Genomic DNA, 56,526 nt, shown 5'->3' with positions numbered 1-56,526 from the left:
GTCAGAGGTGATTCATGTTTCTTAATCCAAAATATACCAACGTTCATCGTTCGCTACTTGCCATTATCAAACCTGCATTGAATGAACATGCTTTTGAAAATAAAAGAACGGACGCCTGTTTTGCGCTGAAAAAATTGATGGCGCTGTATAATGAACTTCGCGTTGAACTGACGCTGCAGCCATATCCGCCAGAGTTGACCGATTTTTTATTTACCTATGAATGTGCGTTGATAACACTGGATGATTATTTACACTCCAGCTCCCCCAGAGAAATGAGTCACGCCATTAGCACCTGCTTTCAATATATAGAAACCGTCCCGGTATTGCTGCGGCGTGTTTCGGTTCAGTACCGCATGCAAGCCATGTGAAAATTAATGATTTAGCTGTAGCGGAAATCTTATATCACTTTACGAGATGGGTATGATGGATAATGTCGCCACTGAGCAGTTGGGGCTGTCGTTAGAACGGGCAAGTTTTTTAAAGAAAAGATCGCAATCATTTCTGTCGGTCGCCAGACAATCTGGCTTAGCCGGTTACGCTTTTACTCAGCGGGATGATGCGCTGAGTGATGATCATGCTGCGGTGATTTCGGGTATGGAGTTTGGCGAAGAGGTGACGCTTTTGCAGGAGACTCTGCAAAATATCGATTTTGCTATCCATAAACTCGACGCGATAAATAATGATGAAGTGGCCGAACCTGACGTGATGGCCTTTTATCAGGATGCAATCGAGCTTCTTGATGAGGCCGAAGCGCTGCTGGAAGAGTGCTGCGAAGTGGATCATATTGACTACGCAACGGATGAGATCGAATGGGATGAAAGTAGCCTGGTTCCCTTAGAAGACGATCCACTGTTTGCGGATGGCGAGGGCGAAGAGGAGTAACGTCTTTGCTGCTGGCTGCCAGACTTTATAGATGCCGCGTGGGTGTACCGGATGGCGCCGGCGCGTTTGCTGTCAACAGCAGGCGATAACGTCAGCGCCACCGGTTAAAAACAGGTTCAGGTCACCGGGATCATTACCGCGTTTTTGAAGCCGGGACGTTCGCACAATTGCACATACCAGCGTTGCAGGTTGGCGTGCGGTGCCCAACTTAACCCGTTGATATTGTAAAGGTTATAGATAAACGGGCCGACGGCGATGTCGCCGCAGCCAAACGCTTCCCCTGAGAGCCAGGGCTGTTTTGCCAGTACATCGTCGAGCATCGCGAACAGCCCATCCAGCGCTTTTTTGTTGGCTTCAATCGCGGCGTTGTCGCGCTGTTCCGGCGCGGTGCGCACCAGCCCCTGCAGCAGTGGGCCATGTTTTGGCGAAAGGGTGCTCAGCGCCCAGTCCATCCACTTTTCCCCTTGCGCACGCTCAGCAGGGGAGTCGACCCACAAACGGCCCTGACCGTACTGCGCCGCCAGGTAACGCACGATGGTGTTGGACTCCCAAAGCACCACGTTGGTTTCATCGTCCCGTAGCAGCGGCACCAGACCATTCGGGTTCATCGCCAGATACTCAGGCTCATGGTTCACGCCGAACTCTCTGCCCGCCAGAATATGCTGGTACGGTAATTCCAGCTCTTCCAGCAGCCAGCGAACTTTTTTGACGTTAGTAGAGTTATTTCTGCCCCATAGCGTTATCATTTTTACCTCAGTGGTGTGAATGAGTGTCGGTGTGACATTCATCGTGTGCCAATCTCCGACATTCTTCAAGTTGCAGATGTGCGGGTTTTGTTACCGGTTTCTTCGTAAGCGTCGTTCCTTCGACGCCAGCGCAAGCACGGCTCAACGCGCGAGGTGCAACACGAATGATTCAGGGGATAAATATTCAGCACAAACGGAGCGCAACACGCTGTTATTGCGTAAACTTTAAAAACTTTACCCAGTGACGGTTTTTTTCGTTTCGTTTGTGCGCTATTACTCACCGTTTGTTGCGGCACGGTGTTGTGACGTTTTTGAATGGATACTCGGGTGGCCCCTATGACGCATTTCTCTTTATCCCTTCGCAGCCTGGTTGCGGGCTCTGCGCTGTTGATGCTTTTCTCCCCTTCGTTGTACGCGGTGGAACAAACGCCGGGTGCGCCTACCGTCGATGCGAGGGCGTGGATCCTGATGGATTACGCCAGCGGTAAGGTGCTGGCAGAAGGCAACGCTGACGAGAAGCTTGATCCTGCCAGCCTCACGAAGCTGATGACCAGCTATGTAGTTGGCCAGGCGCTGAAGGCCGGAAAAATTCATCTCACTGATACAGTGACCGTCGGCAAAGACGCCTGGGCGACCGGCAACCCGGCGCTGCGTGGCTCTTCGCTGATGTTCCTGAAACCCGGCGATCAGGTTTCCGTGGCCGATCTCAACAAAGGCGTGATTATCCAGTCCGGCAACGATGCCAGTATCGCCATCGCAGATTTTGTGGCGGGAAGTCAGGACTCATTCGTCAGCCTGATGAACAGCTACGCGCAAAAACTCGGCCTGACCAATACCACCTTTAAAACGGTACATGGCCTGGATGCGCCAGGGCAGTTCAGCACCGCGCGTGATATGGCGCTGCTCGGCAAAGCACTGATTCGTGATGTGCCGGATGAGTACGCCATTCACAAAGAAAAAGAGTTCACCTTCAATAAGATCCGCCAGCCGAACCGTAACCGGTTGCTGTGGAGCACCAGCATGAACGTGGATGGCATGAAAACCGGCACCACCGATGGCGCGGGTTACAACCTGGTGGCCTCGGCGACACAAGGTGATATGCGCCTGATTTCTGTGGTGCTGGGCGCGAAAACCGACCGCATCCGTTTTAATGAGTCAGAAAAATTGCTCACCTGGGGTTTCCGTTTCTTCGACACGGTTACGCCTATCAAGCCTGACGCGACGTTTGTCAGCCAGCGCGTGTGGTTTGGCGATGAGAGCGAAGCGAAACTTGGCGCGGGCGATACAGGCTCTATCACCATTCCTAAGGGGCAATTAAATAACCTGAAAGCCAGCTACACCTTAACGCAGCCGGAACTGCAGGCACCGCTGGCTAAAGGCCAGGTGGTGGGCACCATCGATTTTCAGTTGAACGGTAAAACCATTGAGCAACGTCCGCTGGTGGTGATGGAAGCGGTGGAAGAGGCCGGTTTCATTGGCCGGATGTGGGATTTTGTGTTGCTGAAATTGCATCAGTGGTTTGGCGGCTGGTTCTCCTGATACAACCTCGACCGTGCCCAGCCGGGCACGGTCAATAGAGCAACGTCAGCTGGTGTTTTTTTGCTTCGTTCTCCAGCGCCTCGTCGGGGCGACAGTCGCTGACCAGTACATCAAAGCGGCTTAATGGCCCCATGCAGGCCGAACGCACTTTGCCGAACTTGCTGTGATCCACCACCAGAACGTGGTATTGCGCGCAGGCCATCGCCCAGTGTTTTACCGGCAACTCTTCCAGATTAAAACAGGTCGCGCCCTGCTGCGCATGCACCCCCGCCGCCGAATAAAAGGCGATATCCGGGCGCAGATTGTTCAGCGTTTCGTTGAAGTTCAACGGTTTGAAAATGGCGTTGCTGGCGTGGAACTCACCGCCGCTGAGAATGGCGCGACACTGCGGTTTTTCCTGTAATGCCAGAAAGGTGTTCAGTGAGTAACAGACGCCGATGAAGGGCAGATCGTCCGAAATGGCTTCAATGATCCACGGCGTGGTGGTGCCGCAATCGAAAAAGGCCATCTGATGCGCTTTAAGTAGCCCGGCGGCAAGTTTTGCCGCGTGGCGCTTCTCTTCTACCAGACGATTTTTTTGGTCGCTTAACAGATAATGGCTGGCGGAGCGCGGCTCCAGGACGATGTAACCGCCCAGCAGCACGACCGGCGCGCTGTTGGCGCTGAGATCGCGGCGAATGGTCATTTCAGATACGCCAAGCAGCGTCGCCGCCTCTTTCAGGTGCAGTTTATCGCTGCGCTTGAGCGCCGCCAGCAGCTGGCCTATCCGTTCGTCGCGTCTTGTTTCCATAATTCCCCTGAATAAAAGAAAGCCCTGCATTGAGCAGGGCGTTCATATTACCTTTGCCTCAGGGCTTAGTCACGTACCCAGCCGCGGCGAATCAGCATGGCGAAACAGGCTCGATAGAGTTGTTGCACACTGTGGTAGAGCGCCGGGCCAAAGCCTTGCCAGAGGATTTGCGCGGACAAACAGCCGCCGATGCCAACCAGCAGCGCGCCGAGCATATCCAGCGGCCAGTGCACGCCAAGATAAACGCGTGACCAGGCGATGGTCAGACCGATGACCATCAACAGCGCGCCCGACCACAAACGGTGCCAGGCAAGGAAAGCGACCGCAAAGGTGAAGATCACCGTGCCGTGATCGCTCGGGAAAGAACTGTCCGGTGCATGGTGCAGGAAGTTGTAACCCACGCGATCGGCAAAGGGGCGATCGTGGGGGAAAAAATGTCCCAGCAACGCCGAACAACAGAGACTGACCAGCATCGCCAGCGTGACTTTAATTACCAGCTGGCGCTGCGCGTTGACCTGCTCGCGTGGACCCCATAACCAGAGGCCAACGGCTAACAGCGGCACGATGCTAATCAAATCGCTGGCGGCAAAATCGGCAAACGCAATCAGCCAGCGCGGAGAGTCTGGCGTGGCGTTAATCCAGTAAAACAGGGTGTAATTCAGGCTCTCTAACATACGTTTGTTACTCTTTGATGAAATAAGCAAAATTGACGCGAAAGTGCCCACCTTAAAAGCGGCATGATTAACGGTAAAGCGGTTTTGTCTTACTCATCTGAGAGTTAGACGATTCCTGGAGTAAAGCACGGAAGGCGTATAATACGGCGGTGCACTTAAGTGAACCTTAAACGAACTGAAATGTGCTTTATTTATTGTGTGACTGAAAATTTCCTATCGCTGCAAAGCGGCTTTGATTACACTCTGCGCGATTTTTCATAGATGAAGAGATTGCATGCAAAACCATTCCTTAACGGGCCAACGTCTGGGACGACGGGCGCTACTGTTTCCCCTCTGCCTGGTGCTTTACGAATTCTCCACCTATATCGCCAACGATATGATCCAGCCCGGCATGCTGGCCGTGGTGGAGCAGTACAACGCCGGCATTGAGTGGGTTCCAACGTCAATGACCGCTTACCTCGCGGGCGGCATGTTTTTGCAGTGGCTGCTGGGGCCGCTGTCGGATCGCATTGGCCGCCGCCCGGTGATGCTGACCGGCGTGGTGTGGTTTATCGTTACTTGCCTGGCAACACTGCTGGCGCAGGACATTGAGCAATTCACGTTACTGCGCTTTTTGCAGGGCATTAGCCTGTGCTTTATTGGCGCGGTAGGTTACGCGGCGATCCAGGAATCCTTCGAAGAAGCGGTGTGCATAAAAATCACCGCGCTGATGGCAAACGTGGCGCTGATAGCGCCGCTGCTCGGTCCGCTGGTGGGCGCTGCGTGGGTGCATGCCGCGCCGTGGCAGGGAATGTTTGTCCTCTTCGCGTTGCTGGCGGCTTTCTCCTTTGTTGGCCTGCAACGGGCAATGCCGGAGACCGCCACGCGGCTGGGTGAAAAGCTCTCCTTTAAAGCCTTGTGGCGCGACTATGTCGAAGTGATGAAGAACCTGCGTTTTGTCGCCGGGGCGCTGGCGACAGGTTTTGTCAGCCTGCCTTTGCTGGCGTGGATTGCCCAGTCGCCGATTATCATCATCAGCGGCGAGCAACTGAGTAGCTATGAATACGGCTTGTTGCAGGTGCCGATTTTTGGCGCTCTGATTATCGGTAACCTGGTACTGGCGCGACTGACTTCACGGCGCACTGTGCGCGCGTTGATCATTATGGGCGGCTGGCCTATCGCGGCCGGGTTGCTGCTGGCGGCTGTTGCGACAGTTGCCTCTTCGCATGCCTATTTGTGGATGACCGCCGGGCTGAGCCTTTACGCCTTTGGTATCGGGCTGGCGAATGCCGGGCTGGTGCGTCTGACCCTGTTTGCCAGCGACATGAGTAAAGGCACCGTTTCGGCGGCAATGGGCATGTTGCAGATGTTTATCTTTACCGTCGGTATCGAAATCAGTAAACACGCCTGGCTGAGCGGCGGCAATGGCTTGTTCAGCCTCTTCAACCTGGCTAATGGCGTACTGTGGCTGGGCTTGATGGTGGTATTTCTGCGTGATAAACGAGTGGGGAATTCGCTGGAAGGATAGGGCGGCGCGCATTAACAGCGCCGCCGCGTAATCAGCAGGTTTCAGCCTGTGTTTCCGGAGCCGGTTTGGCGACCGCGCGGGCAACCACGGCGGCAATCAGCACCAGCCCCATCACCACCAGCATGGCGCTACGCAGGCCGTAGTGCTCGCCGAGAAAACCGAGCAGCGGCGGGCCAACGAGAAACGCCAGGTACCCGGTGGTGGCGACCACGCTGACGCGGGTTGCCGCGTCCGGGCCGGTATCGCTGGCGGCGGAAATGGTCAGCGGGAAACCGAGCGAGGCACCAAGCCCCCACAAAATCACCGAGAAGCCCGCCACCCATGCACTATCAACAAAGATAATCAGCCCGATGCCCAGCGCACCCATCAACGCGCTGGCGCGCACCACTGTGACGCGGCTGTAACGGTCAATAAACCAGCCACCGATAAATCGCCCGACGGTCATTCCAAGAGTAAAACCGGTGTAGATCAGCGAGCCGGACGTCGGGCTAAAGCCGTGCCCGTCCACCATCAATAGCGGCAGCCAGTCGTTGGCGGAACCTTCGGCAAATGCCATTGCGAGCACGACCACGCCAATCAGCAACAGTTGGGTATCACGCCAGAACGGCTGCCCTTTTTTCGCGCGCGCTTTCTCCTCGGCGGAGTCTTTGCCGGTGCCAGGCGGAATGGCGGAAATCGCCAGCATGATGGGAACAATCGCCACCAGTGCCGCCGCCAGAATGTGCCAGTTGGCCGCCAGGCCAACAGCGGTAACGCTCATACCAATGCCTGCGCCGACCAGCGTGCCGAAGCTGTAAAAACCGTGCATCATTGGCAGCACGGTTTTGCCCATTTCGCGCTCGACTTCCGCGCCTTCGATATTCATTGCCACTTCGCCCGCACCCAGGCTGCCGCCGAAAAGAGCCAGACCAACGGCAAATAACAGTGGAGACGCCAGCCACAATGCGATACTCAGCACCACCATGCCGATGACGCTGAACGACATGCTGGCGCGGATCACTTTCCGCGCGCCAAAGCGCTTTACCAGCCAACCGGAGGAGAGAATGCCGCTCATCGAACCGACCGACAGGCCAAACAGCACCACGCCCATTTCAGCGGTGGAAACCGATAAAATATCGCGGATTGCGGGCGTTCGTGTAGCCCACGAGGCCATTAATAGCCCCGGTATAAAAAAGAAGGTAAATAGCGCCCACAAGCGATGTTGCAGGGCTTTTCGCGAAGCATTTCCAGTCATAACGTCACGGCAAAGAGGGAAAAGATAAGACAACACTAGCAAGCAAGTGTACATTTGTACATAAATGAGTGAGAGGATCTATGGCCCGAAGACCCAACGACCCGCAGCGGCGTGACCGCATTCTGCAAGCGACGCTGGATACCATCGCCGCACACGGGATTCAGGCGGTGACGCACCGTAAAATCGCCAGCTGTGCGGATGTGCCGCTGGGCTCAATGACCTATTATTTTTCCGGTATCGATGCGTTATTAGCTGAGGCTTTCAGTCTGTTTACCCGGCAGATGTCGGCGCAATATGCCGCTTTTTTCGACGGCGTTGACAGTCAGGCAAAAGCCTGTGAGGCGCTAACCGAGCTGATTTACAGCGCCCAGGTGACCACCGCGCGCAATATGGAACTGATGTACCAGCTGTATGCGTTTATGAGCCGCCAGCCCACGCTGAAAAGTGTGATGCAAGACTGGATGCGCACCAGCCAGACCATGCTGGAGCACTGGTTCGAACCGGTGACGGCACGTGCGCTGGATGCCTTTATCGAAGGGATGACGCTGCATTTTGTGGTCGATCGCGAGCCGCTGAGCCGCGAAGCTATTCGCTTAATGATTGGGCGTCTCGCCGGGCAGTGAGCGGTACGCGTTGTCGATTAATGCACAGGCGCGATGGCTTGCGTCAAGCGCCAGACACAGTTCTACGTCCGCTGAAAAACCCCGGGCGTGGAGTTCACTGGCGGATGCGCAGTAATGAAGAGCACTGAAGTCACCGCCCTGAAATGCGGCCTTTGCCGCTTGCGCTTCAGGCGAGAGTTTACGCTTGCCAAGTGCGGCAATAATGGCACCCGCCGCCAGATAATCCTCCAGCGCCGGGCGCAGGCTACCATCCGGCCAGCGTTCCCCAGCCGGGATCAGCAAAATGCGCTCAAAACCTGCACAAGCTTTCGCGGTCGCCAGTCGGTTGCGAAAACAGCCGCTAAACACCGCTGCGCCGCAATCGCGTGCTTTAAACGAAAGCGTGGAACCGTTAGGTGAGGGGAGCACCAGCCGGTGTCCGGCGGGAATATGCAGCAACGAGGCGGGCGAGAGTGTGTAATTCCCACCGGCAAAGGTGCGGTCAAAACTGGCGACGTCGGCATGGTTTTCCTGTGCGTAGCGCTGGGCGCTCGCATCTTTCCATGGCCACGGGTAAATCAGCGCCTGGTTATCAGTGGCGATGCTAACGCACGTGGAGAACGACATCACGTCGACAATCACCACGCAATCAGCTTCCTGCGCCAGCTGCTCCGCTGCAGTTAAACCCCACTCCAGACGCACATCGAACGGGCTTTGGCTGTACCACTGTGCACACATTTTCTGCTCCTTTATTCCACGCGAAAAACATCAGGATGTTGTTCCGTTGCGGCCTCATGGAAAATATCCCCCAACCAGCCGGGGATCTCCGCTTCGCTTAATTCACTCGGAACGATGATGTTATAAAGGCGCGAATGCTTGCCTTCGTTTCTGTCCACGCGGAACACGTGCCAGCCATCCGCCACGCGTTTTACCCCAATATAACGGCCAAAAACGTTGTAAATCAGCATCAGGGGGGCTCCTAACGGTGTCAGGTAATGGTTAAAAAAGAGCACAATGAAAAACACGGCGCTGGCGATTGCTTTAGTATTAATGCAAAAATAGGTAATTCAAACAACCCATTGAAAAGGAATAAAATGTTTTTAGACACTGTAATGTGGCTAATATCCGTGGCAGCGTTTCTCGCCTGGATCTTTGGTATCACTTTAAAAAATACCTTTGCCACCAATGCGAAACATTTTGCCCTTTTTTTGCTTGTGCATCTGATGTTGAGCGGTGCTGCCATTATGCTGAAAAAGCACGGCGTTGCGGGTGTTAGCAGAGACTCCGGTCCGTGGGTGCTTACCGGTCTCAGGCTGTTTTTAAAATGTTATATGGCGTTTGCGATGATCATAACGGTGAGTTTTTTCTTTGCGCTTATCAGCAAAGGTGCACAACAGATGACGCATTTTCATAAAACCTATAACGCCGCGAATCTGCACCGCAACCCGCTTAAGTTCTACCTGCGCCGCGAAGCGGGGATTGTATGGGCCTACGGGCTTTGCTTTTTAGCGGGGGGTGTTTATGTGCTGTGGGCAATATGGTTTCGTCTGGCGTTTTAAGAGGTTTTGGGCTGCGATTGTTCCGTTGTTGCTTTTTTGTCGATATCGACAGATATTTTATGCGCAGCGTACAAACACAACAGAATAATAACAAGATGTCCTAACTTTATTCCACGCTGACTATTCATAATAGAAAAGAGCACAGCGTTGTTGCGTTTTAATATGAAATAACACCATATATTGGCAAATAAGAAAATGAATAATACCATTAATACAAATGCGATTTGCGCAAGGCTTTTATAGGTCACTTGAGGTTCTCTGTAAAAGAGAATCGCCAGTGCAATTAATGATGTTGTCAGTAATGCGGTAGAAATCCCGCTGGACCACAGCAGCAGGTCGCTGGTCACTTTGCGCAGGGCAGCGCCAAACCTGCCTCGCAGGGTGTCCATTCCCCATGTGTCGGGTTTCATTGCTTCCATATCTTTCATGAAAAATGAGATCGGGATAATAATACATAACACCATCCAGCCGTAATTAATTTGCGGCATACTTTTATCCAGAAAACTAAGCAGATAATTTGCAATATCAAAATTCGCTGTTTTTCCTGCGATATAAAACGAGATAATGGAGATAATGCACCACATACCGATTTTATAAAAAACATCGCGGTATAATGATTTTTTTAACCAACTTTCAAGTATGTTTTCTTCCGCTTTCATCGTCGTCCCGTTATATCAAGTTATGCTGTTTTCGGCATCGATATTACCAAATCTTTGTTGCTTCGCCAGCGGCAGAGGGAAGGCGAAACACAGGCTTCTTATCGGTTCAAATCGAGGAAGGGTAATGGGAAAAAGGCAACAAAAAACCCATCAACCTTGAACCTAAGCGGCGGGGTTGATGGGCTCCACAAAATGGGGACATCAAAGAAAAGCAGTGGCACTAGTTATGACTGACGCCCCATAAAAAAGTTCTGCGCATAACTGAAATATTTCTCAGCTTCAGACTTATCCGAGACCAGGCCAGATAATGATGATTAATGTCCCCGCAAGCGTCAGCAGAACGTTGGCGATGGCGTAGGTGCCCGCATAGCCCAGCGCCGGGATATTGCTGCGCGCTGTATCGCTGATGATCTCCATTGCCGGAGCGCAGGTGCGCGCCCCCATCATCGCGCCGAACAGCAGAGCACGGTTCATTTTCAGCACATACGCGCCAAACAGAAAACAAATTAGCACCGGTACCAGGCTGACAATAAGCCCGGCGATCAGCATCTGGCCGCCCACCGCGCCAAGACCGTTGCCGATGCCGCTACCGGCGCTTAAGCCCACGCCCGCCATAAATACCATCAGGCCAAACTCTTTTACCATCATCAGCGCGCCCTGCGGGATATAGCCGAACGTCGGGTGGTTGGCACGCAGGAAGCCGAGCATGATCCCGGCGAACAGAAGGCCGGCGGCGTTACCCACGCCGAAGCTGAAAGAGCTAAACTGGAAGGTGATCATACCGATCATCAGGCCGACAATAAAAAACGCGCAGAAGGCGAGCAGGTCGGTGACCTGGCTGTGAATAGAGATAAAGCCGATGCGGTCGGCAATGGTTTTCACGCGGCGCGCGTCACCGCTGACCTGCAAAACATCGCCCTTGTTGAGCACGATATTGTCGTCAATCGGCATCTCAATCTGGCTGCGGATCACGCGGTTGAGGAAGCAGCCGTGATCGGTCAGCTTTAACTGCGCGAGGCGACGACCGACCACGTTATGGTTTTTGACCACCACTTCTTCGGTGACGATACGCATGTCGAGCAGATCGCGGTCGAACACCTCCTTGCCGTTGCGAAAGCTCGGGTCAAGGCGCGCGTGCGCATCCGGGTAACCGACCAGCGAAATTTCGTCGCCCATTTGTAGCACGGCATCACCGTCGGGGCTGGCGAGAATGCCATTGCGGCGAATGCGCTCGATATAACATCCTGTCTGGCGGTAGATCCCCAGCTCGCGCAGGTTCTTACCATCGGCCCATGCCACCAGCTCCGGCCCCACGCGGTAGGCGCGGATCACCGGCAGATACACTTTACGGTGCGCATCCGTGTCCAGACCGCGTTCGCGGGCGATCTGCTGGGCGCTGGTCTGTAAATCCTGGTGCTGCAATTTCGGCAAATAGCGTGCGCCGAAAATCAGGCTCACCAGACCAATCAGATAGGTCAGGGCATAACCGAGGCTCAGGTTATCCAGCGCACTGGAGAGTTGTCCATTTTCCATACCGGAATGACGCAGCGTGTCACCCGCCCCCACCAGAACTGGTGTCGAGGTCATCGAACCGGCCAGCATGCCTGCCGTCAGGCCAATATCCCAGCCGAACAGTTTGCCAAGGCCTAAAGCGATCAACAGCGCGCTGCCCACTAATACCAGCGCCAGCATGAGGTAATTCTTACCGTCGCGAAAAAAAATAGAGAAAAAGTTTGGTCCGGCTTCAACACCAACGCAAAAAATAAACAGCATAAAGCCAAGATTAAGTGCATCCGTGTTAATGCTGAAATGCTGCTGGCCTAATAATAATGAAACCACTAAAACGCCAATGGAATTACCGAGTTGAACAGAACCCAGTCGTAATTTACCGAGACAAAGTCCGAGTGCCAGAACGACAAACAATAACAGTATGTAATTCCCGTTTAACAAATCTGCGACGTTTATATTCACGGAGGCTAACTTCTTGTTTACTTGTAAGCTGTTGAAAGAAATGGTTATTTGAGCTAGTGTTTTGCTCATGCGCTGGCGTACGAAAAAAGCGGTGCAACACCAGACACTCCTCACAAAACAAAAACAGGCCGCTAGTTTAATCGTATTAGATTACAACGGCTAGTGAGAATCGCGTATTTACGTGGGTGCTTTTCTGGCACGGATTGCCGCAACGCTTTATCTGTCCGGACATTCTTTTGAACGAGTTGTTAGTGCGATAGAGAAAAAGTCAGGAGGCGTGTTTGAAGAACAGGCGAAGTCGGGTCGGCGTTATTTGCTGCGCATTACTTTTTATTGCGGTGTGTTTGTTGCTGGTCATAAATATGAACGGCGCGCTACCCGTGTCCGGTAATCCAGAATTAGGCTTACTGCTTTTCACGCTTCCCGGTATTGTCGGTGGGCTGATTGCTCGCCGACGCAAAGCGATCGTGCCGCTTTTCGGCGCCGTGCTGGCGGCTCCATTTTGCTATGTGCTGATTTACCTGCATTTAGCCTCTTCGCAGTCGAACTGGCAGGTTATTGCCTGGTTGTTCAGCGCGATTTTCTGGTGCGGAATGGGCGGGTTATTCTATCTTTTTGTGCGCAAAATTCTGCGCTGCAAGAAATAAAACGCCCTCAGAAAGAGGGCGTTGCTCGGCTCAGGCAAACAGGCCGAAATGTTCTTTGGCATAGGCCTCGAAATCGGTGCAGCCGCCAATGTGTTTCTGGTCGAGGAAAATCTGCGGCACAGTTTCAACCGGTTTCCCGACGGTTTTTTCCAGGTCGGCTTTGGTGATGCCTTCCGCGTGGATATCGACGTAGCGATAGTTGAAATCATCACGCTCGGCGGTCAGTTTTTCTGCCAGTTCTTTTGCGCGTACACAGTATGGGCAGCCTGGGCGGCCAAAAATTACAGCAAACATACTCTCTCCCAAATCTGAAGGTAATTGCCGGTTATCATGACCATAACTGCGCGTAATGAAAAGCAGGTTATGCCTGTTGCTTTAATCTTTGCAACCTTTCAGCGCAAATTGCGGATACAACGAGGATGCAGGCTTCGCCTATACTGAGGGTCTTGTTTATTTGGGGGATTATTCATGACACCAACTATTGAATTGCTGTGCGCCCATCGCTCCATTCGCCATTTCACCGATCAACCGATTACCCAGGCGCAGCGCGAGGCGATTATCGCCAGCGCGCAGGCGACATCCAGCTCCAGCTTTTTACAATGCAGCTCGATAATTCGCATCACCGATCCTGCGCTACGCCAGCAACTGGTGACGCTCACCGGCGGGCAACAACATGTGGCGCAGGCGGCGGAATTTTGGGTGTTCTGCGCTGATTTCCATCGTAATTTCCAGATTTGCCCAGAGGCGAATCCTGGGCTGGCGGAGCAGTTGCTGCTCGGCGTAGTCGATACCGCGCTGATGGCGCAAAACGCTTTCACTGCGGCAGAATCGCTCGGGCTGGGTGGCGTTTATATCGGTGGAATTCGTAACAGCATTGAAGCCGTAGGTGAGTTATTGCAGGTGCCAAAACATGTGCTACCGCTGTTTGGCCTGTGCCTTGGCTGGCCTGCCGACACGCCGGATAAGAAACCGCGTCTGCCTGCGCAACTGGTGGTGCATGAAAACCGCTATCAGCCGCTGGATAAAGATGTGCTGGCGCAATATGACGAGGAGATCGCCCACTACTATATGACGCGCGACAGCAATACGCGGCGTGACACATGGAGCGATCATATCCGCCGCACCATCATTAAAGAGAGCCGCCCGTTTATTCTCGACTATTTGCATAAACAGGGATGGGCGACACGCTAATTCCCGTTCATCCTGCACGTCGCTGCGTGTATTATACGCCTGCTTTGACAGGTCTTTTTAGAGAGGTGCAGGGTGAAAATTGCCATATTGTCCCGGGATGGAACGCTCTATTCGTGTAAACGCCTGCGCGAAGCGGCGATGCAGCGCGGTCATCTGGTCGAGATCCTCGATCCGCTTTCCTGTTATATGAATATCAGCCCGGCGGCCTCGTCCATTCATTACAAAGGCCGCCAGCTGCCGCATTTCGATGCGGTGATCCCGCGTATCGGCTCGGCCATCACCTTCTACGGCACCGCCGCGCTGCGTCAGTTTGAAATTCTTGGCAGTTATCCGCTCAATGAGTCGGTGGCGATCACCCGCGCCAGAGACAAGCTGCGTTCGTTGCAGTTACTGGCGCGCCAGGGGATTGATCTGCCGGTAACCGGCATTGCCCATTCACCAGACGATACCAGCGATTTAATTGATATGGTCGGCGGCGCGCCGCTGGTGGTGAAGCTGGTGGAAGGGACGCAGGGCATCGGCGTGGTGCTGGCGGAAACCCGCCAGGCAGCGGAAAGCGTAATTGACGCTTTTCGCGGTCTGAATGCGCATATCCTGGTGCAGGAGTTTATTGCCGAAGCGAAGGGAACCGATATTCGCTGTCTGGTCGTCGGCAATGATGTGGTCGCCGCCATTGAACGCCGGGCGAAAGAGGGGGATTTTCGCTCTAATTTGCATCGCGGCGGCAAGGCGCTGGTGGCACATATCACCGAGCGTGAGCGTGAAATTGCGCTGGCTGCTGCGCAAACGCTGGGTCTGGATGTGGCTGGCGTCGACATCCTGCGCGCCGAACGTGGCCCGCTGGTGATGGAAGTTAACGCATCGCCCGGGCTGGAAGGCATCGAAAAAACCACCGGCATCGATATTGCGGGCCGCATGATCCAGTGGATCGAACGCCAGGCAACGCCGGGTTTTTGCCTTAAAACCGGCGGCTGAGGCGATTTTCCCGCGCAATGAATGGTACGTTCTGGCCTTTTTGCGTAAGCTATGGCCAATTTTTTCGCTAAGAGAGCACTGCTTTATGGATTCACTCGTCGTTCCGGGTCTGGACACGCTGCGTCACTGGCTGGATGAACTGGGCATTAACTTTTTTGAGTGCGATAACTGCCAGGCGCTGCACCTGCCGCACATGCAAAATTTTGATGGCGTGTTTGATGCAAAAGTCGACCTTGTTAATGACGTTGTGCTGTTTACCGCCATGGCGGAAGTCAAACCGTCGGCACTGCTGGCGCTGGCCGCCGATCTCTCCGCCATTAATGCCAGTTCTTTGACCGTGAAAGCATTCCTCGACCTTCAGGATGATAATCTGCCGAAGCTGGTGGTTTGCCAGTCTTTATGCGTCGGGCCTGCCATTACGTTTGAACAGTTCGCCTGGTTTATGCGCCAGAGCGAAGAGCAGATTTCAATGGTCATTATGGAAGCCAATGCACATCAACTGCTGTTCACGCCAGGCGAAGAAGAGATGGTGGCAGGTGAAGAGTCGCACAATTTTCTCCACTGACTCTGTGCAGCATTAACGCAGTCGCTGCCACGGCGGCTGCATAATAAATATTTTTATTCTGCTATTAACCTTTCCTTAAAGAATTTTTCACCGCTATTCCTCGCGTAACGGCTTATCACATAGACGTATCCTGCATAAAAAATTGATAAAAGGCGTTTTTTAATCTGACCTATAGCCTCAAACCCTGGCTACAGTTATTCTTGCGATGCTTAAAACAGCATGCGGTGTCAGCCGGAAGCGTTTTCTTCTCCGGGGCTGTGCAGAGTGACAAAATATGCATGATTCTTGCATATCTTATGATGCGTACATTTAGTTCGTATGTTAACGGACTTTCCAGAAGGAATGAGATATGACCGCCTTGAGCAAAAAATGGGTATCAGGTCTTGTCGCGGGTGCGTTGATGGCTGTCTCTGCCAGCACGCTCGCAGCCGAGCAAAAGACACTGCATGTTTATAACTGGTCTGATTATATTGCGCCGGACACCGTCGCGAATTTTGAAAAAGAGACGGGCATCAAAGTCATTTATGACGTGTTTGACTCCAACGAAGTGCTGGAAGGCAAACTGATGGCGGGCAGCACCGGCTTCGACCTGGTGGTGCCGTCCGCGAGTTTCCTTGAGCGCCAGTTGGCCGCCGGGGTATTCCAGCCGCTGGATAAGAGCAAACTGCCGAACTGGAAAAACCTCGATCCAGACGTGCTAAAAATGGTCGCCAAACACGACCCTGACAACAAATACGCTATTCCGTACCTGTGGGCCACCACCGGTATTGGCTATAACATTGACAAAGTGAAAGCCGCGCTCGGCAAAGACGCGCCGGTAAACAGCTGGGATCTGGTGCTGAAGCCGGAAAATCTGGAAAAACTGAAAAGCTGCGGCGTCTCATTCCTTGATGCGCCGGAAGAGATTTTTGCCACCGTGCTTAATTACCTCGGCAAAGATCCGAACAGCAGCAAAGCGGATGATTACAGCGTTGCCGCAACCGACCTGCTGTTAAAACTGCGTCCGAACATTCGTTACTTCCACTCTTCTCAGTACATTAATGACCTGGCAAATGGCGACATCTGCGTGGCTATTGGCTGGGCGGGTGATGTGTGGCAGGCGGCAAACCGCGCGAAAGAAGCGAAGAATGGCGTAAATATCACTTACACCATTCCGAAAGAGGGCGCGCTGGCGTTCTTCGATGTCTTCGCGATGCCGGCTGATGCCAAAAACAAAGACGAAGCCTATCAGTTCCTCAACTACCTGATGCGCCCGGATGTGATTGCCCATATCAGCGATCATGTGTTCTACGCCAACGGTAACAAAGCCTCGGTTCCGCTGATCAGCGCAGAAGTGCGTGATAACCCGGCTATCTTCCCGCCGCCGGATGTTTTCGCCAAACTCTTTACGCTGAAAGTCCAGGATCCGAAAATCGACCGCGTAAGAACCCGCGCGTGGACTAAAGTTAAAAGCGGCAAATAATTCAATCACCTGACAGGTGATAAGGCTGCACCGTGGCGGTGCGCCTGCCCCAAAAATGGACAGAGGTGATGCGCCTCTGTCCAGTCATTTGTACGACAACTCGTTGAAACGGGTTGATGTTTTTGCCGGAGAGCACTTGAGTGAATGACGCTATCCCCCGCCCACAGGCGAAGAGCCGCAAGGATCTGACGCCGCTGCTGGAAATTCGCAATCTGACCAAATCCTTTGATGGTCAGCACGCCGTTGATGATGTCAGTCTGACGATTTATAAAGGTGAAATTTTTGCCCTGCTTGGTGCGTCCGGCTGCGGCAAATCAACATTGCTGCGCATGCTCGCCGGTTTTGAGCTGCCTACCCACGGGCAAATCATGCTTGATGGCGTAGACCTGGCGCATGTGCCGCCCTATTTGCGCCCGATCAATATGATGTTCCAGTCCTACGCGCTCTTTCCGCATATGACCGTGGAACAGAACATTGCTTTTGGCCTTAAACAGGACAAGTTGCCGAAAGCGGAAATCGCCAGCCGCGTGGCCGAAATGTTGCACCTGGTGCACATGAGCGAGTACGCCAAACGTAAGCCGCATCAGCTTTCCGGCGGTCAGCGCCAACGCGTGGCGCTGGCGCGCAGCCTGGCGAAACGGCCGAAACTGCTGCTGCTGGATGAACCGATGGGCGCGCTCGATAAAAAGCTGCGCGACCGGATGCAGCTCGAAGTGGTGGATATTCTTGAGCGCGTTGGCGTGACCTGCGTCATGGTGACCCACGACCAGGAAGAGGCGATGACCATGGCCGGGCGTATCGCCATTATGAACCGCGGTAAGTTTGTGCAAATCGGCGAACCGGAAGAGATCTACGAGCACCCGACCACGCGTTACAGCGCCGAGTTTATCGGTTCGGTGAATGTGTTCGAAGGGCTGCTGAAAGAGCGTCAGGAAGATGGTCTGGTGATCGACTCCCCGGGGCTGGTGCATCCGCTGAAAGTGGACGCCGATGCGTCGGTGGTGGATAACGTGCCGGTGTTCGTGGCGCTGCGCCCGGAAAAGATCATGCTCTGCGAAGATCCACCGGCCGACGGCTATAATTTTGCCGTCGGGGAAGTGGTGCATATCGCCTACCTTGGCGACCTCTCTATTTATCACGTGCGTTTGCAAAGCGGGCAGATGATCAGCGCCCAGTTGCAGAACGCGCATCGCTACCGTAAAGGCGCGCCAACCTGGGGCGATGAAGTTCGCCTCTGCTGGGATGCCGATAGTTGTGTGGTTCTGACGGTTTAAGGAGCGGCGATGAGTACACTGGAGCCACCGTCCCGCGTCGAAAAACCGGGCGGTTTCACTTTATGGCTGGGGCGCATGCAGATGCGTCACGGGCGCAAACTGGTTATTGCGCTGCCCTATATTTGGCTGACTTTGCTGTTTCTGCTGCCGTTTTTGATTGTATTCAAAATCAGCCTTGCAGAGATGGCGCGGCAGATCCCGCCGTATACCGATCTTATCGAGTGGGCGGACAGCCAACTGACGGTCACACTGAATATCGGCAACTTCCTGCAACTTACCGACGACCCGCTCTATTTTGAAGCCTATCTGCAGTCGTTACAGGTGGCGGCGATCTCAACGCTTTGTTGTCTGCTGCTGGGGTATCCGCTGGCCTGGGCTGTGGCGCACAGCAAACCGTCGACGCGCAATATTCTGCTGCTGCTGGTGATTTTACCGTCGTGGACGTCGTTTCTCATCCGTGTGTATGCGTGGATGGGGATCCTGAAAAATAACGGCGTGTTGAATAACTTCCTGATGTGGCTGGGGGTTATCGATCAGCCGTTGACGATCCTGCATACCAACCTCGCGGTATATATCGGGATTGTTTATGCCTATTTGCCGTTTATGGTGTTGCCGATTTATACCGCGCTGACGCGTATCGATTATTCACTGGTGGAAGCCTCACTGGATCTTGGGGCGCGCCCGCTGAAAACCTTTTTCAGCGTGATTGTGCCGTTGACCAAAGGCGGGATTATTGCCGGATCGATGCTGGTGTTCATTCCGGCAGTTGGCGAGTTTGTCATCCCGGAACTGCTCGGTGGCCCGGACAGCATTATGATCGGTCGTGTGTTGTGGCAGGAGTTCTTTAATAACCGAGACTGGCCGGTGGCATCGGCGGTGGCGGTGATTATGCTGCTGTTGCTGATTGTGCCGATCATGTGGTTCCACAAACATCAGCAGAAACAAGGGGAGGACCACGCATGAACAACTTACCGGTAGTGCGCTCTCCGTGGCGCATTTTAATCCTCGTGCTCGGTTTTACGTTCCTGTACGCGCCAATGCTGATGCTGGTGATCTACTCCTTTAACAGCTCAAGACTAGTGACCGTGTGGGCGGGCTGGTCGACGCGCTGGTATGGCGAGCTGTTTCACGACGACGCCATGATGAGCGCGGTGGGGTTAAGCCTGACCATCGCCGCTTGTGCGGCGACAATGGCGGCGGTGCTGGGGACTATCGCGGCGGTGGTGATGGTGCGTTTTGGCCGCTTTCGTGGCTCAAACGGTTTCGCCTTTATGATAACGGCACCGCTGGTGATGCCGGATGTGATCACCGGCTTGTCGCTGCTGCTGCTGTTTGTGGCGCTCGGCCATGCGATTGGCTGGCCCGCCGACCGCGGGATGCTCACTATCTGGCTGGCCCATGTGACCTTCTGTACCGCTTATGTTGCCGTGGTTATCTCCTCGCGTCTGCGCGAACTGGACCGCTCCATTGAAGAGGCGGCGATGGATCTTGGTGCGACACCGCTAAAAGTGTTCTTCGTTATCACGCTGCCAATGATCATGCCGGCGATTGTTTCCGGCTGGCTTTTAGCCTTTACCCTGTCGCTGGATGACCTGGTGATCGCCAGTTTTGTTTCGGGGCCGGGAGCGACGACATTGCCGATGCTGGTCTTCTCCAGCGTGCGCATGGGGGTGAACCCGGAAATCAACGCGCTGGCGACACTTATCCTTGGCGTGGTCGGGATTGTTGGTTTTATCGCCTGGTATTTAATGGCGCGGGCGGAAAAACAGCGGATCCGTGATATCCAGCGTGCAAGACAAGGCTGAACTTATTAGAATCGTGAAATTGTGTTGCTGATGCCGCGCTTGTCGCGGCATTTTTCACAGGGAAATCATCGGATTGGGGTTCTTCAAGAAAACCGCTCATCACGCGAAATTGAATGTGCCAGCGCTGGTGCAGGTGGCGGCCATCGCCATTATTATGATTCGCTGTGTGGATGTATTGATGATACTGAATTTGCTGGGTTGGCGCGGCCTGCTCGATTTTGTGCAGCGCAGCGCGCAGACCTGGAGCCTGACGCTGGTTTTCCTTGGCAGCCTGTTTTTAGTGTTTGTCGAAATTCTCTGTGCTTTCTCGGTGGTGAAAGGGCGTCGTTGGGCGCGCTGGCTTTACCTCGCCACGCAGATGGTGGCGACCGGTTATTTATGGGCCGCTTCGCTCGGGTATGGCTATCCGGAACTGTTCAGTATTGCGGGTGGTTCCCGGCGGGAGATTTTCCAGGCGTTAGTGATGCAAAAACTCCCCGATCTGCTGGTGTTATTCCTGCTGTTTGTTCCCGCGCCCAGCCGGCGCTTTTTCCGCCTGCAATAACGGTGGTACAATCCCGGCCCCGCAAAATGAAAGGCTTTACTATGCAGTGCGCTCTCTTCGATGCTGGTCGTTGTCGTTCCTGTCAATGGATAGCACAACCGATCTCACAGCAACTTACCGCGAAAATGGACGATCTCCACACGCTGCTGGACGGCTTGCCTGTTGCCGAGTGGTGTTCGCCAGTGAGTGGCCCGGAGCAGGGGTTTCGTAATAAAGCCAAAATGGTGGTCAGCGGCAGCGTAGAAAAACCGCTGTTTGGGATGCTGCATCGTGACGGGACGCCGGAAGATCTCACCGACTGCCCGCTCTATCCGCAGACTTTCGCTCCGGTTTTTGCTGCGCTCAAACCGTTTATTGCCCGCGCCGGGTTAACGCCTTACAACGTGGCGCGTAAACGCGGTGAGCTGAAATACCTGCTGCTGACTGAAAGCCAGCAGGATGGCGGCATGATGCTGCGCTTTGTGCTGCGCTCGGAGGCGAAACTCGCCCAGTTGCGCGCGGCGTTGCCTGAGTTACAAGCACAATTACCGCAACTGAAAGTGATTTCCGCCAATATCCAGCCGGTACATATGGCGATCATGGAAGGTGAGACAGAGATTTTTCTCACCGGGCAGCAGGCGCTGGCGGAAAACTTTAACGGCGTGCCGCTATGGATCCGCCCGCAGAGTTTTTTCCAGACCAACCCGACCGTTGCCAGCGCGTTGTACGCGACCGCCCGCAACTGGGTTCGGGCGCTGCCGGTTAACCATATGTGGGATCTGTTTTGCGGCGTCGGCGGTTTTGGTCTGCACTGCGCAACGCCGGAGATGCGCCTGACCGGTATTGAAATCGCCCCGGAAGCGATTGCCTGCGCCACGCAATCGGCACAAGCGCTTGGCTTACAAAATCTGCATTTCCAGGCGCTGGATTCCACCCAGTTTGCTACCGCTTCGCTTGATATTCCTGAGCTGGTGCTGGTTAACCCGCCCCGGCGCGGGATTGGCGCGGCGCTGTGCGACTATTTAAGCCGTATGGCACCGCCGTACATCATCTACTCCAGCTGTAACGCCAGTTCGATGGCGAAAGATATTCGCCTGCTGCCGGGTTATCGCATTGAGCGCGTTCAACTGTTCGATATGTTCCCGCATACCGCGCATTACGAGGTGTTGACGCTGTTGGTTAAACGCTGATCCCAGCGCAACGCGGAAACATTTTTTAAGAACTTAGTGCGACTAAGTTCCTGTTATGCCGCTCCAGCCCGCGTTTTCTGTACCAGGCTTAAGCCAACGCTGGTCACAGAAAAATGGGGCAACATGAAAGATCAAAATCGGACAACAGGTATCGCGCCGTATGGCGGTTCGGCAGGTGGCTGGGGCGCGCTGAAAGCAGTCGCGGATGCACTGCGCGGGCAAATGTCGGTGAAACAGGACGTCATTGCGCTGTTCAAAGTTAATCAACCGCAGGGGTTCGACTGCCCCGGCTGCGCGTGGCCCGATCCGCAACATACCTCGTCGTTTGAATTTTGTGAAAATGGCGCGAAAGCGGTGTCGTGGGAAGCCACCAGTAAACGCACGACGCCGGAATTCTTCGCGGCGCATACGGTCAGTGAGTTGTGGAACAGGAACGCATTTGAGCTGGAAGGCGAAGGGCGTTTAACCCACCCGATGAAGTATGACGCCGCCAGCGATACCTATCAGCCCATCGACTGGGATACCGCCTTTCGCGAGATTGGCGAACTTCTGCGCGGCTACGACGATCCCAACAGCGTCGAGTTTTATACCTCCGGACGCGCCTCCAACGAAGCCGCTTTTCTCTGGCAACTGTTTGCCCGCGAATATGGCACCAATAACTTCCCGGACTGCTCCAATATGTGCCATGAGCCGACCAGCGTGGGTTTACCGGAATCCATTGGGGTCGGTAAAGGTACGGTGGAACTGGAAGATTTCGACCACTGCGATCTGGTGTTGTGCATCGGCCACAACCCCGGAACCAACCACCCCAGAATGCTTGGCACGCTTCGCGAAGTATCAAAACGCGGCGCGACGATCGTGGCCATCAATCCGCTGCGCGAAAGGGGGCTTGAGCGGTTCACGTCGCCACAAAGCCCGATTGAAATGCTGGCGCTAAGCTCCACGAAGCTGGCTTCGACCTACTACAAAGTGCGGGTGGGCGGTGACGCGGCGATGCTGAAAGGGGTGATGAAAATCCTGCTGTCGATGCACGAAGAGGCGCTGGCGAAAGGCGAGCCTGGCGTGATTGATGAGGCGTTTATTCGCCAGCATACGCAAGGGTTTGAGGCGCTGAAAGCCGATCTCGACGCAACCGACTGGCAACACATTCTTAAAGTCTCTGGCATGGAGCGCAAAGAGATCCAGAATATCGCCCGGCTGTACGCCAGTGCCGAACGCACCATTATTTGTTACGGCATGGGGATCACCCAGCACCAGTACGGTACGCAGAATGTGCAGCAAATTGCCAACTTGCTGCTGATGCGCGGCAACATAGGTAAGCAAGGGGCGGGCATCTGTCCGCTGCGCGGCCACTCGAATGTGCAGGGTGACCGCACAGTGGGCATTACTGAGATCCCGCATCCCGAGTTGCTGGACAATATTGAAAAGGTATTTGGTTTCAAGCCGCCACGGCAACATGGGCACGGCGCGGTGGCCGCTATCCAGGCGATGCGCGATGGCAAAGTGAATGCGCTTTTGTGCCTTGGCGGCAACCTGGCGGAAGCGATTTCTGATCCGCAAACCACTTTCCCGGCGATGCGCAAGCTCGATTTGGTGGTGCATATGGCGACGAAACTGAACCGCTCGCATCTGCTGTTAGGCAAACATAATTATCTGCTACCGGTGCTCGGGCGCACGGAAACGGATATGCAGGCATCGGGTGCGCAGAGCGTGACGGTCGAAGATTCGATGTCGATGGTACATGCGTCGCGCGGGAGTTTAACGCCAGCTTCGCCGCACCTGAAATCCGAGCCTGCGCTGGTGGCCGCGCTGGCGAAAGCAACTCTGCCGGATAGCGTGGTGGACTGGGATAAAATGGTCAGCGACTACAGCACTATTCGCGATGCGATCGAAGCGGTTTTCCCGGCGTTTAGCAATTTCAACGAGCGGGTTAAAAAACCGGGGGGATTTCGTTTACGTAATACGGCTTCGGAACGCGTATGGAACACGCCCTCGGGTCTGGCGCAGTTCAAAGTGATGCAGGGGATTAACGAAGATCCGCGATCGCTGAAATGTCACGATCTGGTATTAACCACTTTGCGCAGCCACGATCAATACAACACTACGCTGTACGGGCTTAACGATCGCTATCGCGGAGTGACCGGGCGGCGCGATGTACTGTTTATTAATGCCGATGAGGCAGAAACGCGGCAGTTACGCGTCGGTGACCAGGTGAATATTATCGCGCTCGATCCTGACGGTAACCCCACCTCGCGGCGCATGGATAACCTGACGATTGTGGTGCTGGATATGGCACCGGGTTCAGTCGGCGCGTATTACCCGGAAGCGAATATCCTGGTGCCGCTGGACAGCCACGATACCAAAAGCGGTATTCCGGCTTATAAAAGCATTCCGGTGGCGATGGAGCGTGTCGGGCGGGGAACGGAAACGTCGGGGGCGCTGCGTTAACAGGCCGGGAGCTACCCGGCCTGAAAGGTGATTACTGCGGGAACCACTGATCGCTGATTTTCTGATAAGTGCCATCAGCTTTAATCGCTTTCAGCGCGGCGTTCAGTTTTTCCAGCAGCGCTTTGTTATCCGGGCGCACCGCAATGCCAAGGCCCGTGCCGAAGTATTGCGGGTCGGTCACTTTCGGTGTCGCTACGCCCAGCTGCGGGTTGGTTTTCAGCCACTCGTTGACCACGGCGGTGTCACCAAACACGCCATCGATACGCCCGTTTTTCAGGTCAATAATCGCGTTCTGATAGCTGTCATAAGCCACGGTTTTTACTTCCGGGTGCTTGTCCTGCAGGTATTTCTGGTGCGTGGTGCCGTTTTCCATGCCGATACGTTTGCCTTTCAGATCATCAAAAGATTTAAAGGCATCTTTTTTGGCGATCACCAACGCGGAGTTCGCGTAGTACGGGTCGGTGAAAGCGACCTGTTTGCTACGTTCCGGGGTGATGTCCATACCGGAAATCACAGCGTCATATTTTTTGAATTTCAGTGACGGAATCAGGCTGTCGAAGGCGTGATTGGTAAACGTACATTCGGCCTGCATCTGTTTGCACAGCGCGTTTGCCAGATCGATATCAAAGCCGACGATTTTGTTGCTGGCATCCATCGATTCAAATGGCGGATAAGTGGCGGAAACACCAAAGTTAATTTTTTCTGCCGCAGAAGCACCAGCGGCGAACGAAGCGAGAAGGGCGGCGAGTACCAGTTTTTTCATTATCGAACTCCTGTCGGTCAATCTTATGGTTGTTGCCGTGTCTAAAGCGTGACGCTAACCATGCCATTAAATGAATTTATATTCAATAAAAATGCTTAAATATATTTTCATAAAAATAAAAAAAGCGAGTAATGAAACCATTAGCTCGCCTTTGTTTACTATTTATGCAATTAGTTGCGGCGTTCAAATGCCAGCGCTTTACGCTCAATCAGGCGCATCATCAGCGTTAACAACCCGTTGACCACCAGATAAATCAGCCCTGCGGCACCGAAAACTGTGACGTCATAAGTGCGACCATACAGAAGCTGACCGTGGCCCATCACTTCCATGAGCGTAATGGTGTACGCCAGCGAAGTACTTTTAAACACCAGCACCACTTCGTTAGAGTAGGACGACAGCGCGCGTTTAAATGCATAAGGCAGCAAAATCGCCAGCGTGTCTTTCATGCTCATCCCGAGCGCGCCGCAGGATTGCCACTGCCCGTCCGGAATGGCGCGAATCGCGCCATAGAATAGCTGTGTGGTGTACGCCGCACTGTTCAGCGACAGCGCCAGCAGCGCGCACAGCCACGGTTCCGAGAGCAGATGCCAGATAACCGGATAGTTTTGCAGCGACGGGAACTGCCCCGGACCGTAGTAAATCAGGAAGATCTGCACCAGCAGCGGGGTACCGGTGAACAGCGTGATATAACCGCGCACAATGTGTGTCAGCACCGGCGTTTTCAGCGTTAACACAATGGTAAACAGCAGCGATAAGATCAGCGCCACAATCAACGAGGCCACAGTGAGCGTCAGGCTGGTGTGCAGGCCTTTGAACAGCTCTGGTAAAAACTCGAGCATTATTCCGGCCTCCGTTCAAAGCGGGTCGCGCGCATATCGATGCGTTTAAGGATCCACTGACTCAACAGTGTGATAACCAGGTAAATCACCGCCGCCACGATATACCAGGTAAAGGGTTCCTGCGTACGGGTAGCAATGCTTTTAGTTTGCAGCATCAAATCGTTCACGCTAATCAGCGATACCAGCGCGGTATCTTTCAGCAGTACCAGCCACTGGTTACCCAGCCCCGGCAGCGCGTGACGCCACATTTGCGGCATCACCAGGCGGAAAAAGATCGCCCCTTTTGACAAACCCAGCGCCTGGCCAGATTCCCGCTGCCCGTCCGGTACGGCTTTTAACGCACCGCGCAAAGTTTGCGAGGCGTAAGCCGCATACAGCAGGGAGAGCGCAATCACACCGCACAGAAACGGGCTAACGTCGAAGTTTTCAATCTGCATCTGCACCGGGATCTGCACTACGCCGAGATTAATGGTGAAACCATCAGAGAGCGTCAGCAACAGCTGTGAAGAGCCGAAATAGATAAACAGAACCACCAGGATCTCCGGCAAGCCACGCAGTACGGTGACCAGCGCGGTGCCAATCCAGGCAATCGGGCGCCACTTAACGGACTCCCAAACGGCAAAGATCATCGCCAGAATCAGGCCGATGATCAGCGCACAAACGGCAAGGCCGACGGTCATCCCGGCGGCGCTTGCTAATGGAAACATTTCGTTCATTAAGGATTACTTCTGGAACCATTTGTTATAGATGGTCTGGTAAGTCCCATCTTTCTTCACTTTTTCCAGCGCGGCATTGAATTTCTGCTGCAGATCGGTGTTGCCCTGGCGTACCGCGATGCCCAGACCGGTACCAAAGTACTCTTTGTCGGTTACTTTATCGCCAACTGCCGCCAGTTTCGCGTCCGCTTTCAGCCATTCTGTGACCACCGCGGTGTCACCGAACACGGCATCAATACGGCCGTTTTGCAGATCCAGACGCGCGTTCTGGTAGCTGTCGTAAGGAACGGTGGTGATTTCCGGGTGCTTGTCGTTAATGAATTTCTGGTGGGTGGTGCCGTTCTGCACGCCTACACGTTTGCCTTTCAGCTGGTCAATGCTGGTGAATTTACCCTGCTGACCCACAAACAGCGCAGAGTTGTCGTAATAAGGCGTGGTGAACAGAACCTGTTTTTCACGTTCCGGGGTGATGTCCATACCGGCCATCACCGCGTCGAAACGGCGGAATTTCAGGCTCGGGATCAGGCTGTCAAACGCCTGGTTGGTAAAGGTACAGGTCGCATCAATCTCTTTACACAACGCGTTAGCCAGATCGACATCGAAACCGACGATTTTATTATTCGCGTCGGTTGATTCAAACGGAGGGTAGCTCGCTTCGGTGGCGAAACGGATAGTCTGGGCTGCTGTAGCGGTAAGGCTTACGCTTGCAAGTAGCGCGGCAATCAGTACTTTTTTCATTGTCATTAATCCCGATTCTTCAGTGAGATAGGTAATATTTAAACGCGTCGGTCTGCGGCGCGGCAAAGCAGCCCGCATCCCCTTGCTCAACAATGTGACCATTTTCCATGTACACCACGCGGCTGGCGGTTTTACGCGCCACTTCCACTTCGTGGGTCACGATAACTTGCGTGATGCCGGTTTCCGACAGCTCACGAATGATACTGACGATTTGCGCGGTGATTTCCGGATCGAGCGCGGCGGTAGGTTCATCAAACAACAGCACCTGCGGTTCCATCATCAGCGCGCGGGCGATAGCGACACGCTGCTGCTGACCACCGGATAAATGTAGCGGAAAACGGTCGCTATACGGTTTTAGACGTAAACGCTCCAGCAGCTTTTCCGCGCGCGCCAGCGCCTGATCTTTGCTTAAACCGAGCACGCGGCACGGCGCTTCAATCAGATTTTGCAGCACGGTCAGATGCGGCCAGAGATTATATTGCTGAAATACCATGCCCACATTCTGGCGCAATTCGCGGATCGCTTTATCAGACGGGGTTTTGGCAAAGTCGAAGTGATTGCCTGCAATGCTTAACTGGCCGGAACGCGGCATTTCGAGCAGGTTGAGTACGCGCAACAGCGAACTTTTACCCGCACCGCTTGGGCCGAGCAGCACCAGTGTTTCCCCTTGCGGGCAATCCAGCGTGATATCGAACAGCGCCTGGTGTGCGCCATAAAAGCAATTGATGCTGTTTAATTTAATACTCATCGAAGCAGTCTGATAGCAATTGAGGCCGCAAATAGTAACGTTGACAGAATAGTTATGCAATATTTGTGCGTTAAAACTTAAAAATAAACCAACTTCCTACATAAAGTTAGCACAAAATACCGAGCGGTGCGGGAACCAGGCATAAATGTCGGCATTCACCGCGGAATGCCAGACATTTTACGGGGGTTATCTATTGCGGCATGAAATAATCACCGATGTTCTACCGACTGGCGTAGCGTTCCGGCGGGGGCATGAACGGTGCCGCCGAGATAGCGCACATCGTCTACTGCCCAGCACTGGCCTTCGCGGATCATCAGCACTTCATCCCGCCAGCTTTGGTCACCTTTGGTGAGCGTGACGCGCAGCGGAATATTCCGTGCATCGGTATTCGGAATGGTCGATGCACTGGCGACGTCAGCCTTTTCAGGGGTGACGTTGCGACTGGAGAACGGATCCGCTTTTAAAAGCGTGGCATTGCGCGAATCGCGGCTGGCGGCGGTGAGCATTTTGCTCAGATCATCGCTCAGATAGGGGCGCAGCGCAGTCCAGTCGTTACCGGGGTGCGCGATGCGGTAGTCATAAAATTGCTGTGCTACGGAATCCGGGCCGCCTTCCACACACGGGCCAACGCGCGCGCCCGTATCCTTAAATGCCGGGGTTACCGTGGTGCAGGCGCTTAACAGCAGCGCGCATGGCAAGGCGAGAGTCAAAACTGAATAGCGCATATTGATTTCCTTATTTCTCTTCAGAAGTCACGACCTTTCAAGAATAGTGTATTGATCTGATAATGTGTGGTGTAACGCATTGAACGTTAAAAGGAGAAACCGATGCAGTTTTCAACCACACCGACGCTGGAAGGGCAACCGATTGTCGAGTACTGCGGGGTCGTGACCGGGGAAGCGATTCTCGGGGCGAATATTTTTCGTGACTTCTTTGCCGGCATCCGCGATATCGTCGGTGGCCGCTCCGGCGCTTATGAAAAAGAGCTACGCAAGGCGCGCGATATCGCATTTCGCGAACTCGGCGAGCAGGCTAAAGCACTGGGTGCAAATGCGGTGGTCGGCATTGATGTTGATTACGAAACGGTGGGCAAGGACGGCAGTATGCTAATGGTGTGCGTCAGCGGTACGGCGGTGAAAACGCGGGCATGAAAAACATCGCGTTACTGCTGCTGGCGCTGCTGCTCGCAGGTTGCGCCAGTGAAAAAGGCATCATTGATAAAGACGGTTATCAACTTGATACCCGGCGGCAGGCGCAGGCGGCGTATCCGCGTATTAAAGTGCTGGTTATTCACTACACCGCCGATGATTTTGATGTGTCGCTGGCAACGCTTACGGATAAGCAGGTGAGCGCCCATTACCTGATCCCGGCGGAGCCCCCGCTGCATCACGGTAAACCGCGGATCTGGCAACTGGTGCCAGAGCAGGAGTTAGCCTGGCACGCAGGGGCGAGTTTCTGGCGTGGCGCAACACGCATCAACGACACCTCCATCGGCATTGAACTGGAAAATCGCGGCTGGCAACGTACTTCTGGCGGAAAACAATTCGCACCTTTTGCGCCCGCGCAAATTAATGCATTGATTCCTCTGGTAAAAGATATAATCTCGCGCTACCACATTGCACCGCAGAATGTGGTAGCACATGCGGATATCGCGCCGCAGCGTAAAGACGATCCTGGCCCGTTGTTCCCGTGGCAAACGCTGTTCTCCCAGGGGATTGGCGCCTGGCCGGATGCGCAGCGTGTCGCGTTTTACCTGAATGGTCGTTCGGCGCATGAACCGGTAGATACGGCTTCCTTGCTTGATTTACTGGCGCGGTACGGTTACGACGTGAAATCGCAGATGTCGCCCGCAGAGCAAAAACGGGTCATCATGGCGTTTCAAATGCATTTTCGTCCGGGGCTGTGGAACGGCATTGCTGACGCTGAAAGCCAGGCGATTGCCGAGGCATTACTGGAAAAATATGGCCAGGCGGGGTAATTCCCACTGCTTTTTTATGACGAGGTCAATGGAGATGAGGTTTCGCATCATATCAGGCGCGCTGCTGATGGCGGCTTTTTCTGCCCATGCCGCGCCAAACCCGGTGACGGTGTTCAGCTGTGCTTACTGGGATAAATCCACGGATAACGTGGAAAAGCTCGATAAATGCGTTGAAGTGAAAGAGGGCAAGCTCAGATTCCTGCCTGCGCTGTTTGCAAAAACCCGTGATGTCGAGGGCATGTCGTGGGTCGGTCTGTATGACTATATGCGCGCCGCCGGGTTGATGGATGCCGATTACTATGTGCGTTCGCCGGACAGTTACCTTTCCGTTGTGCATTTTGATAATGGGCCGGACTGGTTTGTTGAAGGGCTGGTGCGCTCGCGCCAGAACGGCAAAGTGGGCTACTGGGACGACAATTTCCGCAACCGCATCGCGCCACAGTTCGATTACGGCTGGCAGTTTAAAGAGGGCAGAGCGCTGGTGTGTAACGGCTGCAAACCGCAAAAGGATGGCGAGCATACCGCGCTGGTCGGCGGGGAGTGGTTCTACATCGATAAAAGCGGGCAGAAAATTTCTGACGTCAAATCCGGCCCGTTTTAAATCATTCAGCGATGCAGTTTGCCGTGGTCTTTTAACCAGTACGCCGTGCGTTTGATGCCTTCATCCAGCGTCACAATCGGCGTATAGCCCAGTTCCTGCTGGGCGCGGCTGATATCCAGCGTGAAATCAAAGTTGAGCTTCGACACGCCATAATGGGTGAACGCAGGCTCTTTGGCGCGTTTATCGCCGAAATGCTCCATGCTGCGCGCTACCATATCCAGCATCGCATAAGGCACCGAGCGAATCCGGCAGTGAATACCCAGTTCATCAATTAATGTTTGCACGATGCTGCGCAGCGAGCGCGGCTCGCCGTTGGTAATGTTGTACGCCCGCCCGGAAGGCAGCTTATCGCACTGAGGCTGGCTGGCAAGCCACATCGCCTGCACCGCGTTTTCGTAATAGGTCATATCCACCAGCGCATCGCCGCCGCGCGGCAACAATACGCTGCGGTAGTGGTGCATCATCTGCGCCAGACGCGGAATAAAGACTTTATCGTGCGGACCAAACAGGCTTTGCGGGCGCAAAATGGTGAAACGGGTATTCGGGTTCGCCTGCGCCAGCAGGTCGATCACCTGTTCACCGGCCGCTTTGCTGCGGGCAAATTCATTGGCGAAACGCACCGGGCGAAAGTCTTCGCTGATATCGCGATGGTGGTGATAGTCAAAATAGAGCGAAGGGGAGGAGATATGAATAAAGTTGCGCACGCCCCAGGCGACGGCCCACTCACCGAGACGGCGAGTCGCGCGCACATTTGCCAGATCAAACGCTTCCTGCGTGCCCCACGGTGACGTGAAACTTGAGCAGTGCCACAGCGTGTCGATCCCGGCAAGCATCACTTTTGCCTGCGAGGAGACCAGTTCGGTCAGATCGGCGTGCACAAATTCAGCGCCCATTTTACTGAGTAACTTGCCCATGGCTTCGTTACGACCAGTGGCCCTGACGCTAATTCCTTTTTGCCGCAAATACTCGACCGCGTTTCGGCCTAAACCGCTGGTTGCGCCCGTGACCAGTACTTTCATATCGATCCATTGTGTTGAAAAGGCTTTATCGCGGGCATTCTTCCGTGAATTACGCTCTGATGCAATGGGATGACGAAAAGAAAAGCGGTTAAGCTCAGACTTTTTCTCTATTTTGTTCTGCCAGATGGGCAATACGCTGCGCCATGCCGCGAAAAATAAACAGATGCGCCGGGAACATCAATAACCAGTACCACAGCCCCGGCATACCGTGCGGATGCCACCATGCGCGGACATCCAGCAGCCGGTGATCGCCTTTATCGGTCAGCGTAAAGCTGAGCCGCCCCAGCCCTGGTGCTTTCATACCAAACAGCAGCGCCAGTTGCTGCTCGGGCTCGACGATGATCACTTTCCAGCTGTCTACCGCGTCACCGGTTTGCAAAAACGGGCGCGCAGGTCGACCATGCGGCAATTTGTGACCAATTAAATGATCAAGCGCCGCGCGGGTTTGCCACAGAATGTTGCCGAAGAAGTAGCGCTCCTTACCACCGATGCGGTTAACCACTTCCCATAATGCGCTCAGGCTGGCCACGGTTTTCACTGTGTAACCCGCTTGCTTTGGGTAGTAACCATATTGCGGACGCCAGCGGGAAAACGCCTGCGGGTCGTACCCCCAGTCGCTGGAGTTAACCAGTTTTCCCTCCTCCTGCAGGGTACGGCGCACCGCGTCGTCAAACGGGATCAGTGTCTGCGGGATCAGGCGGCGCAATTCGGTATCATCTGCCAGCAAATCGTGCTTTAAGCCCTGAATTAACGCTTTGGCGATGGTCGGCGGCACAGAGGTGATGAGGTGTAAAAACCAGACGGAAATCAGTCGGGTGGGGAGGGGGATCGGGATCAGCGGGCGATGAACGCCGCTGACGCGCATAAAGTGATCGAACTGCTGCTGGTAGCTCAATACTTCCGGTCCGGCGGCCTCAAACACCCGGTGTTCTTGCGCGGGGTGCTGAAGCAGTTCGACCAGATAATGTAGCAAGTTTTCCAGCGCAATCGGCGTGGTGCGCGAGCGCACCCAGCGCGGCGGCGTTAACACCGGCAGGTTAAATACCATGTCGCGCATCACTTCGAAGGCGGCGGAACCTGCACCAACAATGATGCCGGCGCGTAATTCGGTAACGGGAATGCCCGCCGCACGCAGCAGATCGCCGGTGTATTGCCGGGCCAGCAGGTGGTCGGAATTCGTTTCGCCCTTCGCCTGTAACGAACTGAGAAAGATAACCTGCTTAACCGACGACCCCTGCAGCGCATCGCGCACATTCAGCGCGATTTGCCGCTCATGGGCGACGAAATTGCCGCTTTCGCCCATGCTGTGCACCAGATAGTAGAGCGTATCGACATCGCGCAGTAACGCGGGCAACTCCTGTGGCCACCAGAGATCAACGCGATGGCAGCTTACGCCCGGCAGTTGCTGCTTTTGCAGGCGAGTTAAGTTTCTCGCGACCGCTTTGATCTGATGACCTTGCTGGCTGAGCGCTTCGACCAGTCGTTGTCCAATATAGCCGCTGGCACCAAGCACCAGGATCCGCTGCGCCACATCCCGCTCCTTAGTGCTCTAAAAAGGCCTGCCAGTGGCGAACCACCTCTGCCAGTTGCTGACGGTTAACATCCAGATGCATGACCAGGCGCACCACTGGCGAGGCGTTGATCAACACGCCGCGCTCGCGCAGATACGCGCCCAATGCTTGTGCGTTATCGCCCACCCGGATAAACAGCATATTGGTGTCGTGGCGCATCACATCTGCGCCAGCCTCTTTCAGCTGCGTGGCCAGCCACGCGGCATTCTCATGGTCTTCTTTCAGCCGCGCGACGTTGTTTTGTAATGCATAAAGGCCTGCCGCCGCCAGAATACCGGCCTGACGCATACCGCCGCCGGTCATTTTGCGCCAGCGATTAGCGCGGGTGATATACGCTTTATCGCCCACCAGCAGGGAGCCTACTGGCGTGCCGAGACCTTTCGACAGGCAAATGGTGAACGAGTCGCAAAATTGGGCGATCTCTTTCAGCTCGCAGCCATATTCCACCAGCGCGTTGAAGATGCGCGCACCGTCGACATGCAGCGACAACCCACGTTCACGGGTGAACTCCCACGCCTGTCGCAGGTAGTCGCGCGGCAATACTTTGCCGTTGTGGGTGTTCTCAAGGCTCAGTAGTCTGGTGCGGGCAAAGTGAATGTCGTCGGCTTTGATTTTCGCCGCGACTTTATCCAGCGGCAGCGTACCATCGACGGCGGCATCGATAGGTTGCGGCTGGATGCTGCCGAGCACCGCTGCGCCGCCCGCTTCGTAGAGATAGTTATGCGCCCCCTGGCCGACAATGTACTCTTCACCGCGTTCGCAGTGGCTGAGCAGGGCGACCAGGTTGGCCTGGGTACCGGTCGGCAAAAACAATGCCGCCTCTTTACCGCTCAGTTCGGCGGCGTAACGTTGCAGTTCATTGACCGTCGGGTCATCACCGTAAACGTCGTCCCCGACCGGGGCGGCCATCATCTGTTCCAGCATGGCGCGGCTCGGGCGGGTTACGGTATCACTGCGTAAATCGATCACGGCATTTCCTTATCTTACGATGGGTAATGCCCTCTGTTTTACCTGAGCCAGTTGGTTTTCGCCAGTTCGATTACCTCATCGCCGCGCCCGCTAATGATGGCGCGCATCATGTAGAGACTAAAGCCTTTGGCCTGTTCCAGCTTGATTTGCGGCGGGATTGCCAGCTCTTCTTTCGCCACGGTGACATCCACCAGTACCGGACCATCGATCGAGAAGGCGCGTTGCAGCGCGTCGTCAACATCGGCCGATTTTTCCACGCGAATACCGGTAATGCCGCAGGCCTCGGCGATACGCGCAAAGTTGGTATCCTGCAGTTCTGTGCCATCCGTCAGGTAGCCGCCTGCTTTCATCTCCATCGCCACAAAACCGAGCACGCTGTTATTAAAAACGATGATTTTCAGCGGCAGTTTCATCTGCACGACCGACAGGAAATCGCCCATTAGCATACTAAAACCGCCGTCGCCACACAGTGCGACCACTTGCCGTTGTGGGAATGTGGCCTGCGCGCCCAGCGCCTGCGGCATAGCATTGGCCATTGAACCGTGGTTAAAGGAGCCAATCAGACGGCGTTTGCCATTCATTTTCAGGTAACGCGCCGCCCAGACGGTTGGCGTACCGACATCGCAGGTGAAAATGGCGTCATCATCAGCGAAGTGGCTGATTTGCTGCGCCAGATATTGCGGATGGATCGCGTTGTCGCTCGGTTTTGCTAGATCATCCAGCCCTTTGCGCGCCTGGCGATAGTCTTCCAGCGCTTTGTCGAGGAATTTGCGGTCGGTTTTCTCCTCCAGCAGCGGTAACAGAGCGGCCAGGGTGGCTTTGATATCGCCCACCAGCGCCATGTCTACCTTGCTGTGCGCGCCGATACTCCCCGGATTGATGTCGATCTGGATTATTTTCGCATCAGTGGGGTAGAACGCGCGGTAAGGGAATTGAGTGCCGAGCAGCACCAGTGTGTCGGCATTCATCATGGTATGGAAACCCGATGAGAAGCCAATTAAGCCCGTCATTCCCACGTCAAAGGGGTTGTCGTACTCCACATGTTCTTTGCCGCGCATGGCGTGGACAATCGGCGCCTTCAGCTTACCGGCAAACGCCAGTAACTCTTTATGCGCCCCGGCACAGCCGCTGCCGCACATTAGCGCAATGTTAGTGGAATAGCGCAGCAGTTGCGCCAGTTTGTGCAACTCCTGCTCGGCAGGGGTGACAACCGGCTGCGGGGCGCTATACCAGTGGCTGCTGGCGCTTTCCGGCGCAGGTTTCAGCGCGACATCACCCGGCAGTACCACCACCGACACGCCTTTGTTGAGAATGGCTTTGCGCATGGCGATCGCCAGTACCTGCGGGATCTGTTCCGGGTTTGACACCAGCTCGCAGTAGTGGCTGCATTCGCGAAACAGCTCCTGCGGATGGGTTTCCTGGAAATAACCGCTGCCGATCTCACTGGAAGGGATATGAGCGGCAATCGCCAGCACCGGAACATGGTTGCGGTGGCAGTCGAACAAGCCGTTAATCAAATGCAGGTTTCCTGGCCCGCACGAACCCGCGCAGACGGCCAGCTCGCCGGTGAGTTGTGCTTCTGCGCCGGCGGCAAAGGCGGCGACTTCTTCATGACGGGTCGGCATCCAGTCGATGGTGCCCATACGGTTCAGGCTGTCACTTAAGCCGTTAAGGGAATCGCCGGTTACCCCCCAGATGCGTTTTACGCCTGCCTGCTCCAGCGTTTTGGCGATATACGCGGCCACTGTCTGTTTCATCTACGACGCTCCTTTTTGTGATCTTGCTTACAAGCTTAGACAATGAATGCGTCACAAAGCGGATTTAGAATGAGCTTTTATAAAACAGGGGTTTATTTTTGTTACAGATCGGAATAGTCTGACACAGGTCGATGAAAACAGGAATCATTTCAAATGGTTAAATCATTGTTAAACTCGGTTAATAAGATGTTTTCGCATGAAGATTTTGGTCGTCTGCTGCTGCGTTTGATGGTCGGCGGGCTGATGTTATTCCACGGGCTGCACAAATTAATCGGCGGTATCGATGGGATTGCGGGGATGCTGGCGGCGAAGGGGCTTCCCGGTTTTATCGCTTATGGTGTGCTGATTGGCGAAGTGCTGTGCCCGATCCTGCTTATCCTCGGCGTACTGACGCGTCCTGCTGCGCTGGTGCTGGCGTTCACCATGGTTGTGGCCTGGCTGCTGGTTGGCGTGGGTAAAACCGGATCGCTGGATGCGACTGGCGCATGGGCGATTGAGAGCATGGTGTATTACTTTATTGCGGCGCTGGTGATTGCGTTTATCGGTGCGGGTCGTTACTCCGTCGCACCTGCCTGGAAGTAAACGGTTTAAGGAAAAAGCGCCCTTCAGATGAGGGGCGCTTTTTTATTGCGGATTACGCCAGCACTAAATCGCCTTGTGGGTGGCAGGAGCAGGCCAGCACGAAGCCGTCGGCAATCTCTTGTTCCGTTAGCGTCATGGTGCTGCTGACGGTGTATTCACCGGAAACTACCTGCGTTTTACAGCAACCGCAGACGCCGGCGCGACAGGCGGCATTGACCGGCATTTTATTGCTTTCCAGCGCATCCAGCAGCGTGCTGCCCACTGGCGCGTAGAAGGTTTTCATCGGCGAGAGTTTGCTGAATTTCAGCCCGCTGGTTGCGGCTTCAGCCACTGGGGTAAAGAATTTCTCTTTAAAGAAACGCGTCACGCCAAGCGCTTTGACTTCGCTTTCAACCCAATCCATATATGGCGCCGGGCCGCAGGTCATTACCGTGCGCGCCGCCAGTTCCGGCACCTGGCTCAGTAACTCGCGACTCAGACGACCAGCGGAAAAACCCGCCGTGGCGTTATTTTCTGCCACCAGCGTGACCGGGTAATCACGCCATTCATCGGCAAAAATCACGTCTTCCGGCGAACGCACATTGAAGATCACCTGTACGTCAGCATGCGGACGGTAATGCGCCAGCCAGCGGCGCATTGACATAATCGGCGTCACGCCGCACCCTGCCGCCAGCAGCAACAGCTTATCGTTCGGTTCGTTATCGCAGGTGAATTCCCCCTGCGCATCGGAAAGCCACAGATAATCGCCGCGTTTTACTTCCCGTGTCAGCCACTGAGAACCTGCGCCATTATCAATACGGCGGATGGTCAGCGTGATGTATTCGCTAACGCCCGGCGTGGACGAAATGGTATAGGCCCGCAGCGTATCCGCGCTGTTGCGGATACTCACCAGCGCATATTGCCCGGCGCGATAGGGGTAGTAATCGTGGCACAACAGCGACAGTGTCCAGACATCCGGCGTTTCCTGCTGGATATGGTGAACCTGCATACGCCACGGGCATTGAGGGGTTGGCATGGTCATCGTTAGCTCCTTATGCGCTCAGCAACTGCTGCATATCCTGTTCCACGGTCGTGACCTGGCGCAGGCCGAATTTCTCATTCAGCACCGCCAGCAGATCCGGCGTCAGGAAGCCCGGGGCCGTCGGCCCGGTGACAATATTCGTCACACCCAGCGAGAGCAGAGTCAACAGGATGACAATGGCTTTTTGTTCGAACCAGGAGAGCACCAGCGACAGCGGCAGATCATTAACACCGCAGCCCAGTTTTTCCGCCAGCGTCACCGCCAGGATGATGGCTGAGTAAGCATCGTTACACTGACCCGCATCAATCAGGCGCGGCAGACCTTCAATGTTGCCAAAGTCGAGTTTGTTGAAGCGGTATTTACCGCAGGCCAGCGTCAGGATCAGGCAGTCATCCGGCACCTGGGTGGCGAAGTCGGTAAAGTAGTTACGCTCACCGCGCGCACCGTCACAGCCACCAACGAGGAAGACGTGACGCAGTTTTTCACGGCTCACCAGATCAATCAGTGAATCCACCGCGCCAAGCAGCGTCTGGCGACCAAAACCGACGGTGATCAGGTGTTCGATTTCGCTGAACGGGAAGCCGGACATCTGCTGCGCCTGGCGGATCACCGGTGCGAAGTCGTCGCCTTCCAGATGGTTAACACCCGGCCAGCCGACGATGCTGCGCGTCCAGATACGGTCGTCATAAGCACCAACGGTCGGGTCGATAATGCAGTTGGACGTCATGACGATGGGGCCAGGGAAGCGGGCGAATTCCACCTGCTGGTTCTGCCAGCCGCTACCGTAGTTACCGACCAGATGTTTGAATTTGCGCAGTTCCGGGTAGCCGTGCGCCGGCAGCATTTCACCGTGGGTATAGACGTTTACGCCCGTGCCTTCGGTTTGTTGCAGCAGGTTGTAGAGATCTTTCAGGTCGTGGCCGGAAATCAGGATGCATTTCCCGGCAACGGCTTTGACGTTGACCTGAGTAGGCGTAGGGTGACCGTAAGTGCTGGTTTCACCAGCATCCAGAATGCTCATCACGCTGAAGTTCATCTGGCCAATTTCCATTGAACATTCGAGCAGGGCATTCATATCAGAAGGCCAGGTACCCAGCCATGCCATGATTTTGTGATAACGGGCGTAGATATCGTTGTCGTACTGGCCCAGCACATGGGCGTGTTCCATATAGGCCGCCGCGCCTTTCAGGCCGTACAGGCAGAGCAGGCGTAAACCAAGGATGTTTTCGCCAATCGCCGCTTTGTCTTTGTTCGGCGTGAACTCTGCCGCCTGGCGCTGTAATTCGCCGAGATCGTCGCTGACCAGTTGCAGGTCGGCCATTGGATTGTCGACGTGAGCATTCGCATCGATAGCGAGGCAGAGCGCTTTCAGCGCTTCACGTTTGGTGATTGCCTCGCGCGCGTAGCCGACAATACGCACGGAATCGAAGTTAACGTTGGTGAGGGTAGAGAAGAAGGCGCGCGGCGCGAAGTTATCGATCTCATGGTCAATCAGATCGTACTCACGTGCTTTGCTGGCCCAGGCGGAGAGCCCTTGTAACGCGGCAATCAATAGATCCTGCAGGTCGGAGGTTTCGGCAGTTTTACCGCACATCCCCTGCGCGTACGCACAGCCGTTGCCCGCCGGAGTTCGGATGGTTTGTTCACATTGCACACAAAACATGGTCACACCTTTATGTTAAAGTTATATTTGAAATGCATGTTTAAGATTATGCTGTTGTCGGCAGGCTTAAAAGCGATTTTGACGGCAATTTAAGGGGATATTGATTCAGCGCAAGTTTGGCGGCAGGCATCTACCGCCAATGAAGTATCAGGCAGAGAAAAAGGCCATTAAAAGCGGCACAAGCAAGCTGAGAATAAAACCGTGCACAATGGCGGCGGGCACCAGCTCCAGGCCACCGGAGCGCTGGAGTACCGGCAGGGTGAAATCCATCGAGGTCGCGCCCGATAACCCAAGCGCGGTAGAGCGGCTGCGGCGCACCAGACCCGGGATCAGCATGATGGCAATCAACTCGCGCGCCAGATCGTTAAAGAAGGCGGCGCTGCCGATCACCGGGCCGAACGACTCGGTAAGCAGAATGCCCGACAACGAATACCAGCCAAATCCCGAAGCCATGGCAAGACCCGTTTTCAGCGGCAGGCCGAGGATCAGCGCATTAATCACGCCGCCAATCAGCGAGCTGGCAGCAACCACCACGGCAATAATCATTCCCCGGCGGTTAAGGACAATCTGTTTCAGCGTCATGCCGCTGTTACGCAACTGAATACCCACCAGCAGCAACAGGAAGATCAGCGTGTATTCGCTGGCTTCCGTGGCATAGCGTAAAAACGCCACCCCGGAAAGACCAATGGCGAAACCGATGACCACCACACCGCACAGACGCAGGGATTCCAGCGCCATCGCAATCCGCGAAGGTAATTTTTCTTGCTGGTGCTGGTGATGCCAGGGCAGCGTACGCTCCAGCCACAGCAGTGCAGCGGCGTTACACAGCAGGATCACCACCACGCTGACCGCCGAGTAATGCAATATCGCCAGTAAGTTCGCGCTGAGATTATCGAGAAAAGCGAGGCTTATCCCCATAAAAAAGAGGATCAGATAGACAATCCAGCTGAGTAATTTATTGATAAGTTTGAGCGAAGCAGTGTGACGCAGGGGAACCAGATAACCGATGACCAACGGCAGAAGAATAATTAACAGTCCTGAAAGCATGAAGCGCCCGAATCCTTGCAAAGTGAAAACACCGGGGAACACACTACCCAAAGGTGGAAAATGAGTAAAGCTGCAAAAAATAAGAAAGATTATGCAAAAGACCCGGCACAAAACCGGGTCTTTATCTTAAGCGCGTTTTTCCAGCAGCGTACGGTAGATAACGCCACCGAGGATACCGCCGATAATCGGCATCACCCAGAACATCCATAACTGTTCTAACGCCCAGCCGCCCTGGAAAATCGCCACGGCGGTGCTACGCGCCGGGTTAACCGAGGTGTTGGTGACCGGGATGCTGATCAAATGGATTAATGTCAGCGCCAGCCCAATGGCGATAGGCGCAAAGCCGACAGGGGCGTTTTTATCTGTCGCACCGTGAATAACCAGCAGGAAACCGCAGCTCAGGACAATCTCAATAATAATGGCGGAATACATTGAGTAATGTCCTGGGGAATGTTCTCCGTAGCCGTTAGAGGCGAAACCGCTGGCCGCCGCATCGAAACCACTTTTACCGCTGGCAATTAAATAGAGCACTGCCGCGGCAATAATGCCGCCAACCAGCTGCGCGAGAATATATCCCACCACCTCTTTTGCCGGAAAACGACCGCCAGCCCACAAGCCGAGTGTGACTGCCGGATTAAAATGACCGCCGGAAATATGCCCGACGGCAAATGCCATGGTCATGACCGTTAAACCGAACGCCAGCGCCACCCCGGCAAAACCAATGCCGGTTTGCGGAAACGTTGCCGCCAGCACTGCGCTGCCGCAGCCACCAAATACCAGCCAGAATGTGCCAAAACATTCCGCCGCTAATTTTCTAAACATAGCCACCTCGATAAAAACAGAAACGGGCCCAGACCCGCGCCGTGTGTCAGACATCAATGGATGCGTGAATAAAAGCGTGCGTATTGTAGGGGTTTACAAAATAAAATAACCAGTTATAAAAACCAGTAAATTGATTTAAACTAGATAATTTATCGTAAGTTATTGCTTTTAACCGGTGTTAAGTTTTTACTTATTTCAATAAATAAGAAATATATGCTATTTAATATCGCGGTTCATTTTTTAAATATTACAACGATGGAGCCACTGCATATATTTCAATGAAATATTGCACTTAGCGCGTGTTCTGCCGCTTTTCGTCCCGCTATACTCCTTCAAGAATAGACGGAAAAGCCCAGAGATGCCGGAGGAAGAATGATTCTGGAGCGCGTGGATATTGTCGGCTTTCGCGGCATTAATCGTTTATCGCTGATGCTTGAGCAGAACAACGTGTTAATTGGGGAAAACGCCTGGGGTAAATCGAGCCTGTTGGACGCGTTAACCCTGCTGCTGTCACCGGAAACGGATCTCTACCATTTTGTCCGCGATGATTTTTGGTTCCCGCCGGGGGATCTGCAAGGGCGGGAACATCATCTGCATATTATTCTGACTTTTCGCGAATCCGAACCCGGACGCTACCGCACGCGACGTTATCGCCCGCTGGCAGATTGTTGGGTTGCCGGGAATGATGGTTATCGCCGCCTGTTCTACCGGCATGAAGGCGAGCTTTCCGACGATGGCAGCGTAATGACGCTACGCGGTTTTCTCGATGCACAGGGGGATTTGCTGCCGCTGGAGGACATTGATGAAAGTGCCCGCCACTTGGTGCGGCTGATGCCGGTACTGCGGCTGCGTGATGCGCGCTTTATGCGCCGCATCCGTAACGGCAGCGTGCCGGATACGCCGTTGCTGGAAAACACCGCGCGTCAGCTTGATTTCCTCTCCCACGAATTGATCTCCCGCCCGCAAAATTTAACCGACGCGCAGATACGCCACGGGCTGTCAGCGATGGTGCAATTGCTTGAGCACTATTTTGCCGAGCAGGGTAGCGGCGCTTCACACCAGCGCCTGATGCGCCGCCGCTCTCATGATGAGCAACGTAGCTGGCGCTATCTCGACATTATTAACCGCATGATCGATAAGCCCGGCGGGCGGATGTACCGGGTTATTCTGCTGGGGTTTTTCGCCACGCTGTTGCAGGCGAAAGGTTCTGTCCATCTCGACCGTGACGCGCGGCCGCTATTGCTGGTGGAAGATCCGGAAACGCGGCTGCATCCGATCATGCTCTCTGTGGCCTGGCAATTGCTAAATTTGCTGCCACTACAAAAGATAACCACCACCAACTCCGGTGAGCTGCTGTCGTTAACACCGGTTGAACATGTTTGTCGCCTGGTGCGCGAGTCTTCGCGTGTGGCGGCCTGGCGTCTTGGCCCTGGCGGTTTAAGTGCCGAAGATGGGCGGCGCATTGCGTTTCATATTCGCGTGAACCGGCCTTCTTCACTCTTTGCCCGTTGCTGGTTGCTGGTGGAAGGGGAGACGGAGAACTGGGTTATCAATGAACTGGCGCGCCAGTGCGGTCATCATTTCGATGCCGAAGGGGTGAAAATTATCGAATTTGCCCAGTCAGGCTTAAAGCCGCTCATTAAGTTTGCGCGCCGCATGGGTATTGAGTGGCATGTGCTGGTGGATGGCGACGAAGCCGGGAAGAAGTATGCCGCTACCGTGCGTAGCCTGCTCGATAACGACAGGGATCAGACGCGCGAACATTTGACGGAACTGCCGGCGCTGGATATGGAGCATTTTATGTACCGGGAAGGGTTCGCCGATGTCTATCACCGTGTCGCACAGTTACCGGAAAATGTGTCGATGAATATGCGGCGGGTGATTATCAAAGCGATCCACCGTTCGTCAAAACCGGATCTGGCGATTGAAGTGGCACTGGAAGCGGGCAGGCGCGGCGTGGAGTCGGTGCCGCATCTGTTTCGTAAAATGTTTTCCCGCGTGCTATGGCTGGCACGCGGGCGGGCAGATTAATTCTGGCAGTGAGCGGCAGTCTGCGCCTGCAGGCTGTCGAGCAGCTCGTAGCGGCGGCGATACTCAGAACGCTTTTTGCTGGCGATCTCTTCCATCGGTTTGCGCGGCATCACCAGGGGCAGCACGAAGTCGCCGTGCTGATCGGCAACGGCACCCAGCGATTCCCAGAAACTGTTGTAATCGGCATGCAGCAGCCCCTGTTTTTTCTTGCGATAACGCGCGTTGCGGTAGATATGCGTTTCATTACTGACAGCGCGGATCGCTTCCACTTGCAGAAATTGCGCCATCGTCATGGCCGTTTCCACCAGCAGACGTTTCGGGAACAATCCATGACACGCCTTGGTCGCTACCTGAATTGCCTCATGCGGAACATGCGCTTTCGCGCCCTGCAGTCCACCAATATAGAGCGTTGTCTTGCCGGCGAACTGGCACAATGCAAAAGTCAGTTCCGCGAGTATAGTGTCTTGCGCATCGCAGAATACCAGTGTCGCTTCACCCTCTTTATCCAGCATGAAATCTGAACGCAACCGCAGCGTATAGGCCTGCTCATCTTTACCGGTCAGCACGGCCAGCGTGAGGCCGGGTTTACTGAGATAGCTGTTGATAAGCGCAGCGGGCAACAGGCGAATCATGTTTTCATAGTGCCAGCAAATAGCCTCCGCCGTTTGCGTGCGGTTCATATTGATTGACAGCCATGGGCGGTGTAACCGGCACGGCAGACCAGGCTGAACGTGCAGCATCTGCGCCAGAAGAGGTTGCTGGACCAGGCGGGCCAAATAACGCATGGTGCTGACTGGCGTGGTCAACGAGCGCAGCAAAAATTTACGGCGATAAGCCGGGTTCTGCCAGGCGCGGCCCGGCATCAGTTCACCGGATATTAAACAACGAAAGAGCTGCCCGGCGGTTTTTGGTAGCGGCTGTTCGTCGGAATGGGAAAGATCGGCAATGGTGGACATGGTGCAATCCGGAGGTAACAAGAATGAGCCAATTTCAGCACAATCAAACTCAACAGCAGCTAAATGAAAGATGGAGAAAATAAGAATTTTCTGTTTCGTTGATATTTTGTTTAGTTAAAAATGATTTGATAAACCGCAGGTCCGATTATTTGGGATTGTTATGAAACTGAAGGGAAAACGCAGGACAGTAATGATTGTGCTGGCAGTGGTGGTTTTACTGGCAGCATTTTGGTTGTGGAGCAAACTTAATGCCCCGGTCATTCAGTACCAGACGCTGATAGTGCGGCCGGGTGAATTGCAACAAAGCGTGCTGGCGACCGGGAAGCTGGATGCGCTCCGTAAGGTTGATGTTGGCGCTCAGGTAAATGGTCAGTTAAAAACACTGTCGGTGAATATCGGCGATAAGGTAAAGAAAGATCAGCTTTTAGGCGTGATCGACCCCGAGCAGGCGGAAAACCAAATCAAGGAAGTCGATGCGACATTAATGGAACTACGGGCGCAGCGGCGTCAGGCGCTGGCTGAACTGAAGCTGGCCCAGGTAACACTAGCACGTCAGCAGCAGCTGGTGAAAAGCAATTTGATCTCCCGCCAGGATCTGGACACCTCTGCGACAGATGTGGCGGTAAAAGAAGCGCAAATTGGCACCATTGATGCCCAGATCAAACGTAACCAGGCCACACTGGATACCGCGAAAACCAACCTTGATTACACACGCATCCTTGCGCCGATGGCCGGTGAAGTGACGCAAATCACCACGCTGCAGGGCCAGACGGTGATTGCCGTGCAACAAGCGCCAAACATCCTGACGCTGGCCGATATGAGTACCATGCTGGTAAAAGCGCAGGTTTCCGAAGCGGATGTCATCCACCTCAAGCCGGGGCAGAAAGCATGGTTCACCGTGCTGGGCGATCCGGGAACACGCTATGAAGGCGAGCTGAAAGATATTCTGCCGACGCCGGAAAAGGTCAACGATGCGATTTTTTACTATGCGCGTTTTGAAGTGCCAAACCCGGAGGGTGTGTTGCGCCTTGATATGACCGCGCAGGTGCATATCCAACTGACCGGCCTGAAGAATGTGATCACCATCCCTCTGGCGGCGCTTGGCGATCCGGTGGGGGACAACCGTTATAAAGTGAAGGTGCTGCGTAATGGTGAAACCCGCGAGCGCGAGGTGACGCTGGGCGCACGTAATGATACGGAAGTGGTGGTGACGAAAGGCCTGGATGCGGGCGAAGAAGTGGTGATTGGCGAGAAAAGCGGAGCGGTGCAATGACCGCATTGCTGGAACTGAATAATATTCGCCGCAGTTACCCGTCCGGTGACGGACCGGTCGAGGTGCTAAAAGGCATCACGCTGCGCATTAATGCTGGCGAAATGGTGGCGATTGTTGGCGCATCCGGCTCCGGAAAATCCACGCTGATGAACATTCTGGGGTGCCTGGACAAGCCCACCAGCGGCACTTACCGGGTGGCGGGAACGGATGTGTCGTTGCTCAGTAGCGACCAGCTTGCGCAGCTACGCCGCGAACATTTCGGTTTTATCTTTCAGCGTTATCATCTGCTTTCCCATTTGACCGCTGCGCAGAACGTCGAAGTTCCGGCGGTGTATGCGGGGACGGAACGTAAAGCGCGACTGGAGCGCGCAAAAGCATTACTGACCCGCTTAGGGCTGGGGGAGCGGGCGGATTATCAACCGTCGCAGCTCTCCGGCGGACAGCAACAGCGCGTGAGTATTGCCCGCGCGTTGATGAATGGCGGCCAGGTGATTCTGGCCGATGAACCGACCGGCGCCCTCGACAGCCACTCAGGCGAAGAGGTGATGGCAATCCTGCATCAGTTGCGCGATCGCGGGCATACGGTAATTATCGTGACGCACGATCCGCAGGTGGCCGCGCAGGCAGAGCGGGTGATTGAAATTCGTGATGGCGAGATAATTAGTAATCCGCCAGCCAAAACGGAAGTCGCCGCGCCCGCAAACCATGATGCGATCCTGACGCACGCCGGGGGCTGGCGGCAATTTGTCAGCCGTTTTCAGGAAGCGTTGACCATGGCCTGGCGCGCCATGGCGGCCAATAAAATGCGCACCTTGTTGACCATGCTCGGCATTATTATCGGTATTGCTTCGGTGGTCTCGATTGTGGTGGTCGGCGACGCGGCTAAACAGCTGGTGCTGGCGGATATTCGCTCAATAGGCACCAATACGATTGATGTCTATCCCGGCAAAGATTTTGGCGATGACGAGCCACAATACCAGCAGGCGCTGAAATATGACGATCTGCAGGCGATTCAGAAGCAGCCCTGGGTTAAATCAGCCACACCTGCCGTTTCACAAAATCTGCGTTTGCGCTACGGCAATATTGATGTGGCGGCGAGCGCCAATGGCGTAAGCGGGCAATATTTTAATGTGTATGGCATGACGTTCAGCGAAGGTGCCTCGTTTAACGAAGAGCAACTGAAAGGTCGGGCGCAAGTGGTGGTGCTCGACAGCAACACCCGCCGTCAGTTATTCCCCAATAAAGCCAGCGTGGTCGGCGAGGTAATCCTGGTGGGTAACATGCCGGCGACGGTGATTGGTGTGGCGGAGGAGAAGCAATCGATGTTTGGCAGCAGCAAAATCCTGCGCGTCTGGCTGCCGTACAGCACCATCTCCGGGCGTATTATGGGGCAGTCCTGGCTAAACTCCATTACGGTGCGGGTGAATGAGGGCTACAGCAGTGAGCAGGCGGAACAGCAGCTCACGCGGTTGCTCAGCCTGCGCCACGGTAAGAAAGATTTCTTCGTCTGGAATATGGACGGGGTCTTGAAAACAGCGGAAAAGACCACACGTACTCTTCAGCTGTTTTTAACGCTGGTGGCGGTCATTTCGTTGCTGGTTGGCGGTATCGGTGTGATGAATATTATGCTGGTGTCGGTCACCGAGCGGACGCGTGAGATTGGCATCAGGATGGCAGTTGGTGCCCGGGCGGGGGACGTCTTGTCGCAGTTTCTGATTGAGGCGGTGTTTGTTTGCCTTGTCGGTGGCGCGCTCGGCGTCACGCTATCTATGTTGATTGCCTTTACCTTGCAACTCTTTTTACCGGGCTGGGAGATTGGGTTTTCACCGGTGGCACTGTTAACGGCGTTTTTATGTTCGACATTTACCGGTGTGCTGTTCGGCTGGTTGCCTGCGCGTAATGCCGCACGGCTGGATCCAGTAGATGCGCTGGCTCGCGAGTAATAAAAATGCCAGCCGATTGGGCTGGCATTTTGACTGCGGCATGTACACAATGTGATAACAGGCTTCAGGCCATGGCTTCCACTTCTACGGGCACGATGACGCTGGCGTGATTGCCTTTAGGGCCCTGGTGTACATCAAACCGGACAGTCTGCCCGGCCTTTAACGTTCTGTAACCATCCATTTGAATGGTGGAGTAATGCGCGAAGATATCTTCGCCGCCGCCTTCAGGGCAGATAAAACCAAACCCTTTGGCATTGTTGAACCACTTAACAGTACCCGTTTCCATGCTTCGACATCCTTCGTAAATCTTATTTAAGTAAGATGGAATGAACCGGTGGTAGAGCAAGCGGGCTGTTCAAAACCTCGCCAACTCTCGACTGTACAATTTAGATAATTCGTATAACGCGTCAAGCATTTGGCAGGGGTTCTTGGAGGCGACGCATCAAAATTTTGAAGCAGTTAACGCTATTACAAAGGAATGTGACAGCCGTCGCGAATGACAACGATAGATGATTGTTATCTGTCATCTGATGTAGATTGAAAATACATCTAGACTCATGTAATCGGCCGATTAAACGCTGCCGGAAACTGTAACCTAAGATGAAACGCTAACGATGGGTAAGAGCAATAGCTGGCTGGATTTCGACCAATTGGCGGAAGATAAACTGCGCGACGCGCTGAAACCGCCATCCATGTATAAAGTTATGTTAATGAACGATGATTACACGCCGATGGAATTTGTTATTGACGTGCTACAAAAGTTCTTTTCTTATGATGTAGAACGTGCAACGCAACTGATGCTTACGGTTCACTATCACGGCAGGGCCATTTGCGGTGTTTTCACCGCTGAGGTTGCCGAGACGAAAGTCGCAATGGTGAACAAGTACGCCAGGGAGAACGAGCATCCGTTGCTGTGTACGCTGGAAAGAGCCTGAATGCAGGCATGAAACTTGGGGGAGGTGCCTATGCTCAATCAAGAACTGGAACTCAGTTTAAACATGGCTTTCGCCAGAGCGCGCGAGCACCGACATGAGTTTATGACCGTCGAGCACTTGTTACTGGCGCTGCTCAGTAACCCATCTGCCCGCGAAGCGCTGGAAGCGTGTTCAGTGGACCTGGTGGCGCTGCGGCAGGAACTCGAAGCCTTCATCGAACAAACCACACCCGTTCTACCCATGAGCGAAGAAGAGCGCGACACACAGCCGACGCTCAGCTTCCAGCGTGTTCTTCAGCGCGCGGTGTTTCACGTTCAGTCATCCGGGCGCAGCGAAGTGTCCGGCGCGAACGTGCTGGTTGCCATTTTTAGCGAGCAGGAGTCGCAAGCGGCTTATCTGCTGCGCAAACATGAAGTAAGCCGCCTTGACGTGGTGAACTTTATCTCTCACGGCACGCGTAAAGACGAGCCAGGCCCATCATCTGACGCCACTGGCAGCAGCAGTAGCGGGCAGGTGAACAGCGAAGAGCAGGCAGGAGGGGAGGAACGTATGGAAAACTTCACCACCAACCTTAATCAGCTTGCTCGTGTGGGAGGAATCGACCCGCTGATTGGCCGTGGTAAAGAACTTGAACGTGCGATTCAGGTTCTGTGCCGCCGTCGTAAAAATAACCCGCTGCTGGTGGGTGAATCCGGCGTAGGTAAAACCGCCATCGCCGAAGGGCTGGCGTGGCGTATTGTGCAGGGCGACGTGCCAGAAGTGATGGCAGATTGCACAATTTACTCGCTGGATATCGGTTCACTGCTGGCCGGTACTAAATACCGTGGCGATTTCGAAAAACGTTTCAAGGCGCTGCTGAAACAACTTGAGCAGGACAATAACAGCATTCTGTTTATCGATGAGATCCATACCATCATCGGTGCAGGCGCTGCGTCTGGTGGGCAAGTGGATGCCGCAAACTTGATCAAGCCGCTGCTTTCCAGCGGTAAAATCCGCGTCATGGGTTCCACCACGTATCAGGAATTCAGCAATATCTTTGAAAAAGATCGTGCTCTGGCGCGTCGCTTCCAGAAAATTGATATCACTGAGCCGTCCGTCGAGGAAACGGTGCAGATTATCAATGGCCTGAAACCGAAATACGAAGCGCACCACGATGTGCGTTATACCGCGAAAGCGGTGCGTGCGGCGGTAGAGCTGGCGGTGAAATACATCAATGATCGCCATCTGCCGGATAAAGCGATTGATGTTATCGACGAAGCGGGCGCGCGCGCGCGTCTGATGCCGGTAAGCAAGCGTAAGAAAACCGTTAACGTGGCGGATATCGAATCGGTGGTGGCCCGTATCGCGCGTATTCCTGAGAAGAGTGTTTCTCAGAGCGATCGCGACACGCTGAAAAATCTTGGCGATCGTCTGAAAATGCTGGTGTTCGGTCAGGATAAAGCCATTGAGGCATTAACCGAGGCCATCAAAATGAGCCGTGCAGGGCTGGGTCAAGACCATAAACCGGTCGGTTCCTTCCTGTTTGCTGGCCCAACCGGCGTGGGTAAAACCGAGGTGACAGTGCAGTTGTCAAAAGCGCTGGGCATTGAGCTGCTGCGTTTTGATATGTCCGAGTATATGGAACGTCATACTGTCAGCCGTTTGATTGGTGCGCCTCCGGGCTATGTAGGTTTTGATCAGGGTGGTCTGTTGACCGACGCGGTGATCAAACATCCGCACGCGGTGCTGCTGCTTGATGAAATCGAAAAAGCGCATCCGGACGTCTTTAACTTGCTGTTGCAGGTGATGGACAACGGAACGCTGACTGATAACAACGGGCGCAAAGCTGATTTCCGCAACGTGGTGCTGGTGATGACCACCAACGCCGGGGTGCGTGAAACCGAGCGCAAATCCATTGGTCTTATCCACCAGGATAACAGCACCGATGCGATGGAAGAGATCAAAAAGATCTTTACGCCGGAGTTCCGCAACCGTCTGGACAACATTATCTGGTTCGATCACTTGTCGACTGAGGTGATCCATCAGGTGGTCGACAAGTTTATTGTCGAACTCCAGGTGCAGTTGGATCAGAAAGGCGTATCGCTGGAAGTCAGCCAGGAAGCTCGCGACTGGCTGGCGGAGAAAGGATACGACCGCGCAATGGGCGCTCGCCCGATGGCGCGTGTTATCCAGGACAACCTGAAAAAACCGCTGGCCAACGAACTGCTGTTCGGTTCGCTGGTTGATGGTGGCCAGGTCACGGTAACACTGAATAAAGAGAAAAATGAGCTGGAATACGGCTTCCAGAGTGCGCAGAAGCACAAACCGGAAGCAGCACATTAATCTCTGTACTTCACATCTAAAAACCGGGCGATATCAGCCCGGTTTTTTTATGCCTGCAAAAGCAGCTTCAAATAACGCTGGTTTCGATACGATTGCGCCCGTGGCTTTTAGCAACATAAAGCGCACGATCCGCTTTATCAATTAAACGCTTGTAATCCGGGTGGTAATCAAACCCGGCGACGCCAATGCTAACGGTGACCGAGAAGTGTTGTGCGGGTGTGACTTCAATCGTCAACGCGGCGATTTTCTGCCGCAGCGCTTCCAGAATGATCTTCGCCTGTAACAGGTCAGATTCGACCAGCAGCACCATAAACTCTTCACCGCCGTAGCGGAAAACGTAATCACTGCTGCGGAAGTGATCATAGATGGCAGCGGCTACCGTTTTGAGCGTGATATCGCCCGCGCTGTGCCCGAAGCTGTCGTTGATTCTCTTAAAGTGATCAATATCCAGCATCGCCAGAATAAAGGGTTTACGCACATTCAGTGCCAGCGAGATCTCCCGGCGCATAATGGTGGGAATAAAGCGGCGGTTAAGCAGTTGCGTCAGTGGATCTTTGCCATTTTCCAGCTCTACCAGCGCGTCGAACATCGCGACAAGCAGACGGTGGATTTGCCCGGTAAGCTGGCGTACTGTCTGCAACACCGCCATTCGTGGCTCCATCTCTGGCGATTGTTCTGCCGTAAGCGCCCGAGTAATGCGCTCGTCAGCCTGATTAATGAGTGCATCCATGTTAGCCAGCATCTTCTGATTGCCCAGCAGATGCTTACCTTTATGAGAAAACCACATGCCGAAATCCGATTCCGACAGGTAAATCAGATCCGCTGCGGGCAATCCGGTGGCGATATTGTAGATAAACTGGTTTTCCCAGCTGGTCAGGGCGCTAATCTGTCGCTCGCGCTCAACATTCACATCATCATAAATGGATAACAGGCGGTACTGTTCCTGTGCCTGCATTGAATTCTGATAACCTGGCGAATATGAAACGGTCATGGCTTCTATCGCGGTATCCATTGCCAGGCTGCTAAAGCAAAGGGTTTGGCTGAGTAATATGGGGGGAATCGTCGCTTTTGCTTGTAATAAATCATAAAGTTCATTTTCAGCTTACGCGCTCCCCGAGCGACAAGATCGATCGGTAAACCAATGCGCGCATGAACGATACCAATTTCCCGCTGTTTTTCCAGAAGTTGTTCGATGTCCTCTTTCGCACTACCCAACACGCTGCGCAGCCAGTGAAACATACTATGGCTAAGGCGTGTACTGACCTGTTCAGTGTTTAAAAACAGCTCACTTTCACTGTGCGAAAGCATGTAGTCATAAAAAACATTAACCAGATGGCGAATTTCCTCATCGGTCAGGGCAGACAGAATATCGTGTACTTGCGGTGGCGTTTGCTGCAGTAAGACCTGCCACTCTGTGAGAAGTAATGAGTGATGATTGTGTCCAACCTGTTCCATGCTTTCGCCAACCATTAATTTTGATGAAGTATGCGCAAGATAGTACGGCGGAAGGCAGGGGGCTGGTCAAGAAAAAACATCGCCCGGTAAGTTGTGCAAAAATTACGGGTGTGCCAGGCGTGGATCAAAAAAGAAAGGAAGCGCTTTTACGGTTTTTAACAGCTTATTAAAAGCGGGGTGATTCGGGTTCAGAATTGCATTATTCTCAAGCGGAACAACGCATGACGGCAGCACCAGCGCGACGGCGCTGTTGGCTTCCAGCCAGGCGGTACCTAAATCCATAGTCGAAAGCGGCGCCGGGTTTTCCTGCCAGTCCGGCGGTAGCCATTGCTTATCCAGATATTCAATCTCCTTGTCAGGGATCTCAATACTGAACAGTCCATACTGGTTCATAACCGCGTCACTGTGCATATGCACCAGCATTTCGAGTGCGGCAAGCGAAACGGATGAGGCGACGTAAACCGCCGGGTGACCTTTGTGATTCCAGCGACCGCCATAAAGATTTGCACCGCTGCCTGTCCAGGCTTCGCTGGCGTAGCGGCGCGTTACCAGTCGATAAAAGATCACGCAAACACTCCGTGTTCCAGCCTGCCGAGCAGGTCGGTCACTTCCAGCGCGCCACTTTCAGTGGCAATCAGCGAAATCGGCGCCACATTGCCAAGGCCGCGAACGGGGGTTTCCAGCCAGTCCCACGCCATCCTTTTGCTACCGAAAAACTGTACCGCAGCATCAACAACCCTTACTAAACGCGCAATACGCTCACTTTCTTCCGGTGTGAGTGTACGGCCGGCGCTTTTGCGACGCGCAATATTGCGTTCATTGATACCCGTGACGCGCAGGATGTCGGAGCGGGACATTTCTGTCCATTCATGAATATTGTCGAGAATGCTGACTGGCAAGCCTTCGTTCAACATCTGAACGAGTTTTAGTCCTCTGTTGGCGGGGAAACCGGCAAAGCGCCAGAGTGCATTTTCGGCTGGTTTTTGATCCGGGCTCCAGGTTCTCATCTTTCCTCCCATGTGATGACATTTGTCAGGGTTAAGTATAGACAATTGTCGTCATTGGTTAAACTCTAATCAGGAAGGATTGGCGTAAGAAAAACAAAAGGCCGGGAATTACCCGGCCTTTTTTAAAATTGATGCACTTAGCTGTGCTGATGGAAGATCTTAGCGGCTACGGAAGACAATGCGGCCTTTGCTCAGGTCGTACGGGGTCAGTTCCACAGTCACTTTATCGCCCGTCAGAATGCGGATGTAGTTTTTACGCATTTTACCGGAGATATGCGCAGTGACCACGTGACCGTTTTCCAGTTCTACGCGGAACATCGTATTAGGCAACGTTTCAAGAACGGTACCCTGCATTTCAATATTGTCTTCTTTGGCCATCTAATCCTCGGGGGTATCACTACCATAATTTTTGAACCGGCAAGATAATGCCGAAGTTCGTCTGTTAAGTAAAGATTTGCGCTGATAAAACGCAGCAAAACGACTTTTGCCAGTTACCCTCACGCCAACAGCCAGGACGCGCTAAAAGCGCAACCGTAAAGGGGAGCGGTGGAGTAAAGCGAAGGGCATCCCTGATACGAACAACTCCCGGGTGGGGCGGGGCAACAGGCAAAAGCTGCTCTGAGCGTCCATTATAACACCCTGATAAAAAATGTGCCGAAAACATTCGTCAGAGCGATGAAAACAGCGTTCGGGGCACCCAGAAGTGGGAAGGGAGCGGAAGTTTGCGCATTTTCTCGAGGTGTAAAAGATAATCCCGCCGCGGGATCTCAATGGCGCCGAGCGATGCAGTATGGCTATTCAGCACCTGGCAATCAATTAACTCGCCGCCCATGCGTACAAATTCGCCGCTAAAAACAAGCAATGCTGTTTTGGAGGCATTTACACGGCGACTAAACATTGATTCACCGCAGAACAGCGCACCTTGTGACACGCCATACATCCCACCCACCAACTCGTTACCTTCCCAGACTTCAATCGAGTGCGCATGCCCCAGCTCATGGAGGCGATGATAAGCCATCACCACGTCAGGCGTTATCCACGTGCCCTCATCGCGATCCTGCGAGCAGCCATCGATCACCTGACCAAAAGCATGATTCAGCGTTACGCGATAGGGAGAGGTTTTATGAAAACGCTTCATACTGCGGCTGACATGAAAGGTTTCCGGCCACAGCACGGCGCGCGGATCGGGCGACCACCACAGGATTGGGTCGCCAGGCGAGAACCAGGGGAAGATACCGCGCTGGTAGGCCATTAACAAACGCGCCGGACTGAGATCGCCGCCCAGCGCCAGCAGTCCATTGGGTTCACGCAACGCCGCTTCGGGCGAAGGAAAAGCGATAGAATGACGAGAGAGCTGCACCAGGCGCATGACTTCTGTGCTCCACAACGCGACAAGGGACCCTACTTACTATCGTCATTTTGGCCGTTCCACTTTAACGTTGCCGTTACAGAAACGGCAAAATGACGAATAGCCACTACAGACGCTGCTTAAACTGGTAGTACCGACCCTGTTTCGCCATTAACGCTGCGTGATTACCTTGCTCAATTATTTGCCCGTTGTCCATCACAATTATCCGATCGCAACGCGCCAGTCCACGCAGACGGTGTGTGACCATCAGCAGCGTTTTGCCTTTCATCACATCACCCAGTAATTCAAGGACTTGGCTCTCTGTTGCGGCATCCAGGCCTTCGGTCGGTTCGTCCAGAAGCACCAGCGGTGCATCATGCAATAATGCGCGAGCAATCGCCAGACGGCGTAGTTCACCGCCCGAGAGCTGGCGTCCGCCTTCACCAAGCCAGGCGTTGAGCCCATTATCCTCAAGCAGTTTTTCCAGCCCGACGCGAGTTAGCATCGCACTCAGGGTATCGTCACTGGCCTGCGGTGAGGCCAGCAATAAGTTATCACGCAGCGTTGCGCTAAACAGATGAACACGCTGTGGCACCATACTGATAAGTTTGCGTAAATCAGCTTCCGCAAAGCTTGCCAGCGGCTGGTCATTGAGACGAATCTCTCCTTGCTGCGGATCCCATGCGCGCGTCAGTAATTGCAATAACGTGGATTTGCCGCACCCGGTTCGGCCAAGGATCGCGACATGTTCTCCGGCGGCAATCGATAAAGAAATTGAGTCCAGCGCACGCTGTGGTTGGCCTGGGTAGTTAAATGTCAGGGCATCGAATTGCACGGCGACATCTGTTGGCGTGATGACACTATTTTGCGGGAACGTCACTTCCGGCTGGCATTCCGTTATCTGCGTGATGCGTATGGCGGACGCGATAACCTGCCCCAGGTGCTGGAATGCACCGGTGACCGGAGCCAGCGCTTCGAAAGCCGCAAGCGCACAGAATACAAACAGCGCAATCAACGCGCCGGGCTGCGTGTTACCACCAATATCGGCGGAAGCAAACCACAGCATAACCAACACTGCCGTGCCGCTGATGAGCAGCATCACGGCCTGCGAGACTGCACTTAGATCGGATTGACGGCGCTGGGCGTCATGCCAGCTAAGTTCGGTGTTTTCTAACTGCGCACGATATCGCTGGCTGGCACCAAAAATGGTTAATTCCGCCTGGCCTTGCAGCCAGTTGGTTAATTGCTGGCGATACTGCCCGCGCAGTGCGGTCAGGCTTTCGCCGGTCGGCTTGCCCGCGCGGTAAAATAACGGGGGCAGGATAATCAAGGTTGCCAGCATGATACCGCCCAATATCAGCGCCAGCGGTATGTCCAGTACGCTTAAACCCAGGGTGACAACAATGATCACCACCAGAGCACCAACCAGCGGGGAGATGACGCGCAGGTAAAGATGATCGAGCGTGTCGACATCGGCGACGACGCGGTTCAGTAGGTCGCCCTGGCGAAAACGCGCCAGTCCGGCAGGGGAGAGGGGGAGCAGTTTACTGAATGTCGAAACGCGCAAATGTTCCAGTACGCGAAACGTCGCATCATGGCTGACCAGCCGTTCAAAATAGCGCCCGGCCGTACGAATAATCGCTGCGCCACGCACACCGGCGGCGGGCAGCATATAGTTAAAACTGTAGATGCCCGCGACGCCAACCACGGCGCACGCAGAGAGGAACCAGCCGGAGAGCGTCAACAGGCTAATGCTGGCAAGCAAAGTGATAACGGCGAGGATAACCCCGAGCATCAACATCCACTTGTGGCGTTTATACAGTGCGAGATAAGGCAGTAAGGCGCGCATTTAAATCTCCTCCTGGCGATGGGCAAGGAGATCCGCAAAAATCCCCTGCGCAGCAACGAGTTCGGCGTAGCTGCCTTGTTCCATAATCTGGCCATCCTGCATTACCCAGATAGCATCCCAGTCAGCCAGGTTTTCTAACTGGTGCGTCACCATCAGAGTCGTTTGCTGGCGTGAGGCATCGGTAAGTGCCTGCATTACGCGTTGCTCACTGTGGGCATCAAGGCTGGCGGAAGGTTCATCCAGCAACAGTAGTTTGCAGGGAGAGAGCAGCGCACGGGCAACGGCCACACGCTGCGCCTGACCAACAGAGAGGCGTACCGCCTGATCGCC

General features: G+C 54.3%; 57 protein-coding genes and 1 pseudogene (1 of these 58 cut by a window edge). 26 read left to right on the top strand and 32 right to left on the bottom strand.

The features are described 5' to 3' along the window. The first annotated feature begins 14 nt into the window (after nt 1-14). The gene (locus tag AAIG26_RS12805) at nt 15-368 is read left to right on the top strand and encodes a hypothetical protein (RefSeq protein ID WP_020457173.1); all 354 of its coding nucleotides are present in this window, start codon (nt 15-17) and stop codon (nt 366-368) included. A 52-nt stretch (nt 369-420) separates the two neighbouring features. Then, on the top strand, nt 421-882 hold the full coding sequence (locus tag AAIG26_RS12800; protein WP_343179986.1) for a hypothetical protein: 462 nt from the start codon (nt 421-423) through the stop codon (nt 880-882). Between the two features lie 116 nt (nt 883-998). Here AAIG26_RS12800 and AAIG26_RS12795 read toward each other — a convergent pair whose 3' ends face one another. Further along, entirely contained in the window at nt 999-1,628 is a 630-nt protein-coding gene (locus AAIG26_RS12795; RefSeq protein WP_313626660.1) for a glutathione S-transferase family protein, read from the bottom strand. Nucleotides 1,629-1,964: 336 nt separating this feature from the next. Between AAIG26_RS12795 and dacC the strand changes: the two genes are divergently transcribed. Next, nucleotides 1,965-3,167, top strand: a complete 1,203-nt coding sequence (dacC, locus tag AAIG26_RS12790; RefSeq protein WP_020457176.1) for a serine-type D-Ala-D-Ala carboxypeptidase — start codon at nt 1,965-1,967, stop codon at nt 3,165-3,167. A gap of 31 nt (nt 3,168-3,198) precedes the next feature. Here the strand turns inward: dacC and deoR are convergent, their stop codons facing one another. Beyond that, nucleotides 3,199-3,957 (bottom strand): DNA-binding transcriptional repressor DeoR, encoded by a 759-nt coding sequence (deoR, locus tag AAIG26_RS12785; RefSeq protein ID WP_343179985.1) that lies wholly within the window; start codon nt 3,955-3,957, stop codon nt 3,199-3,201. 65 nt (nt 3,958-4,022) lie between these two features. After that, entirely contained in the window at nt 4,023-4,631 is a 609-nt protein-coding gene (gene ybjG, locus AAIG26_RS12780; RefSeq protein ID WP_017456076.1) for an undecaprenyl-diphosphate phosphatase, read from the bottom strand. 274 nt (nt 4,632-4,905) lie between these two features. Between ybjG and AAIG26_RS12775 the strand changes: the two genes are divergently transcribed. Next, on the top strand, nt 4,906-6,138 hold the full coding sequence (locus AAIG26_RS12775) for an MFS transporter (RefSeq protein WP_020457178.1): 1,233 nt from the start codon (nt 4,906-4,908) through the stop codon (nt 6,136-6,138). A gap of 31 nt (nt 6,139-6,169) precedes the next feature. Here the strand turns inward: AAIG26_RS12775 and AAIG26_RS12770 are convergent, their stop codons facing one another. Next, complete coding sequence (locus AAIG26_RS12770; protein WP_044489599.1) at nt 6,170-7,372, bottom strand: MFS transporter; 1,203 nt, start codon at nt 7,370-7,372, stop codon at nt 6,170-6,172. Between the two features lie 80 nt (nt 7,373-7,452). On the opposite strand from AAIG26_RS12770, the gene AAIG26_RS12765 reads away from it, so the two are divergent. Continuing rightward, nucleotides 7,453-7,995, top strand: coding sequence for a TetR family transcriptional regulator (locus AAIG26_RS12765; protein ID WP_343179983.1), 543 nt, complete (start codon nt 7,453-7,455; stop codon nt 7,993-7,995). Here the strand turns inward: AAIG26_RS12765 and AAIG26_RS12760 are convergent. Both AAIG26_RS12760 and AAIG26_RS12755 read right to left on the bottom strand, forming a co-directional pair. Further along, nucleotides 7,966-8,712 (bottom strand): 2-phosphosulfolactate phosphatase, encoded by a 747-nt coding sequence (locus AAIG26_RS12760; RefSeq protein ID WP_343179981.1) that lies wholly within the window; start codon nt 8,710-8,712, stop codon nt 7,966-7,968. The genes AAIG26_RS12765 and AAIG26_RS12760 overlap by 30 nt on opposite strands. Before the next feature lie 11 nt (nt 8,713-8,723). Next, the gene (locus AAIG26_RS12755) at nt 8,724-8,942 is read right to left on the bottom strand and encodes a hypothetical protein (RefSeq protein ID WP_097406894.1); all 219 of its coding nucleotides are present in this window, start codon (nt 8,940-8,942) and stop codon (nt 8,724-8,726) included. A 27-nt stretch (nt 8,943-8,969) separates the two neighbouring features. Between AAIG26_RS12755 and AAIG26_RS12750 the strand changes: the two genes are divergently transcribed. Further along, nucleotides 8,970-9,533: a hypothetical protein gene (locus AAIG26_RS12750; protein WP_020457183.1), complete on the top strand. Its 564-nt coding sequence runs from the start codon at nt 8,970-8,972 to the stop codon at nt 9,531-9,533. Here the strand turns inward: AAIG26_RS12750 and AAIG26_RS12745 are convergent. Together AAIG26_RS12745 and AAIG26_RS12740 are read right to left on the bottom strand one after the other, a co-directional pair. Continuing rightward, nucleotides 9,530-10,192 carry a hypothetical protein gene (locus AAIG26_RS12745; RefSeq protein WP_343179979.1) on the bottom strand — a complete coding sequence of 221 codons (663 nt, stop codon included), beginning with the start codon at nt 10,190-10,192 and terminating at the stop codon, nt 9,530-9,532. The genes AAIG26_RS12750 and AAIG26_RS12745 overlap by 4 nt on opposite strands. Nucleotides 10,193-10,477: 285 nt before the next feature. Further along, nucleotides 10,478-12,163: an aspartate:alanine antiporter gene (locus AAIG26_RS12740; protein WP_020457185.1), complete on the bottom strand. Its 1,686-nt coding sequence runs from the start codon at nt 12,161-12,163 to the stop codon at nt 10,478-10,480. 281 nt (nt 12,164-12,444) lie between these two features. Between AAIG26_RS12740 and ybjM the strand changes: the two genes are divergently transcribed. Next, a complete protein-coding gene (gene ybjM, locus AAIG26_RS12735) occupies nt 12,445-12,810 on the top strand; it encodes an inner membrane protein YbjM (protein ID WP_045506610.1) in 366 nt (121 codons plus the stop codon). A 30-nt stretch (nt 12,811-12,840) separates the two neighbouring features. On the opposite strand, the gene AAIG26_RS12730 is transcribed toward ybjM, so the two are convergent. Beyond that, nucleotides 12,841-13,104: a GrxA family glutaredoxin gene (locus tag AAIG26_RS12730; protein WP_017456131.1), complete on the bottom strand. Its 264-nt coding sequence runs from the start codon at nt 13,102-13,104 to the stop codon at nt 12,841-12,843. A gap of 174 nt (nt 13,105-13,278) precedes the next feature. Here AAIG26_RS12730 and nfsA point away from each other — a divergent pair, with 174 nt between their 5' ends. The 10 genes from nfsA (at nt 13,279) to AAIG26_RS12680 (ending at nt 24,243) form a co-directional block, all read left to right on the top strand. Continuing rightward, nucleotides 13,279-14,001 carry an oxygen-insensitive NADPH nitroreductase gene (nfsA, locus tag AAIG26_RS12725; RefSeq protein WP_020457187.1) on the top strand — a complete coding sequence of 241 codons (723 nt, stop codon included), beginning with the start codon at nt 13,279-13,281 and terminating at the stop codon, nt 13,999-14,001. A gap of 72 nt (nt 14,002-14,073) precedes the next feature. Beyond that, nucleotides 14,074-14,976: a 30S ribosomal protein S6--L-glutamate ligase gene (gene rimK / locus AAIG26_RS12720; RefSeq protein WP_020457188.1), complete on the top strand. Its 903-nt coding sequence runs from the start codon at nt 14,074-14,076 to the stop codon at nt 14,974-14,976. 85 nt (nt 14,977-15,061) lie between these two features. Further along, entirely contained in the window at nt 15,062-15,541 is a 480-nt protein-coding gene (locus tag AAIG26_RS12715) for a YbjN domain-containing protein (RefSeq protein WP_020457189.1), read from the top strand. Between the two features lie 349 nt (nt 15,542-15,890). Next, nucleotides 15,891-17,003 (top strand): spermidine/putrescine ABC transporter substrate-binding protein PotF, encoded by a 1,113-nt coding sequence (gene potF / locus AAIG26_RS12710; protein WP_020457190.1) that lies wholly within the window; start codon nt 15,891-15,893, stop codon nt 17,001-17,003. A 140-nt stretch (nt 17,004-17,143) separates the two neighbouring features. After that, nucleotides 17,144-18,277, top strand: a complete 1,134-nt coding sequence (gene potG / locus AAIG26_RS12705) for a putrescine ABC transporter ATP-binding subunit PotG (protein ID WP_045506612.1) — start codon at nt 17,144-17,146, stop codon at nt 18,275-18,277. Nucleotides 18,278-18,286: 9 nt separating this feature from the next. Then, nucleotides 18,287-19,240, top strand: coding sequence for a putrescine ABC transporter permease PotH (gene potH, locus AAIG26_RS12700; RefSeq protein WP_020457192.1), 954 nt, complete (start codon nt 18,287-18,289; stop codon nt 19,238-19,240). Further along, on the top strand, nt 19,237-20,082 hold the full coding sequence (potI, locus tag AAIG26_RS12695; protein ID WP_017456138.1) for a putrescine ABC transporter permease PotI: 846 nt from the start codon (nt 19,237-19,239) through the stop codon (nt 20,080-20,082). The genes potH and potI overlap by 4 nt, the downstream gene beginning before the upstream one ends. A gap of 73 nt (nt 20,083-20,155) precedes the next feature. Continuing rightward, nucleotides 20,156-20,626, top strand: coding sequence for a YbjO family protein (locus AAIG26_RS12690; RefSeq protein WP_020457194.1), 471 nt, complete (start codon nt 20,156-20,158; stop codon nt 20,624-20,626). A 41-nt stretch (nt 20,627-20,667) separates the two neighbouring features. After that, nucleotides 20,668-21,795: a 23S rRNA (uracil(747)-C(5))-methyltransferase RlmC gene (gene rlmC, locus AAIG26_RS12685; protein ID WP_097406898.1), complete on the top strand. Its 1,128-nt coding sequence runs from the start codon at nt 20,668-20,670 to the stop codon at nt 21,793-21,795. Between the two features lie 123 nt (nt 21,796-21,918). Beyond that, nucleotides 21,919-24,243, top strand: a complete 2,325-nt coding sequence (locus AAIG26_RS12680; RefSeq protein ID WP_343179978.1) for an FdhF/YdeP family oxidoreductase — start codon at nt 21,919-21,921, stop codon at nt 24,241-24,243. 31 nt (nt 24,244-24,274) lie between these two features. Here the strand turns inward: AAIG26_RS12680 and artJ are convergent, their stop codons facing one another. From artJ to AAIG26_RS12650, 6 genes are all read right to left on the bottom strand, one after another. Beyond that, nucleotides 24,275-25,006, bottom strand: a complete 732-nt coding sequence (artJ, locus tag AAIG26_RS12675) for an ABC transporter substrate-binding protein ArtJ (RefSeq protein WP_343179977.1) — start codon at nt 25,004-25,006, stop codon at nt 24,275-24,277. Between the two features lie 170 nt (nt 25,007-25,176). Next, on the bottom strand, nt 25,177-25,845 hold the full coding sequence (gene artM / locus AAIG26_RS12670) for an arginine ABC transporter permease ArtM (RefSeq protein ID WP_343179976.1): 669 nt from the start codon (nt 25,843-25,845) through the stop codon (nt 25,177-25,179). After that, nucleotides 25,845-26,561, bottom strand: a complete 717-nt coding sequence (gene artQ, locus AAIG26_RS12665; protein WP_020457198.1) for an arginine ABC transporter permease ArtQ — start codon at nt 26,559-26,561, stop codon at nt 25,845-25,847. Before artQ ends, artM begins: the two co-directional genes overlap by 1 nt. 6 nt (nt 26,562-26,567) lie before the next feature. Further along, nucleotides 26,568-27,299, bottom strand: a complete 732-nt coding sequence (gene artI / locus AAIG26_RS12660; protein WP_017456144.1) for an arginine ABC transporter substrate-binding protein ArtI — start codon at nt 27,297-27,299, stop codon at nt 26,568-26,570. A 19-nt stretch (nt 27,300-27,318) separates the two neighbouring features. After that, nucleotides 27,319-28,047 carry an arginine ABC transporter ATP-binding protein ArtP gene (artP, locus tag AAIG26_RS12655; protein ID WP_020457200.1) on the bottom strand — a complete coding sequence of 243 codons (729 nt, stop codon included), beginning with the start codon at nt 28,045-28,047 and terminating at the stop codon, nt 27,319-27,321. Nucleotides 28,048-28,256: 209 nt separating this feature from the next. Next, nucleotides 28,257-28,772: a lipoprotein gene (locus AAIG26_RS12650; protein WP_020457201.1), complete on the bottom strand. Its 516-nt coding sequence runs from the start codon at nt 28,770-28,772 to the stop codon at nt 28,257-28,259. Between the two features lie 102 nt (nt 28,773-28,874). Between AAIG26_RS12650 and AAIG26_RS12645 the strand changes: the two genes are divergently transcribed. The 3 genes from AAIG26_RS12645 to AAIG26_RS12635 all read left to right on the top strand — a co-directional run bounded on the left by AAIG26_RS12645 (nt 28,875) and on the right by AAIG26_RS12635 (nt 30,626). Continuing rightward, nucleotides 28,875-29,198 carry a heavy metal-binding domain-containing protein gene (locus tag AAIG26_RS12645; RefSeq protein WP_065368906.1) on the top strand — a complete coding sequence of 108 codons (324 nt, stop codon included), beginning with the start codon at nt 28,875-28,877 and terminating at the stop codon, nt 29,196-29,198. After that, the gene (locus tag AAIG26_RS12640) at nt 29,195-30,025 is read left to right on the top strand and encodes an N-acetylmuramoyl-L-alanine amidase (protein ID WP_343179975.1); all 831 of its coding nucleotides are present in this window, start codon (nt 29,195-29,197) and stop codon (nt 30,023-30,025) included. Before AAIG26_RS12645 ends, AAIG26_RS12640 begins: the two co-directional genes overlap by 4 nt. A gap of 67 nt (nt 30,026-30,092) precedes the next feature. After that, complete coding sequence (locus AAIG26_RS12635) at nt 30,093-30,626, top strand: WG repeat-containing protein (RefSeq protein ID WP_233500360.1); 534 nt, start codon at nt 30,093-30,095, stop codon at nt 30,624-30,626. A 5-nt stretch (nt 30,627-30,631) separates the two neighbouring features. Here the strand turns inward: AAIG26_RS12635 and AAIG26_RS12630 are convergent, their stop codons facing one another. The 4 genes from AAIG26_RS12630 to poxB all read right to left on the bottom strand — a co-directional run bounded on the left by AAIG26_RS12630 (nt 30,632) and on the right by poxB (nt 35,942). Next, the gene (locus AAIG26_RS12630; protein ID WP_020457205.1) at nt 30,632-31,645 is read right to left on the bottom strand and encodes an NAD(P)-dependent oxidoreductase; all 1,014 of its coding nucleotides are present in this window, start codon (nt 31,643-31,645) and stop codon (nt 30,632-30,634) included. Nucleotides 31,646-31,739: 94 nt separating this feature from the next. Beyond that, nucleotides 31,740-33,176 carry a DUF2867 domain-containing protein gene (locus tag AAIG26_RS12625; RefSeq protein ID WP_343179974.1) on the bottom strand — a complete coding sequence of 479 codons (1,437 nt, stop codon included), beginning with the start codon at nt 33,174-33,176 and terminating at the stop codon, nt 31,740-31,742. Nucleotides 33,177-33,186: 10 nt separating this feature from the next. Then, complete coding sequence (gene ltaE, locus AAIG26_RS12620) at nt 33,187-34,185, bottom strand: low-specificity L-threonine aldolase (RefSeq protein WP_343179973.1); 999 nt, start codon at nt 34,183-34,185, stop codon at nt 33,187-33,189. Between the two features lie 38 nt (nt 34,186-34,223). Beyond that, nucleotides 34,224-35,942 carry a ubiquinone-dependent pyruvate dehydrogenase gene (gene poxB / locus AAIG26_RS12615; RefSeq protein WP_343179972.1) on the bottom strand — a complete coding sequence of 573 codons (1,719 nt, stop codon included), beginning with the start codon at nt 35,940-35,942 and terminating at the stop codon, nt 34,224-34,226. Between the two features lie 153 nt (nt 35,943-36,095). Between poxB and AAIG26_RS12610 the strand changes: the two genes are divergently transcribed. Next, entirely contained in the window at nt 36,096-36,524 is a 429-nt protein-coding gene (locus AAIG26_RS12610; RefSeq protein WP_020457209.1) for a DoxX family protein, read from the top strand. A 52-nt stretch (nt 36,525-36,576) separates the two neighbouring features. On the opposite strand, the gene hcr is transcribed toward AAIG26_RS12610, so the two are convergent. The 4 genes from hcr to aqpZ all read right to left on the bottom strand — a co-directional run bounded on the left by hcr (nt 36,577) and on the right by aqpZ (nt 41,077). Continuing rightward, nucleotides 36,577-37,545: an NADH oxidoreductase gene (gene hcr, locus AAIG26_RS12605; protein WP_343179971.1), complete on the bottom strand. Its 969-nt coding sequence runs from the start codon at nt 37,543-37,545 to the stop codon at nt 36,577-36,579. A gap of 10 nt (nt 37,546-37,555) precedes the next feature. After that, nucleotides 37,556-39,208, bottom strand: coding sequence for a hydroxylamine reductase (gene hcp, locus AAIG26_RS12600; protein ID WP_343179970.1), 1,653 nt, complete (start codon nt 39,206-39,208; stop codon nt 37,556-37,558). A gap of 147 nt (nt 39,209-39,355) precedes the next feature. Then, the gene (locus AAIG26_RS12595; protein WP_343179969.1) at nt 39,356-40,255 is read right to left on the bottom strand and encodes a lysine exporter LysO family protein; all 900 of its coding nucleotides are present in this window, start codon (nt 40,253-40,255) and stop codon (nt 39,356-39,358) included. Nucleotides 40,256-40,381: 126 nt separating this feature from the next. Beyond that, the gene (gene aqpZ, locus AAIG26_RS12590) at nt 40,382-41,077 is read right to left on the bottom strand and encodes an aquaporin Z (protein ID WP_020457212.1); all 696 of its coding nucleotides are present in this window, start codon (nt 41,075-41,077) and stop codon (nt 40,382-40,384) included. 372 nt (nt 41,078-41,449) lie between these two features. On the opposite strand from aqpZ, the gene AAIG26_RS12585 reads away from it, so the two are divergent. Next, complete coding sequence (locus tag AAIG26_RS12585; RefSeq protein ID WP_160270844.1) at nt 41,450-43,108, top strand: ATP-dependent endonuclease; 1,659 nt, start codon at nt 41,450-41,452, stop codon at nt 43,106-43,108. Here AAIG26_RS12585 and AAIG26_RS12580 read toward each other — a convergent pair. Further along, nucleotides 43,105-44,064, bottom strand: coding sequence for a VirK/YbjX family protein (locus AAIG26_RS12580; RefSeq protein ID WP_160270843.1), 960 nt, complete (start codon nt 44,062-44,064; stop codon nt 43,105-43,107). The two genes, AAIG26_RS12585 and AAIG26_RS12580, sit on opposite strands and share 4 nt — an antisense overlap. A gap of 160 nt (nt 44,065-44,224) precedes the next feature. On the opposite strand from AAIG26_RS12580, the gene macA reads away from it, so the two are divergent. Together macA and macB are read left to right on the top strand one after the other, a co-directional pair. Next, a complete protein-coding gene (gene macA, locus AAIG26_RS12575) occupies nt 44,225-45,337 on the top strand; it encodes a macrolide transporter subunit MacA (RefSeq protein WP_343179968.1) in 1,113 nt (370 codons plus the stop codon). Further along, entirely contained in the window at nt 45,334-47,280 is a 1,947-nt protein-coding gene (gene macB, locus AAIG26_RS12570; RefSeq protein WP_343179967.1) for a macrolide ABC transporter ATP-binding protein/permease MacB, read from the top strand. The genes macA and macB overlap by 4 nt, the downstream gene beginning before the upstream one ends. Before the next feature lie 64 nt (nt 47,281-47,344). On the opposite strand, the gene cspD is transcribed toward macB, so the two are convergent. After that, a complete protein-coding gene (gene cspD, locus AAIG26_RS12565; protein WP_007374119.1) occupies nt 47,345-47,566 on the bottom strand; it encodes a cold shock-like protein CspD in 222 nt (73 codons plus the stop codon). 328 nt (nt 47,567-47,894) lie between these two features. Here cspD and clpS point away from each other — a divergent pair, with 328 nt between their 5' ends. Both clpS and clpA read left to right on the top strand, forming a co-directional pair. Further along, the gene (clpS, locus tag AAIG26_RS12560) at nt 47,895-48,215 is read left to right on the top strand and encodes an ATP-dependent Clp protease adapter ClpS (RefSeq protein ID WP_017456164.1); all 321 of its coding nucleotides are present in this window, start codon (nt 47,895-47,897) and stop codon (nt 48,213-48,215) included. Nucleotides 48,216-48,245: 30 nt separating this feature from the next. After that, the gene (gene clpA / locus AAIG26_RS12555) at nt 48,246-50,537 is read left to right on the top strand and encodes an ATP-dependent Clp protease ATP-binding subunit ClpA (protein WP_017456165.1); all 2,292 of its coding nucleotides are present in this window, start codon (nt 48,246-48,248) and stop codon (nt 50,535-50,537) included. A gap of 67 nt (nt 50,538-50,604) precedes the next feature. On the opposite strand, the pseudogene AAIG26_RS12550 reads toward clpA, so the two are convergent. From AAIG26_RS12550 to cydD, 7 genes and pseudogenes are all read right to left on the bottom strand, one after another. After that, nucleotides 50,605-51,992: pseudogene (locus tag AAIG26_RS12550) on the bottom strand (diguanylate cyclase). 102 nt (nt 51,993-52,094) lie between these two features. Next, nucleotides 52,095-52,559, bottom strand: coding sequence for an RES domain-containing protein (locus AAIG26_RS12545; protein ID WP_020457219.1), 465 nt, complete (start codon nt 52,557-52,559; stop codon nt 52,095-52,097). Then, nucleotides 52,556-52,999, bottom strand: coding sequence for an antitoxin Xre-like helix-turn-helix domain-containing protein (locus tag AAIG26_RS12540; RefSeq protein WP_343179966.1), 444 nt, complete (start codon nt 52,997-52,999; stop codon nt 52,556-52,558). Before AAIG26_RS12540 ends, AAIG26_RS12545 begins: the two co-directional genes overlap by 4 nt. A 159-nt stretch (nt 53,000-53,158) precedes the next feature. Further along, nucleotides 53,159-53,377, bottom strand: a complete 219-nt coding sequence (infA, locus tag AAIG26_RS12535) for a translation initiation factor IF-1 (protein WP_001040187.1) — start codon at nt 53,375-53,377, stop codon at nt 53,159-53,161. A 289-nt stretch (nt 53,378-53,666) separates the two neighbouring features. Beyond that, nucleotides 53,667-54,368: a leucyl/phenylalanyl-tRNA--protein transferase gene (aat, locus tag AAIG26_RS12530; RefSeq protein ID WP_020457221.1), complete on the bottom strand. Its 702-nt coding sequence runs from the start codon at nt 54,366-54,368 to the stop codon at nt 53,667-53,669. A 106-nt stretch (nt 54,369-54,474) separates the two neighbouring features. Further along, nucleotides 54,475-56,196, bottom strand: coding sequence for a cysteine/glutathione ABC transporter ATP-binding protein/permease CydC (gene cydC, locus AAIG26_RS12525; protein WP_343179964.1), 1,722 nt, complete (start codon nt 56,194-56,196; stop codon nt 54,475-54,477). Beyond that, nucleotides 56,197-56,526, bottom strand: partial view of a cysteine/glutathione ABC transporter permease/ATP-binding protein CydD gene (gene cydD / locus AAIG26_RS12520; protein WP_097406915.1) — the 3' portion only. Its footprint extends 1,437 nt past the window's final position; 330 of the gene's 1,767 nt are visible here — the last part of the coding sequence; its start codon lies off the right edge, out of view; its stop codon occupies nt 56,197-56,199.

It is taken from the genome of Kosakonia sp. PSU_27 (assembly GCF_039409795.1).
Lineage (GTDB): Bacteria > Pseudomonadota > Gammaproteobacteria > Enterobacterales > Enterobacteriaceae > Kosakonia.
The sequence above is the reverse complement of the archived record's forward strand: the minus strand, read 5'-3'. Positions and strand labels throughout refer to the sequence as shown.

Coding starts and splice junctions, on each gene's coding strand:
- AAIG26_RS12805 (WP_020457173.1), top strand. CDS start 15: ATGTTTCTTAATCCAAAATATACCAACGTTCATCGTTCGCTACTTGCC.
- AAIG26_RS12800 (WP_343179986.1), top strand. CDS start 421: ATGATGGATAATGTCGCCACTGAGCAGTTGGGGCTGTCGTTAGAACGG.
- AAIG26_RS12795 (WP_313626660.1), bottom strand. CDS start 1,628: ATGATAACGCTATGGGGCAGAAATAACTCTACTAACGTCAAAAAAGTT.
- dacC (WP_020457176.1), top strand. CDS start 1,965: ATGACGCATTTCTCTTTATCCCTTCGCAGCCTGGTTGCGGGCTCTGCG.
- deoR (WP_343179985.1), bottom strand. CDS start 3,957: ATGGAAACAAGACGCGACGAACGGATAGGCCAGCTGCTGGCGGCGCTC.
- ybjG (WP_017456076.1), bottom strand. CDS start 4,631: ATGTTAGAGAGCCTGAATTACACCCTGTTTTACTGGATTAACGCCACG.
- AAIG26_RS12775 (WP_020457178.1), top strand. CDS start 4,906: ATGCAAAACCATTCCTTAACGGGCCAACGTCTGGGACGACGGGCGCTA.
- AAIG26_RS12770 (WP_044489599.1), bottom strand. CDS start 7,372: ATGACTGGAAATGCTTCGCGAAAAGCCCTGCAACATCGCTTGTGGGCG.
- AAIG26_RS12765 (WP_343179983.1), top strand. CDS start 7,453: ATGGCCCGAAGACCCAACGACCCGCAGCGGCGTGACCGCATTCTGCAA.
- AAIG26_RS12760 (WP_343179981.1), bottom strand. CDS start 8,712: ATGTGTGCACAGTGGTACAGCCAAAGCCCGTTCGATGTGCGTCTGGAG.
- AAIG26_RS12755 (WP_097406894.1), bottom strand. CDS start 8,942: ATGCTGATTTACAACGTTTTTGGCCGTTATATTGGGGTAAAACGCGTG.
- AAIG26_RS12750 (WP_020457183.1), top strand. CDS start 8,970: ATGGTTAAAAAAGAGCACAATGAAAAACACGGCGCTGGCGATTGCTTT.
- AAIG26_RS12745 (WP_343179979.1), bottom strand. CDS start 10,192: ATGAAAGCGGAAGAAAACATACTTGAAAGTTGGTTAAAAAAATCATTA.
- AAIG26_RS12730 (WP_017456131.1), bottom strand. CDS start 13,104: ATGTTTGCTGTAATTTTTGGCCGCCCAGGCTGCCCATACTGTGTACGC.
- nfsA (WP_020457187.1), top strand. CDS start 13,279: ATGACACCAACTATTGAATTGCTGTGCGCCCATCGCTCCATTCGCCAT.
- AAIG26_RS12715 (WP_020457189.1), top strand. CDS start 15,062: ATGGATTCACTCGTCGTTCCGGGTCTGGACACGCTGCGTCACTGGCTG.
- potF (WP_020457190.1), top strand. CDS start 15,891: ATGACCGCCTTGAGCAAAAAATGGGTATCAGGTCTTGTCGCGGGTGCG.
- potH (WP_020457192.1), top strand. CDS start 18,287: ATGAGTACACTGGAGCCACCGTCCCGCGTCGAAAAACCGGGCGGTTTC.
- potI (WP_017456138.1), top strand. CDS start 19,237: ATGAACAACTTACCGGTAGTGCGCTCTCCGTGGCGCATTTTAATCCTC.
- rlmC (WP_097406898.1), top strand. CDS start 20,668: ATGCAGTGCGCTCTCTTCGATGCTGGTCGTTGTCGTTCCTGTCAATGG.
- AAIG26_RS12680 (WP_343179978.1), top strand. CDS start 21,919: ATGAAAGATCAAAATCGGACAACAGGTATCGCGCCGTATGGCGGTTCG.
- artJ (WP_343179977.1), bottom strand. CDS start 25,006: ATGAAAAAACTGGTACTCGCCGCCCTTCTCGCTTCGTTCGCCGCTGGT.
- artM (WP_343179976.1), bottom strand. CDS start 25,845: ATGCTCGAGTTTTTACCAGAGCTGTTCAAAGGCCTGCACACCAGCCTG.
- artQ (WP_020457198.1), bottom strand. CDS start 26,561: ATGAACGAAATGTTTCCATTAGCAAGCGCCGCCGGGATGACCGTCGGC.
- artI (WP_017456144.1), bottom strand. CDS start 27,299: ATGAAAAAAGTACTGATTGCCGCGCTACTTGCAAGCGTAAGCCTTACC.
- artP (WP_020457200.1), bottom strand. CDS start 28,047: ATGAGTATTAAATTAAACAGCATCAATTGCTTTTATGGCGCACACCAG.
- AAIG26_RS12650 (WP_020457201.1), bottom strand. CDS start 28,772: ATGCGCTATTCAGTTTTGACTCTCGCCTTGCCATGCGCGCTGCTGTTA.
- AAIG26_RS12645 (WP_065368906.1), top strand. CDS start 28,875: ATGCAGTTTTCAACCACACCGACGCTGGAAGGGCAACCGATTGTCGAG.
- AAIG26_RS12640 (WP_343179975.1), top strand. CDS start 29,195: ATGAAAAACATCGCGTTACTGCTGCTGGCGCTGCTGCTCGCAGGTTGC.
- AAIG26_RS12635 (WP_233500360.1), top strand. CDS start 30,093: ATGGCGGCTTTTTCTGCCCATGCCGCGCCAAACCCGGTGACGGTGTTC.
- AAIG26_RS12630 (WP_020457205.1), bottom strand. CDS start 31,645: ATGAAAGTACTGGTCACGGGCGCAACCAGCGGTTTAGGCCGAAACGCG.
- poxB (WP_343179972.1), bottom strand. CDS start 35,942: ATGAAACAGACAGTGGCCGCGTATATCGCCAAAACGCTGGAGCAGGCA.
- AAIG26_RS12610 (WP_020457209.1), top strand. CDS start 36,096: ATGGTTAAATCATTGTTAAACTCGGTTAATAAGATGTTTTCGCATGAA.
- hcr (WP_343179971.1), bottom strand. CDS start 37,545: ATGACCATGCCAACCCCTCAATGCCCGTGGCGTATGCAGGTTCACCAT.
- hcp (WP_343179970.1), bottom strand. CDS start 39,208: ATGTTTTGTGTGCAATGTGAACAAACCATCCGAACTCCGGCGGGCAAC.
- AAIG26_RS12595 (WP_343179969.1), bottom strand. CDS start 40,255: ATGCTTTCAGGACTGTTAATTATTCTTCTGCCGTTGGTCATCGGTTAT.
- aqpZ (WP_020457212.1), bottom strand. CDS start 41,077: ATGTTTAGAAAATTAGCGGCGGAATGTTTTGGCACATTCTGGCTGGTA.
- AAIG26_RS12585 (WP_160270844.1), top strand. CDS start 41,450: ATGATTCTGGAGCGCGTGGATATTGTCGGCTTTCGCGGCATTAATCGT.
- AAIG26_RS12580 (WP_160270843.1), bottom strand. CDS start 44,064: ATGTCCACCATTGCCGATCTTTCCCATTCCGACGAACAGCCGCTACCA.
- macA (WP_343179968.1), top strand. CDS start 44,225: ATGAAACTGAAGGGAAAACGCAGGACAGTAATGATTGTGCTGGCAGTG.
- macB (WP_343179967.1), top strand. CDS start 45,334: ATGACCGCATTGCTGGAACTGAATAATATTCGCCGCAGTTACCCGTCC.
- cspD (WP_007374119.1), bottom strand. CDS start 47,566: ATGGAAACGGGTACTGTTAAGTGGTTCAACAATGCCAAAGGGTTTGGT.
- clpS (WP_017456164.1), top strand. CDS start 47,895: ATGGGTAAGAGCAATAGCTGGCTGGATTTCGACCAATTGGCGGAAGAT.
- clpA (WP_017456165.1), top strand. CDS start 48,246: ATGCTCAATCAAGAACTGGAACTCAGTTTAAACATGGCTTTCGCCAGA.
- AAIG26_RS12540 (WP_343179966.1), bottom strand. CDS start 52,999: ATGAGAACCTGGAGCCCGGATCAAAAACCAGCCGAAAATGCACTCTGG.
- infA (WP_001040187.1), bottom strand. CDS start 53,377: ATGGCCAAAGAAGACAATATTGAAATGCAGGGTACCGTTCTTGAAACG.
- aat (WP_020457221.1), bottom strand. CDS start 54,368: ATGCGCCTGGTGCAGCTCTCTCGTCATTCTATCGCTTTTCCTTCGCCC.
- cydC (WP_343179964.1), bottom strand. CDS start 56,196: ATGCGCGCCTTACTGCCTTATCTCGCACTGTATAAACGCCACAAGTGG.